The organism is Pseudomonas brassicacearum subsp. brassicacearum, assembly GCF_008801605.1.
GTDB lineage: Bacteria > Pseudomonadota > Gammaproteobacteria > Pseudomonadales > Pseudomonadaceae > Aquipseudomonas > Aquipseudomonas brassicacearum.
Window position 1 is genome coordinate 340742 of the sequence record NZ_VZPJ01000002.1, and the last position, 55596, is coordinate 396337.

Genomic DNA, 55596 nt, shown 5'->3' on the forward strand with positions numbered 1-55596 from the left:
TGGGCGCGCGTGATGTCCAGTTCAGCGCCAGGGCGATGGCGAGCGCATGCACGCCCAGCACCACTGCCAGGCTACCGCTGTAACGCGTCAGCTTTTGGCGCGTCGTGATCATTTCTTGGGCGCCGTCTCGAGTCCGACCAGACCGACCTTCAGGTAGCCGGCGCCTCGCAGTGCGTCCATCACGCTCATCAGGTCGCCGTAGTCCACGCCTTTGTCGGCCTGGAAGAAGATCGTCGTGTCTTTCTTGCCCTGGGTCTTGGCGTCGAGGGTCGCGCCGAGGGTTTCGGCCTTGACCTCGTCTTCACCCAGGAACAGGCGCTGGTCGGCCTTGACGCTGAGGAACACCGGTTTCTCCGGCCGTGGCGAGGGCTTGGCCGTCGACGCCGGCAGGTCAACCTTGATGTCCACGGTGGCGAGCGGGGCGGCCACCATGAAGATGATCAACAGCACCAGCATCACGTCGATGAACGGCGTGACGTTGATTTCGTGGTTCTCGGCCAGATCGTCGTCTGCGCCTTCTTTCAAATGCAGGCCCATGGCCGATTACCCCACTTTCACCATGTGCGGTTGCGAGCCACGCTCGGGCGGCAGGTGGTCGAGGTCGCGGCTGACCAGCAGCAGGACTTCGGCCGAAGCGTCGGAGACCTGGGCCTTGTAGCCGGCAATGGAACGGGCGAAGACGTTGTAGATCACCACGGCCGGGATTGCCGCGACCAGGCCCAAGGCCGTTGCCAGCAAGGCTTCGGCGATGCCGGGTGCGACGACGGCGAGGTTGGTGGTCTGGGTCTTGGCGATGCCGATGAAGCTGTTCATGATGCCCCACACTGTGCCGAACAGGCCGACGAACGGCGCGGTAGAGCCGATGGTGGCGAGCACGCCGGTGCCGCTGCTCATATTGCGACCACAGGCGGCGACCAGGCGCTCGAGACGGAAGCTCACGCGTTCCTTGATGCCTTCTTTCTCGCGGCTGTTGGCCGACAGGCGCATCTCTTCGAGTGCGTCATGCACCAGCAGGTTGGCAAGAGTGCCTGCCTTCGCGGCAGTGACGCTGGCTTCCTTGAGGGTGGTGGCTTTTTTCAGGGCGGCGATTTCACCGCGCAAGCGACGCTTGGCACCCAGCAGCTCGAAGCCTTTGGCAATCCAGATGGTCCAGGTGATGATCGAGGCGATGGCCAGGCCGATCATCACGATTTTCACGATGATGTCGGCGTTCTTGTACATGCCCCATGGCGACAGGTCGTGGGCCATGCCCAGGGAGTTGTCGGCTTCGAGCATTTGAGGTGCGTCGGCTTCGACGGCTTGGGCCGGCTCGGTGGCGACAGGCGTGGCAACGGGAGCGGCCGGGTCGGCCGGTGCCTGGGCAGCAGCTGGTACGGTGGCCGGGGTCGTGGCGGGCGTCTGTGCATCGGCGAATGCGGCGGCCGGTGCCAGCAGCAGGCTGAACAGCAGGGCGGCTACCGTGCTCCAGGCACGAGGTCGATTGGTTGGCGAAGCGGGGGATAGAGAGCGTTTCATGCTGGCCGGACCTGAGAGGAAAAAGAAGGTTGATGTTCTTCCAGGCCTCGTGGGCCGAGAACAAAAGTGGTGGGCATTATTGCAATTAATTCTTGTTAACAAAAGTAATACAGTTACTTTTTTTGTCGCATGGCTAGCCGCTCGTCCCCTGCGAAGGCTAGTCTGCGGCTTTGCCAGAGGAGTTCTTGATGTCCGCGCCTTCTGTTTTGATCGCCGGCTGCGGTGATATCGGCGGCCGCCTGGCCAGCCAGTTAGTGGCCGAGCATTGGCAAGTCCATGGCCTGCGGCGCACGGTTTCGAAGCTGCCAGCGGGCGTCATCGGGGTGGCGGGGGATTTGTTCAGCGAGCAATGCCCCGCCGACTGGCCCACCGGGTCACTGGATTACCTGGTGTACAGCGCCGCGGCCACCGACCATGACGAAGCGGGTTATCGCACGGCTTATGTCGAAGGATTGCAGAATGTGTTGAGCTGGTTGAAGCAGCATGGGCAGCGGCCCAAGCGTCTGCTGTTTGTGTCCAGCAGCAGCGTTTATGGGCAACAGCAGGGCGAATGGGTGGATGAAACGTCGCCAACCGTGGCCGGCGGGTATTCCGGTCGGCTGATGCTCGAAGCCGAGCAAGTGGCCTTGGACAGTGGCATCCCGGCCAGCCGCGTGCGCCTGACCGGCATCTATGGGCCGGGTCGGGAATGGTTGTTGAGTCAGGTGCGCCAAGGCTATCGCGTCGTGATCGACCCACCGCTCTACGCCAATCGCATCCACGCCGACGATGCCGCCGGCTTGCTGGCGTTCCTGCTGGAGGCTGATCGCCAGGGCCAGGTGCTGGACGATTGCTACATCGGCGTCGACGACGCCCCTGCGCCGCTGGCCGAGGTGGTGGGCTGGTTGCGTGAATACATGGGCGTCACCCAGTGGTCCGAAGACGCCAGTGTGCGTCGCGCCGGCAGCAAGCGCTGCAGCAATGCCCGGGCGAAGGCCTTGGGCTGGGCGCCGCGTTATCCGAGTTTTCGCGAGGGGTATGCGGCGATTCTGGAAGGGCGCTGCTGACACGGGTCCGCTCGGCGTGTGCTCGATGATGTCGTTCGGCGCCAAGGGCTAGTCCTTGGGTTCTTACCTTCCAGGTCTTGACTTGGTTCATCGAGCTCGCCGAGCATTATCCGTTGCTTGCCGAAGCCAAGAGTTATCTGCAGGCCACCCGCAACCGTTTCAGTCATCTTTTGCGTCGTCGATGTGGGCCAACATCCCGTCGAATGACCTAACAGCGACAAGGACCGTCATCAATGCAAGCCAGTTTCAGCAAAGGCGTTATCTTTGCACTCTCCGCCGCCGCACTTAACGCCACGATAGGCGTGCTCAGCAAAGTGCTCATGAGCAATGGTTTCACCGCCAGCAGTGTCGCCGTCATAAAGACTGTCCTGGGTTGTCTGCTGCTCTCGGCCTTGCTGCTGTTTATCAAGCGTCCGGCGACGACGGCCAAATGGACCCAGGCGGCGATCTGCGCGTTTCTCGGTATCTTTGTGCTGTTCCACTTCGAAACGGCTGCCTATCGGCATTACGCTGCGGCGGGTGTGGTGGTGATGCTGATGGCCAGTGCTTCCATTTCCTCGATTGTGCTCGGACGCATCATCCTCAAGGATGCGATCACCGCGAACGCCACTGTGGGTGCCGCCTTGGCGATCGCCGGAATCGCGGTGATCTTTGGCGCCGATCTACAGCAAGGCTTCACGCTCCAAGGCGTTGCACTCGCGTCCATGGCGGGCTGCGGCTATGGGGCGTTTTCGGTGGCCATGAAACGGATGGGCGTGTCCGGTGGGCTGCACTTCACTCGTCAGTTGCTGTTCTTCGGCAGCCTGTACTTGCTGATGCCGGCTTCTGCCGACGGCTTCGTGATCGGTGAGCTGTCGCCCTGGGCGATTGCCGCACTGCTGGCGCTGGCCGCGCTGCCGACCATCCTCGGTTTTTTTTGCACCACCAAGGCAATCGAGTACCTCAAGCCATCCCAGGTGCAAGCCTTGGAGCTGACCGAGCCGCTGTTCGCCGCACTGCTGGCATTTGTTGTGCTCAATGAAGTTCCGCGCGAAAGCCTGTACCCGGGCGCACTACTGATCATCCTTGGGCTGTGTTTCTCCAATGAGCTGATCCGCCTGGGTAGAAAAAAGCCTGTCCCGTCTCGCGCGTGAACCTTTGCCGGGAGAGGGCGCTCGTATAGTTATTTCAAAGCGCCCTATCCTTTACTGCTTTTCCAGCAACCATCGCCGGGTGCCCGGCGTGAACGAAGGCATTTCATCGGCCAGCGCGGCGTTGACGGTCTGGAAGATCTCCAGCTTCTTGCCGTCGCGGGCAAAGATCCAGGTGTTGCCCTGGCCGTTCTGTTGCAGCCAGATGTTGTCGTTGCCACCGCTCATGGAGGCGCAATCGCCGGCCAGACACAAGGCGTAGCGATCGGCACCCGGCAGGCCGCTGACCTGGCCGTCGGGCTGGAACTGCACGGTGGCGCCCTGGCCGGGGCCGCTGGCGATGTTCCAGGTGCCGCCCAGGTAGGCGGCATACAGCGCACGCTCGAAACTGGCACCGATGGGCGCGCCTTCCGGTACCTGGACTTGTGCGCGATCGAACACCTGCTGCGGTTCGTTCTCGGTGGCGGCCTGGCTCAACTGGTCGCCATCGCGCTTGAGTTCGCTGGCGGAGCTGCCGTAGAAATCGACTTTCCAGGCGCCGTCTTCTTCGCCCAGCAATTTGCCTTCGACGTTTTCAAAACCGTTGGTGTAGCGCGCCTGACCGGCCCGGGTGTTGACGTCCCATTCCAGGTTCGGGCCATAGCCCTGCAGCGCTTCGCGAAGCGGGCCGCCCTTGGCGGCAGCGTCGATGGCTGCCTGGTTGATCCAGGTGCCGCTGATGTCACGGTCGGCAGGGTCGCTGGCGCAGCCGCCCAGAAGCAGGGCTGCCAGCGAGAGAGCAAGCGCTTTGCGCATGGTGGAATCCTTTCAAGACGAAAACGGCGCAGCGGGGGAGGCTGCGCCGGCCTTATTTACTCGATGACCAGGATGGCATCCATCTCAACCTGAGCGCCCTTGGGCAGGGCGGCCACGCCGATGGCGGCGCGGGCAGGGTAAGGCTGGTCGAAGTACTTGCCCATCACCTCGTTGACCTTGGCGAAATGGCTCAGGTCGGTGAGGAAGATGTTCAGCTTGACGATGTCCTTGAACGAACCACCGGCGGCCTCGGCCACGGCCTTGAGGTTTTCGAACACCTGCACGGTCTGGGCTTCGAAGCCTTCCACCAGTTCCATGGTTTTCGGGTCCAGTGGAATCTGGCCCGACATGTACACGGTGTTGCCGGCCTTGATCGCCTGGGAATAAGTACCGATGGCGGCGGGGGCCTTGTCGCTGGTGATAACGGTCTTGGTCATGAATGACTCCTGATAACGAATGGGCTACGCGCGCATCCGGGTGATGCGGATAACGCCGGTCAGGGCGCGCAGTTTCTTGATCACGCGGGCCAGGTGCACACGGTCGTGCACGCTAACCACCAATTGAACGACGCTGATGCGGCCATCGCGTTCGTCCATGCTGATTTTTTCGATATTGCCGTCGGCGGCATTGACGCTGCTGGCCAGCAGGGCGATCAGGCCGCGCTGGTGTTCCAGCTCGACCCGCAGCTCGACGTTGAATTCGCCGGTGACATCCTTGGCCCAGGAGAGCTGGATGCATTTTTCCGGGTTATGACGGATTTCGCTGATGTTGCGGCAGTTGTCCAGGTGCACGACCATCCCTTTGCCGGCGGACAAGTGGCCGACAATCGGGTCGCCCGGAATCGGCGTACAACACTTGGCATAACTGAGCACCAGGCCCTCGGTGCCGCGAATCGCCAGCGGGCCTTCGGGGCTTGGCAACTGTTCGCCTTCGCCGAGCAGGCGACGGGCAACGACGTAGGCCATGCGATTGCCCAGGCCGATGTCTTCGAGCAGGTCTTCGATCAATTCGAGACGGTATTCGTGGAGCATCAGTTGCACGCGCTCGACCGGGATCTTGTCGAGCGAGCTGTCGAAACCGTTCAGCACCTTGTTCAGCAGGCGTTCGCCGAGGCTGATGGATTCGGAGCGACGTTGCAGTTTGAGGGCGTGACGGATATGGGTGCGGGCCTTGCCGGTGACCACGAAATTGAGCCACGCCGGGTTGGGTCGTGCGCCGGGGGCGCTGACGATTTCCACCGTGGAACCGCTTTGCAGCGGTTCGGACAACGGCGCCAGGCGGCGGTTGATCCGGCACGCGATGCAACTGTTGCCGACGTCGGTGTGCACCGCATAGGCAAAGTCCACGGCCGTGGAGCCTTTGGGCAGCTCCATGATCCGGCCCTTGGGCGTGAAGACGTAGACCTCATCCGGGAACAGGTCGATCTTCACGCTCTCGATGAATTCCAGGGAGTTGCCGGCGCGCTGCTGCATTTCCAGCACCCCCTTGACCCATTGCCGGGCGCGGGCGTGAGTGCTCTTGGGTTGTTCGTCACCGCTGGATTTGTACAGCCAATGGGCGGCGATGCCGTTGTTGGCCATTTCTTCCATTTCGCGGGTGCGGATCTGGATTTCGATGGGTACGCCGTGCATGCCGAACAGCGTGGTGTGCAGCGACTGATAGCCGTTGGCCTTGGGGATCGCGATGTAATCCTTGAAGCGCCCCGGCAACGGTTTGTACAAATTATGTACAGCGCCCAGCACGCGGTAGCAGGTATCGACCTTGTCGACGATGATCCGGAACGCGTAGACGTCCATGATCTCGTTGAAGGCCCGACGCTTGCCGCGCATTTTCTTGTAGATGCCGTAGAGGTGTTTCTGCCGCCCGCTGACTTCGCCTTCGATGCCGTCGATGGCCAGGCAGTGGCTCAGCGACTCTTCGATCTTGTTGACGATTTCCTTGCGGTTGCCCCGGGCGCGCTTGACGGCCTGGTTTATCCGCGCCGAACGCATCGGGTGCATGGCCTTGAAGCCGAGGTCTTCGAACTCGATGCGGATCGCGTGCATGCCCAGGCGATTGGCGATGGGGGCGTAGATTTCCAGGGTTTCCTTGGCGATGCGCCGGCGTTTTTCGCCGGACAGCACTTCCAGGGTGCGCATGTTGTGCAGGCGGTCGGCGAGCTTGACCAGGATCACGCGAATGTCGCGGGCCATGGCCATGGCCATTTTCTGGAAGTTTTCGGCCTGGGCCTCGGCCTTGGTCTCGAAGTTCATCTGGGTCAGCTTGCTGACCCCGTCGACCAGTTCGGCCACGGTTTCGCCGAACTGCGCCTGCAGCGCTTCCTTGGCAATGCCGGTGTCTTCGATCACGTCATGCAGCATCGCCGCCATCAGGCTCTGATGGTCCATGTGCATGTCGGCAAGAATATTCGCCACCGCAAGAGGATGCGTGACGTACGCCTCGCCGCTGCGGCGGCGCTGGCCGTCGTGGGCTTGTTCGGCGTAGAAATAGGCTCGGCGGACCAGATTGACCTGGTCCGTGCCGAGGTAGGCCGATAAGCGATCGGCGAGGGCGTCTATGCTCGGCATGATGATGACTCCTGCCGTTTGCTGTGACCCCGCGCCGTGCTACGTCGACCAGGCATAGGCTTAGACCGCCTCGTTGGACTCGTCCTCGAACGCTGCGAACAGCGGTTCGTCTTCGACGATTTCAGCGTTGGCGATGAACTCGTAGCTCATCAGGCCTTCGGCGATTTCACGCAGCGCTACTACGGTAGGCTTGTCGTTTTCCCACTGGACCAACGGCTCTTTGCCACCGGTGGCCAGTTGACGGGCACGCTTGGTAGAGAGCATGACCAGCTCAAAGCGGTTTTCCACGTGTTCTAGGCAGTCTTCAACGGTTACGCGGGCCATGGTATTCCTCGGAGCGAATGCAATATGCGCGCTGCCCGGTTGGGCGAGCGGACTCGACAGTTTAAAAAAACACCAGCGTTTAGGGAAGCGCTGATTTTTTAACCAAACCCCTCGGCGCGCTGCGACTACCAATGTAAAGCCGTCGCAGCGGTTTTGGGAAGGGCTGTTCAGCCCAACAATTCGGCTAATAATTTGCCGAAACGTTGCTGTTGGCGTTTCTGCTGCAGCTGGCTGGCGCGGAAAATCGCCTTCAGGTCGTCCAGCGCGTGGGCGAAATCGTCGTTGATGATCAGATAATCATAGTCGACGTAGTGACTCATCTCGCTGACCGCTTCGCGCATCCGGCCCTCGATGATGTCGTCGCTGTCCTGGCCACGGTTGGTCAGGCGCTGGCGCAAGGCTTGCTGGCTTGGCGGCAGGATGAAGATCGACCGGGCCTGGGGCATCAGCTTGCGCACCTGCTCGGCGCCTTGCCAGTCGATTTCCAGGATCAGGTCGTGACCTTCGTCCAGGGTCTGCTGCAAGTAGCTTTGCGAAGTGCCATAAAGGTTGCCGAAAACTTCGGCGCGCTCCAGGAAGTCGCCGTGCTCGGCCATCTTCACGAACTCTTCGCGGTCGACGAAGTGATAGTTCACACCATTCACTTCGCCCGGGCGCATGGCGCGGGTGGTGTGCGAGACCGAGACGCGGATCTGCGGTTCGGCGTCGATCAGTGCCTTGACCAGGCTGGTCTTGCCGGCGCCCGAGGGCGCGGAAATGATGTAGAGGGTGCCGGTGCTGTGGGTCATGTCGTTAGCCTTACTCAATGTTCTGCACTTGTTCGCGCATTTGTTCGATCAACACCTTGAGGTTGACCGCCGCCTGGGTGCTGCGCGGGTCGAAGGCTTTGGAGCCCAGTGTATTGGCTTCGCGGTTGAGCTCCTGCATCAGGAAGTCGAGGCGGCGACCGGCCGCACCGCCGGACTTGAGCACCCGGCGAACTTCGATGATGTGGGTGCTCAGGCGATCCAGTTCTTCGGCCACGTCGCTCTTTTGCGCGAGCATGACCATTTCCTGTTCCAGGCGTTGCGGGTCCAGCTCGGCCTTCATGTCGGTGAAACGGTCGAGGACTTTCTGGCGCTGGGTGGCGAGCATCTGCGGGACCAGTTCGCGCAGGGTGCTGACGTCTTCTTCAATGGAGGTCAGGCGCTCGTTGATCAGCCGGGCCAACTCCGCGCCTTCGCGCTCGCGGCCGGCCTTGAGTTCCTTGAGGCCTTCATTGAACAGTGCCATCGCCTCGGCGTTCAGCGCCTGTGGGTCGCTCGCATCGCCCACCAGCACGCCGGGCCAAGCCAGGACTTCCAGTGGATTCAGGGCAGCAGGGTTCTTGATCAGGCTGGCGACGGTTTCGGCGGCGGCGACCAGTTGCGCGGCGCGCTCGCGGTCCACTTGCAAGGCTTTGCCAGTGCTTTCTTCAGTGAAGCGCAGGGTGCATTCCAGCTTGCCCCGGGACAGGCCCTGGCGCAGTGCCTCGCGTACACCCCCTTCCAGGTCGCGGAAAGACTCGGGCAGGCGCAGGTGCGGCTCCAGGTAGCGGCTGTTGACCGAGCGCAGTTCCCAGCTCAGCGTGCCTTGGGCCCCGGCTTTTTCGACGCGGGCGAAGGCGGTCATGCTGTGCACCATGGAGGTTCCTCGCAATGCAGGCCGGCACGACGGTGGTCGTGGGCCTGGAGTCTGTAAATTAAAAGCCCAAGGGCAGCAAAGGCGCAGGATTGTAGCGCAGTGAGGCGTATGCCCCAACCGCGCTTGCGACAAAGCGTGGCAGCCCGTCGGGCGGACCTCTGCGCGGCTTCGCTCGCGCCGGCTTTTTAGAGCCGCGCGACGTTTAACTGCCCTATGACGATTCACGGCTCTATAATGCTCGGCAGTTTTCCGTCCTCCGTACAGGTATTCCCTATGAAACGTCCAAGTGGTCGCGCTGCCGATCAGCTTCGCTCGATCCGCATTACCCGCAACTACACCAAACACGCCGAGGGATCTGTACTGGTCGAATTCGGTGATACCAAGGTCATCTGCACCGTCAGTGTCGAAAACGGCGTGCCACGGTTCCTCAAGGGTCAGGGCCAGGGTTGGTTGACGGCCGAATACGGCATGCTGCCGCGCGCCACCGGTGAGCGGAACCAGCGCGAGGCCAGCCGTGGCAAGCAGGGCGGCCGTACCCTGGAAATCCAACGCTTGATCGGCCGTTCGCTGCGTGCTGCTCTGGACATGTCCAAGTTGGGCGACGTGACACTGTATGTCGATTGCGACGTGATCCAGGCCGACGGCGGCACGCGTACAGCCTCCATCACTGGGGCCATGGTCGCCCTGGTCGATGCCTTGAAAGTGATCAAGAAGCGCGGTGGCCTCAAGGGTGGCGACCCGCTCAAGCAAATGATCGCTGCTGTGTCCGTGGGCATGTACCAGGGCGAGCCGGTACTGGACCTGGATTACCTGGAAGACTCCGCCGCCGAGACTGACCTGAACGTGGTCATGACCAGTGCTGGCGGTTTCATCGAAGTCCAGGGCACTGCCGAGGGCGCGCCGTTCCAGCCGGAAGAATTGAACGCTATGCTGGAGTTGGCGAAGAAAGGCATGAACGAAATCTTCGAACTGCAAAAGGCCGCCTTGGCTGACTGATCGATTCCCGCTTCAAGACAAGGAGAGCGTCATGAGTGATGAGCAAATCCTGCTGCCCCAGCCGAGCAAAGAGGCGCGTCAATGGGCAATGTTTTGTCACCTGTCCGCCTTGTTGGGGATCTGGATTCCGTTCGGCACGCTGATCGGGCCGCTGGTGCTCTGGCAGCTCAAGCGTGAGTCCGACCCGTTCATCGATGCCCAGGGCAAGGAAGCGCTGAACTTCCAGATCACCGTGGCGATTGCCTCGGCGATCAGCTTGCTGCTGATGGTCGTGGTGATCGGCTTCTTCCTGTTCGGCCTGGTGGCCATTGGTGCGTTGGTGTTGACCATCATTGGTGGCGTGAAGGCCAATGAAGGGCAGCCGTATCGGTATCCGTTTACTTGGCGCCTGGTCAAATAACGATCGATGAGTAACCCCCTGTGGGAGCGAGCCTGCTCGCGATAGCTGTGTGTCAGTCAACATCAATGTTGAATGTAACTGCGCCATCGCGAGCAGGCTCACTCCCACAGTGGAAATGGTTGTCCACAAAAAAACCGACACGGCTGTCGGTTTTTTTGTGGCTGCGAAACGACACTTAGATAGTCAGCGTCCAGTCGTAATCCACGATCAGCGGCGCATGCTGCGAGAACCGTGGCTGGCGCGGCAGGCGGGCGCTGCGTACGAAGCGGCGCAGCCCAGGCGTCAGCAGCTGGTAGTCGAAGCGCCAGCCAAGGTTGAGCATCTCGGCCTGTTCGTTGTCCGGCCACCAGCTGTACTGGTCGCCTTCACGGCTGACTTCACGCAGGGCGTCGACATAACCCATGTTGCCAATGATCTCGTCCATCCAGGCCCGTTCCGGCGCCAGGAAGCCAGGAGATTGTTGGCTGTCGCGCCAGTTCTTGATATCCAGCTTCTGTTGCGCCACGTACAGCGAGCCACAATAGATGTACTCGCGACGTTTGCGCCGCTGTTTATCCAGATAACGGGCGAAGTCGTCCATCAACTTGAATTTCTGATTCAAATCTTCATCGCCGTTCTGCCCCGAAGGGAGCAGTAAGGTCGCGATGCTGACCTTGTCGAAATCGGCTTGCAGGTAGCGCCCGTAGCGGTCCGCCGTCTCGAAACCGAGACCGTTGATGACAGCCTTCGGCTGCAGCCGCGAGTACAAAGCCACGCCACCCTGGGCGGGGACTTCGGCATCGCAGGCATAAAGGAAGTAACCATCCAGTTGGAAGGCTGCATCGTCCAGTTCAAAGGCGGAGGCGCGGGTGTCCTGCAGGCAGATGACGTCGGCATTCTGTGCTTGCAGCCAACTGAGCAAACCACGCTCGACTGCAGCCTGAATACCATTGACGTTCACACTGATGATCCGCATAAATGGCCCCAAAAATCACGTGCGTGTATGATACACGCCGTGTACCTATTTAGCTAAATCCGCGGTATTTGAGGCTTTTTTTCATGCAGGCGTATCAGCGCGATTTCATTCGCTTTGCCATCGATCGCGGCGTTTTGCGCTTCGGTGAGTTCACCCTCAAGTCCGGGCGCACCAGCCCGTACTTCTTCAATGCCGGCCTGTTCAACACCGGTTCCGCCCTGGCGCAACTGGGTCGTTTCTATGCGGCAGCCATCGTCGAGAGCGGTATCCCGTTCGATGTGCTGTTCGGCCCGGCCTACAAAGGCATCCCGCTGGCCGCCACCACTGCCGTCGCCCTGGCCGAACACCACGGGCGCGACTTGCCTTGGTGCTTCAACCGCAAGGAAGCCAAGGCCCACGGCGAAGGCGGCAGCCTGGTGGGTGCACCGCTGACCGGCGACGTGTTGATCATCGACGACGTCATCACTGCCGGCACTGCCATTCGTGAAGTGATGCAGATCATCGGTTCCCAGGAAGGCGCCAAGGCCGCTGGCGTGCTGATTGCCCTGAACCGTCAGGAGCGCGGCAACGGTGAGCTGTCGGCGATCCAGGAAGTGGAGCGCGACTTTGGCATTCCGGTGATCAGCATTGTGTCGCTGAACCAGGTGCTGGAGTTTTTGGCCGACGATCCGCAGCTCAAGCAGCATTTGCCGGCGGTTGAGGCTTATCGGGCGCAGTTCGGCGTTTAAAGATTTGCACATTCCCTTGTGGGAGTCGGTGGGTAAAAAAAAACCCCGCTCAACCAGGTTGAGCGGGGTCTTTTTTTACCGGTATCGCTTAAGGACGCTTGCGATTGCTGATCAACGTACCTACGCCGGTGTCGGTGAAGATCTCCAGCAGGATCGCATTTGGTACCCGGCCGTCGATGATCAACGAGCTGCCGACGCCGCCTTGTACCGCTTCCAGTGCGCAACGGATCTTCGGCAGCATGCCGCCGTAGATGGTGCCATCGGCGATCAGGTCATCGACCTGTTGGGTCGACAGTCCGGTCAGGACCTTGCCCGACTTGTCCATCAGGCCGGCGATGTTGGTCAGCAGCATCAGCTTTTCAGCTTTCAGTGCCTCTGCAACCTTGCCCGCCACCAGGTCGGCGTTGATGTTGTACGACTCGCCGTTGGCGCCCACGCCGATGGGCGCGATCACCGGGATGAAGTCGCCCTTGACCAGCAGGTTCAGCAGGTCGGTGTTGATACCGACCACTTCGCCCACATGACCGATGTCGATGATTTCCGGCTGGGTCATCTCCGGTGTCTGGCGGGTGACGGTGAGTTTCTTCGCCCGGATCAGCTCGGCGTCCTTGCCTGTCAGGCCGATGGCGCTACCGCCATGACGGTTGATCAGGTTGACGATGTCCTTGTTGACCTGGCCGCCCAGGACCATTTCCACCACATCCATGGTCTGCGCGTCGGTCACGCGCATGCCATCGATGAAGTGGCTTTCGATCGACAGGCGCTTGAGCAAGTCACCGATCTGCGGGCCACCACCGTGTACGACCACCGGGTTGATGCCCACGGCCTTCATCAGCACGATGTCGCGGGCGAAGCCGGTCTTGAGCTCCTCGCTTTCCATCGCGTTGCCGCCGTATTTGATCACCAGGGTCTTGCCGACGTAGCGTCGGATATAAGGCAACGCTTCGGACAGGACCTTGGCGGTGTTGGCGGCGGCTTCGCGTTCGAGGGTCATTCAGGGCTCCGGTAGTGCTTCAAAAAATCAAAACGGTAGTTGGAGATCAGGTGCAACACGTTTGAGTTGGGTGTGGAACACATCCTTGATGCGCTGCAGTTCGGCCTCGTTGTCGGCCTCGAAACGCAGTACCAGCACCGGTGTGGTGTTGGATGCGCGAACCAGGCCCCAGCCGTGGGGATAGTCGACCCGCACACCATCGATGGTGGTCAGTTCGGCGCCTTCGCCCCATTGAGCGTCGTGCAGTGCATCAATAATGCTGAATTTGCTCTCTTCGGTCACATGGATATTGATTTCTGGCGTAGAAATATCGTTCGGGAAGGTTGCGAACAGCTCTTCGGCGGTGGATTTCTCTTTGCTGAGGATTTCCAGCAGGCGCGCGGCGCTGTAGATGCCGTCGTCAAAACCGAACCAGCGTTCCTTGAAGAAGATGTGGCCGCTCATTTCGCCGGCCAGCAGGGCGCCGCTCTGTTTCATTTTTTTCTTGATCAACGAGTGACCGGTTTTCCACATCAGTGGGCGACCGCCATATTCCTTGATCAGCGGCACCAGGCGACGGGTGCATTTGACGTCGAAAATGATCTCGGCGTCGGGGTTGCGCGCCACTACGTCCTTGGCAAACAGCATCAGCAGGCGGTCCGGGAACACCACGCTGCCGGTATTGGTCACCACGCCCACGCGGTCGCCGTCGCCGTCGAAGGCCAGGCCCAGGTCGGCGTTGGTTTCCTTGACCTTGGCGATCAGGTCCTCGAGGTTTTCCAGCTTGCCCGGATCCGGGTGGTGGTTAGGGAAGTTGCCGTCCACGTCGCAGAACAGCGGGATGACTTCGCAGTTCAGGGCTTCGATCAGTTGCGGGGCGATCACGCCAGCCGCGCCGTTGCCGCAATCGACCACCACTTTCAGGCGACGGGCGAGTTTCACGTCCTTGACGATTTCGTCGTTGTAGCGCGCAAGGATATCGACTTTGGTCACGCTGCCCTGGCCGCTGCTCAGGTCATTGGTCTTGAGGCGGGTGTGCAGGGCCTGGATCTGCTCGTTGGCGAGGGTGTCGCCAGCGATGACGATCTTGAAGCCGTTGTAGTTCGATGGGTTGTGGCTGCCGGTGAGCATCACCCCGGACTTGCCGGCCAACACGTTGGCGGCGTAGTACAGCGCCGGGGTCGGCACCAGGCCCACGTCGCTGACTTGGCAGCCACTGTCGGCAACGCCTTTGATCAGTTGTTCGACCAGCTCGGGGCCCGACAAGCGGCCATCACGGCCGACGCACACGTTCGGTTCGCCCTGGGCCAGGCTCTGGGAGCCGATAGCGCGGCCGATCCAGTAGGCGGTTTCGGCGGTAAGGGTTTCCGGTACCACGCCACGGATGTCGTAGGCGCGGAAGATGCTGTCAGGGAAGATCGGGGCGATTGCGGCTGGGGTGTTCATGGGCGGGGCGCTCTATCAGGAAAGTGACTGGACAGGCCGACGGTTAGCATCGGCAGGCTCAAGCTGAAGGGTATGACGGCGTTTTTGACAGAGAGTTCGTGGTGGGAAAGTGCCATGAGACAGCGTTACCCCGGCCTCGCTCGCCTAATACATTGATTCCGGGTGGGAAACCTAGCAGAAAGCCATTGCGCATTTTTTGTCCTGAAACACAAGCTTCACAAACGGGCCGGGCAGGACGCCCGGCCTGTAACCACCGGTCAATGGCTGCCGGAATGCCCGAAACCACCCGCGCCGCGTTGGCTTTCGTCGAATTCTTCGACCAGTTCGAAGTGGGCCTGGACCACCGGCACCAGCACCAACTGCGCGATGCGTTCGCCCACGGCAATGTTGAAGGCCGTTTGGCCGCGGTTCCAGCATGACACCATCAGTTCGCCCTGGTAATCGGAGTCGATCAGGCCCACCAGGTTGCCCAGCACGATGCCGTGCTTATGGCCCAAGCCCGAGCGCGGCAGGATCAGCGCGGCCAGGCCCGGATCGCCGATGTACACCGACAGGCCGGTAGGAATCAGCAGGGTCTGGCCCGGCTCCAGGATCGTGTCCTGCTTGAGCATCGCCCGCAGGTCGAGGCCGGCGGAGCCTGGTGTGGCGTATTGCGGCAGCGGGAATTCGTTGCCGATGCGTGGGTCGAGGATCTTGGCTTGTAGGGCGTGCATGACATTAAACCTGGTTCAGACGTTCGGCGATAAAAGTGATCAGCTGGCGGGCAATCTTGCTCTTGCTGGTCTGGGCGAAAAGTGTGGCGTGCAACTGGCGGTCGATCACGCTGCAGGCGTTTTCTTCGCTGTTGAAGCCGATGCTCGGGTTGGCCACGTCGTTGGCGACGATCAAGTCGAGGTTCTTGTCCTTGAGCTTGCGTGCGGCGTAATCGAGCAGGTGTTCGGTCTCGGCGGCAAAGCCGACACTGAACGGGCGGTCGGGGCGGGTGGCGATACTGGCCAGGATGTCCGGGTTGCGCACCATTTGCAGTAGCAAGCCGTCGCCGCTTGTAGGGTCTTTCTTCAATTTTTGCGGGGCAACGACTTCGGGGCGGTAGTCCGCCACCGCCGCCGAGGCGATGAACAGGTCGCAGGGGATAGCTGCTTCACAGGCCGCGAGCATGTCCCGGGCGCTGACCACATCGATTCGCGTGACCCGGTCCGGCGTCGGCAGGTGCACGGGACCGGTGATCAGCGTCACCCGGGCACCGGCTTCCACGGCGGCTTCGGCCAGGGCGAAGCCCATTTTCCCGGAGCTGTGGTTGGTGATGTAGCGCACCGGGTCGATGTTTTCCTGGGTCGGTCCGGCGGTGATCAGCACGTGCTTGCCGGTCAGGGCCTGGCGCTGGAAGCAGTCGGCGGCGCACTGGGCCAGGTCGGTGGCTTCGAGCATGCGGCCCATGCCGACATCGCCGCAGGCCTGGCTCCCGGAGGCCGGGCCGAAGACTTTCAGGGCGCGGCTTTCGAGCAACTGCAGGTTGGCCTGGGTGGCTGGGTCGCGCCACATGGCCTGGTTCATGGCCGGCGCCACGGCGACCACCGCGTCGGTGGCGAGCACCAGGGTGGTCAGCAGGTCGTCGGCGATGCCTTGGGCCAAACGGGCGATGAGGTCGGCCGTGGCCGGGGCGATCAGTACCAGGTCAGCCCACTTGGCCAGTTCGATATGACCCATGGCGGCTTCGGCCGCCGGGTCGAGCAAATCCAGGTGGACCGGGTGCCCGGACAGGGCTTGCATGGTCAGCGGGGTAATGAACTCGCTGCCACCGCGGGTCATGACGACCCGTACTTCCGCGCCCTGGTCGATAAGCCTGCGAACCAGCTCGGCGCTCTTGTAGGCGGCAATGCCGCCGCCGACGCCCAGAACGATGCGTTTCCGATACAGCCGCTGCATAGGCCTGCCTTTCGATTTCAGTGGTCAGTGCAAGGCGAACCCCTTGGCAGCAGCTGCCAGGGTGCAAATCGCCTGCAAAAAAGATGGGCTACGATATCACAGCGACCGCTACGGAACAGCGGCGCCCACAATCAGGGAGATGCCATGAGTATTCGCGATTGGCCCGCGGCCGAGCGGCCACGGGAGCGGTTATTGGCGCTAGGGGCGGGGAGTCTGTCGGACGCCGAGCTGCTGGCGATTTTTTTACGCACCGGCGTGTCGGGCAAAAGCGCGGTGGATCTGGCGCGACAACTATTGATTCAATTTGGCAGCCTGCGCGCGCTGCTTGAAGCCGATCAGATCACATTCAGTAATCATATGGGGCTCGGGCCGGCGAAGTTTGCCCAGCTGCAAGCGGCTCAGGAAATGAGCCGTCGGCATTTGGCTGAACAGGCACGGGAAAAAACGTCGCTGGAAAGCCCGTTCGCGGTGCGTGAGTACCTGAAATCGATGCTGCGTCACGAACCCCACGAGGTGTTCGGTTGCCTGTTTCTCAATTCCAAGCACCAGGTGCTGACCTTCGAGGCGCTGTTTCGCGGCTCTATCGACAGCGCCAGTGTCCATCCCCGGCAGGTCGTCAAGCGCGCCCTGGCCCACAACGCCGCCGCGTTGATCCTGTGCCACAACCACCCCTCCGGCGACACCGAGCCCAGCCAGGCCGACCGGGTGCTCACTGAGCGGCTTCAGGAGGCGCTGGAGCTGATCGATGTGCGGGTGCTCGACCATTTCATCGTTGGCGATGGGGAGCCGTTGTCGATGGCGGAGCGTGGGTGGATGTAGGCCCGATCAGGCTTGAAAAATCCCTTTGCTCCCACAGGCCCCCACAGAAGGGGGCTGTGGGGCTGGGGTTATTTGATGTTGACCTTGGAGTAATCCTGGCGCCCAAACGGGCTCACCGCATAACCCTGCACATCCTTGCGGGTCAGGGCGAACGCGGTTGGGTGCGCCAGGGGCAGCCACAGGGCCTGTTGCTGGATCTGGGCCTGGGCCTGTTCGTAGAGCTTGGCCCGCACGCCCTGTTCGCCGGTGGTCTTGCCGGCGCTGATAAGTTTGTCCAGGTCGGGATTGCAGTAGCGGGCGAAGTTGGTGCCGGACTTGACCGCCGCACAGGAAAACTGTGGCGTGAGGAAGTTGTCCGGGTCGCCGTTGTCGCCGGCCCAGCCCATGAACAGCAAATCATGTTCGCCGGCCTTGGCGCGACGGATCAGTTCGCCCCATTCGATCACCCGGATCTCGGCCTGGATGCCAATCTGCGCCAGGTCGGACTGCAGCAGTTGTGCGCCAGCGCTGGGATTGGGGTTCAGCAAGCTGCCGGAAGGGCGGGTCCAGATGGTGGTCTGGAAGCCTTCCTTCAATCCGGCCTTGGCCATCAGGTCGCGGGCTTTGGCCAGGTCATGGGCGTAGCCGGGCAGGTTTTTGGCGTAGCTCCAGGTGTTGGGCGGGTAGGGGCCATTGGCGGCTTCGGCGGTGCCTTCGAAGACGGTCTTCAGGTAGCTGGCCTTGTCGAAGGCCAGGTTGATGGCTTGGCGCACCTCAGGCTTGTCCAGCGGTGGATGCTGGCTGTTGATCGCCACGAACGCGGTCATGAAAGCGTCGGTCTGCTCGACCTTCAGCGTAGGTTCTTGCTTGGCGGCTTGTACGTCCAGCGGCTTGGGCGACAGGGCGATCTGGCATTCGTTGCGGCGTAATTTCTGCAGGCGCACATTGGCATCCGGCGTGATGGCGAAGACCAGCGGGTCCACTTGGGGTTTACCGCCGAAATAGGCATCGTTGGCCTTGTAGCGAATCGAGGCGTCCTTCTGGAACCGGCTGAAAATGAACGGGCCGGTGCCGACCGGCAGGCTGTTGAGTTTTTCCGGTGTACCGGCCTTCATCAACTGATCGGCGTATTCGGCCGAATAAATGGAGGCAAAACCCATGCTCAACGTCGCCAGGAAGGTCGAGTCGGCGTGATCGAGGGTGAAGCGCACGGTCAGCGGGTCCAGTGCGTCGACTTTCTTGATCAGCGCTGGCAGTTGCATGGACTGGGCGTGGGGGAAGCCGCTTTGCGCCACCTTGTGCCAGGGATTCGCCGGGTCGAGCATGCGCTCGAAGCTGAACTTCACGTCCTCGGCGGTCAGGTCACGGCGCGGCGTGAAGTAGTCGGTGTGGTGGAACTTGACCTGTGGCCGCAGCTTGAACACATAGGCCAGGCCATCGGTGGAGACTTCCCAGCGCTCGGCCAGGCTCGGGACCACTTTGCCGCTGGCGGTGTCGAAGTCCACCAGGCGGTTCATCAGCACGTCGGCGGAGGCGTTGGTGGTCGTCAGGGAGTTGTACTGGACGACATCGAACCCTTCCGGGCTGGCTTCGGTACAGACGCTCAGGGCGGCGGCCAAGGCCTGCGGGGTGATCAGCAGAGGGGCGAGCAACAATGGTAGGGCAGCGAGGCGCATGGTCGGTTTCCTGTGCAAGTCGAAGGCCCATCTGCGAGTGCAGTCTGGAAAAGGCCTACCCTAGTGGGCTCGCCGCTAAATGACTATCCCCTTTTTGCATTTTCCGGCACTCTGCGCCGGCGCGTTGATGGACTAAAAAACGCCGCCGGTGAAAAAAACCTGTATGCAGCGACGAGCGGTAAGGTGCTTTGCCAGCCTCTGCCCCCGCCGCCCGGGGCGGTTGGTCGATGATTCGCCATGAAGACAAATCACATCGGCTGTTGTTGCGCTGTGGTCTTTCTGGTATAAAGCAGCGCTCTTTTCTAGGGGCCCGGTTCCTTCACTGTAGGTGTAGCCGGTAAGACCCTTAAAGAAACGCGGCGCCTGGCGCCAAATGACTGAGAGATTAAGCGGCCAACCCATGCCGGGTTGGGCATGTGGTTTTAGAGGGCTGAGGCATGTCGAGAGTCTGTCAAGTTACCGGTAAGGGTCCGGTGACTGGGAATAACATTTCCCACGCAAACAACAAAACCCGTCGTCGTTTCCTGCCGAACCTGCAGCATCACCGCTTCTGGGTTGAAGAAGAGAAACGTTTTGTGCGTCTGCGCGTATCTGCCAAGGGCATGCGTATCATCGACAAGCGTGGCATCAGTGTCGTGCTGGCCGAACTTCGTCGCGATGGCAAGGTTTAAGGGAGCTAATCATGCGTGAATTGATTCGTTTGATCTCGAGCGCCGGTACTGGTCACTTCTACACTACCGACAAGAACAAGCGTACTACCCCGGACAAAATCGAGATCAAGAAATATGATCCGGTTGTTCGCAAGCACGTGATCTACAAGGAAGGCAAAATCAAGTAATTGATTTTTTCCTTCTTACGAAAAAGGCCCGTATCGCGAGATATGGGCCTTTTTTGTTGCCCGTGAGGCCGGGCCAGGCCCCACAAATCCTCAAGCCTTCTGTTCGAACACCACATAAATCTTCCGGCACGGCTCCAACACTTCCCAAGTACCCTTGAACCCCGCTGGAATCACGAAACGGTCACCGGCCCGCAGGGTCTTGGCATTGCCATCGTCGTCCCGAAGCACGGAAACGCCCTGGACGATCTCGCAATACTCATGCTCGGTGTAATTGACCGTCCACTGGCCGACGGCGCCTTCCCATACGCCCGCGTTCATTTGCCCGCAGGGGCTGCTGTAGTGGTTGAACACGGTTTGCTCGGGATCGCCCTTGAACACCTTGGCCGGGTCCGGGCGATAACGTTCGGCGGTGGTATTGGCCTGGCTGAAATCAACGATGTCCTGAATGCTCATGCGGGTGATCCCCAGTGATCGCTTGGAAGGCCTCGAGTCTATGTTTATTAAAACGAACATCGCAAGGTCGTTTGCCAGCGTTGTGTCAAATATATTGAAACATGACCAGCCGCTGGTTTAGGGTGGCGGGTGCCCTATGCCGAAAACGGCGCCGAAACCAGGCTGGTTGGGCAGAATTCTTTTGAGCGCTGCGCACCGCGCGGCGTTCGTACTCAATAAGAGGAGGACACACGCATGACCACCCTGACTCGTGCCGACTGGGAACAACGCGCCCGCGACCTGAAGATCGAAGGCCGCGCCTTCATCAACGGCGAGTACACCGATGCGGTGTCCGGCGAAACCTTCGATTGCCTCAGCCCGGTCGATGGCCGCCTGCTGGGCAAGATCGCCAGCTGTGACGTTGCCGACGCCCAGCGTGCGGTCGAAAACGCCCGTGCCACGTTCAATTCCGGCGTCTGGTCGCGCCTGGCACCCAGCAAGCGCAAAACCACCATGATTCGTTTTGCCGGCCTGCTCAAGCAGCATGCCGAAGAACTGGCGCTGCTCGAAACCCTGGACATGGGCAAGCCGATCAGTGACTCCCTGAACATCGACGTTCCCGGCGCGGCCCAAGCCTTGAGCTGGAGCGGCGAAGCCATCGACAAGCTCTACGACGAAGTGGCGGCCACGCCGCACGACCAGTTGGGCCTGGTAACCCGTGAGCCGGTGGGTGTCGTGGGCGCTATCGTGCCCTGGAACTTCCCGTTGATGATGGCCTGCTGGAAACTCGGTCCAGCGCTGTCCACCGGTAACTCGGTGGTGCTCAAACCGTCGGAAAAATCCCCGTTGACCGCCATCCGCATCGCCGCATTGGCGATCGAGGCTGGTATTCCGAAAGGCGTGCTGAACGTGCTGCCAGGCTATGGCCATACCGTCGGCAAGGCCCTGGCCCTGCATATGGACGTCGATACGCTGGTATTCACCGGCTCTACCAAGATCGCCAAGCAACTGATGATCTACTCCGGCGAATCCAACATGAAGCGTATCTGGCTGGAAGCCGGCGGCAAGAGCCCGAACATCGTGTTCGCCGATGCCCCGGACCTGCAAGCCGCCGCCGAATCCGCCGCCAGCGCCATCGCCTTCAATCAGGGCGAAGTCTGCACCGCCGGCTCGCGGCTGTTGGTGGAGCGTTCCATCAAGGACACGTTCCTGCCACTGGTGATCGAAGCCCTCAAGGGCTGGAAGCCAGGTAACCCGCTGGACCCGGCCACCAATGTGGGCGCCCTGGTCGATACCCAGCAGATGAACACCGTGCTGTCCTACATCGAGGCCGGGCACAGCGACGGCGCCAAACTGGTGGCTGGCGGCAAGCGCATCCTTGAGGAAACGGGCGGTACGTACGTCGAGCCGACGATTTTCGATGGCGTGAGCAACGCGATGAAAATCGCCCAGGAGGAGATTTTCGGCCCGGTGTTGTCGGTGATTGCTTTCGACACCGCCGAGCAGGCCATCGAGATCGCCAACGACACGCCGTACGGCCTGGCCGCGGCGGTATGGACCAAGGACATCTCCAAGGCCCACCTGACCGCCAAGGCCCTGCGTGCCGGCAGCGTATGGGTCAATCAGTACGACGGCGGCGACATGACCGCGCCGTTCGGTGGTTTCAAGCAATCGGGCAACGGTCGCGACAAGTCGCTGCATGCGTTCGACAAATACACCGAGCTGAAGTCGACCTGGATCAAGCTCTGACAATGGGGGCCCCGGATCCTGTCCGGGGTCTCATGCAGCGCTGATCCCCCCTGTGGGAGCGAGCTTGCTCGCGATAGCGGTATGACAGTCGACGACTTTGTTGAATGTTGCGCCGTCATCGCGAGCAAGCTCGCTCCCACAGTGTTTTGGGGGATGGTTGAGATTGATAACCCTCCACAGGAGCGTGGAAATGCGTTGGGCGACCTATTTCGCCGTGTTGGCGTCTGTCCTGAGTGTCGGCCTGGCCTTGGGCGTGAGCATGCCGCTGGTGTCGCTGCGCCTGGAGGGCTGGGGCTATGGCTCGTTCGCCATTGGCGTGATGGCCGCCATGCCGGCCGTGGGGGTGCTGCTCGGGGCCAAGATGTCCAGCCGGCTGGCGGCGCGGTTTGGCACGGCGGCGTTGATGCGCCTGTGCCTGTGGGGCGGCGCGGTCTCCATCGGGTTGCTGGCGCTGTTGCCCAGCTATCCGGTCTGGTTGCTGCTGCGCCTGGTGATTGGCGTGGTCCTGACCCTGGTGTTCATTCTCGGTGAAAGCTGGATCAATCAACTGGTCATTGAGAAATGGCGTGGGCGACTGGTGGCGCTGTACGGCAGCAGCTACGCCCTGAGCCAGTTGTCCGGCCCGCTGCTGCTGGGTGCGCTGGGGACCGATCATGACTATGGGTTCTGGGTGGGTGTCGGTTTGCTGCTGAGCGCACCCTTGCTGTTGCTGGGCCGTAGCGGTGCACCGAGCAGCGAGGCTGGCAGCGTGACGTTTGGCGACTTGTGGACGTTTTGCCGAGGCTTGCCGGCGATTGCCTGGGCGGTCTCGTTGTTCGCCGCGTTCGAGGCCATGATCCTCACGTTGCTGCCGGTGTATTGCCTGCGCCAGGGCTTCACCGCCGACATAGCGCTGGCGATGGTCAGCACCGTGGTGGTCGGTGATGCCCTGTTGCAGTTGCCCATCGGCGCGCTGGCCGATCGCGTGTCTCGCCGGGCGCTGTTGACGGGCTGTGCGGTGGTGCTGACGTTGTCGAGCCTGGCGGTTCCACTTTTGATCGATACTTTGTTGATCTGGCCGCTGTGGGTGCTGTTCGGCGCCAGTGCTGGCGGTTTGTTCACGTTGTCGCTGATCCTGATCGGCGAGCGTTACCGCGACGATGCGCTGGTGCGGGCCAACGCCCACGTCGCGCAACTGTGGGGCCTTGGTTGCCTGATCGGCCCACTGGCGGCAGGAGCGGGCAGCCAGTGGATCAGCGGGCATGCGCTGCCTTTGTTCATGGCGGCAGGGGCGTTTGGCCTGGTGATCCTGTTGTTGCGCCAAGGGGCATTCGGGACCACCCAAACCGCTTGAACACCCCGCTGGATTACAACATCCGCTCCAACCCGACCGTCGTGCTGAACCAGGCATTGAACCGGCGCCACCAACTGCCCGGTTCGCGGTCCAGGTCGTGCGTCTGGCCGTTGTCTTCGGTGGTCCATACAAGCCTTCCATCCTCCAGCCTGGCCTGATAACTCAGGGCCGGCGCCATGCCCTGCAAGGCCAGGTCGCGCACTTGGCCGGCGAGTTCAGGGCTGTCCACCAGCACGCCGACTTCGGTGTTCCACAGCACCGAGCGCGGGTCGAAATTGAACGAGCCGATGAACGATTTCTGCTGGTCGAAGATGATCGCTTTGCTGTGCAGGCTGGAGTCCGATTGGCCGTAGGACTTGCTGTAGAACAGGTGAGGGCTGCTGCCTTTGTCGCCCGGTTGTCGGCGAAGCTCGAACAGGCGTACACCATGTTGCAGCAGGGCCTTGCGGTACGGCGCATAGCCGCCGTGCACGGCGGGCACGTCGGTGGCTTCCAGGGAGTTGGTCAGCAGGCTCACCGACACGCCGGCATCGGCGCGACTGGTCAGATAGACCAAACCTGGCTGACCGGGGACGAAGTAGGCGGAAATCATGATCAGTTCTTTGCTGACTCCGGTCAGTTCCGGCGCCAATTGCGTGGTCAGCAATAGCTGCGGATCCGGCTCGTCCTTGGCCAGCACCTTGCTGGGCGCGTCCCACAGCGCCTTGTTCCAGGCCCAGATCAACTGGTCGCGCCAGGTGTCCAGGCGCGGTTGGGTCTTGTAGGCGGTCAATTGCTGGTAGAGCGCGTGATTTTCCTTTTGGGTCTGCTCCATGGATTCTTGCAGGCGCAGGCGGCTGTTGGCCAGGTCCTTGGGCGTGGGGCGATGGGACAGGAACTGTTCGATGGGTTTGCTCAGGGCGCTGTTCCAGTACTGGTCGAAGCTGTGCCCCAATTGTTCGGCCACTGGCCCGACACTGAGCAGGTCGATGTCGGTGAAGTTCAGGTTGGGTTCGGCGTCGAAATACTCATCGCCCAGGTTGCGACCGCCGACGATGGCCATGCTGTTGTCCGCCAGCCACAGTTTGTTGTGCATCCGGCGGTGTTGCTGCGACAGGTTGAGCAGGCGCCCAAGGCTGCGGGTCACGCCGGTGGCGCGTCCCAGGTGCAGCGGGTTGAACAGGCGGATCTGGATCTGCGGATGAGCGGCGAGGGTCGCGATGATCTGATCCTGGCCATCGCTGGTGGTGTCGTCCAGCAGGATCCGTACGCGCACGCCCCGGTCGGCGGCCTTGAGCAATTCATCCACGAGCATCCGCGTGCTGATGCCGTCATGGACGATGTAGTACTGCAAATCCAGGCTGCCTTGGGCGTGGCGAATCAACTCGGCCCGGGCGATGAACGCGTCGGTGCTGTCCGACAGTAGCCGAAAGCCCGAGCGCCCTTCATGGGCGGCAGCCTGGGCCTGGACCGAGCGGCCGAACGAAGATTCGGCGGCCGGTAAGGCCTGGGAGGGCTCGCGGGTGACATCAAGACTGGCGCAGCCGCTCAGCAGTGAGACGACTAACAGCAGCGCAGGCAGGATCGGTCTGGATCTCACGTAGGATCGTTCCGCTTGTTCACGTTGATCGGCTGTTGAGTGCTGCTTCCCTGGGTAAAGTTCAGACGACGTCGCGCTGGGTTTCGTTCAACAGCGCGCTAGCGGCGGTTCCGACCTTGCGCACGGCTTCTTCGATCTGGGCCGTTGGCTTGGCAGCGTAGTTCATCCGCAGGCAGTTGCGGTACTTGCCCGATGCCGAAAAAATGCTGCCGACAGCGACCTGCACGCCTTGGTCGAGCAGGACCCGATTGAGCTTCAGCGTGTCGAAACCGTCGGGCAATTCGACCCATAACATGAAGCTGCCCCGCGGGCGACTGGCCCGGGTGCCCGATGGAAAATAGCGGCTGACCCAATCGATCATCACGTCGCGATTGCGCTGGTATTGCGTACGCATCCGGCGCAAATGGGGTTCGAAATGCCCACCCTTGAGAAATTCGGCAATGGCGATCTGCGGTTGTGGCGCGGTGGAACCGGTGCTGATGTATTTCATGTGCAGCGCCCGCTCCAGATACCGGCCTGGCGCGACCCAGCCAATACGCAGCCCTGGCGCCAGGGTCTTGGAAAAAGAACTGCAGAGCAGGACGCGGCCGTCTTCATCGAAGGACTTGATGGTGCGCGGGCGAGGGTAGGTGTAGGCCAACTCGCCATACACATCATCTTCGATGATCGCCACGTCGAAGCGCTGTGCCAGGGTCAGCAGCGCGCGTTTATTGGCGTCGGGCATGATGTAGCCCAGCGGGTTATTGCAGCTGGGGGTCAACTGTATGGCTTTGATCGGCCATTGCTCCAGCGCCAGTTCCAGGGCATCCAGGCTGATGCCGGTGAGCGGGTCGGTGGGGATTTCCAAAGCCTTCATGCCCAGGCCCTTGAGGGTTTGCATGGCTCCGTGAAAACTGGGTGAGTCCACCGCGACGATATCGCCTTGTTCGCAGGTGGCGCGGATGCTGACCGACAGGGCCTCATGGCAGCCAGTGGTGACGATAAAATCGTTGGGCCCCAGCTGGCAGCCGGAGTCCAGCGACAGCCGGGCGATCTGCTCACGTAGCGCGAGGTTGCCGTAGATGTTGTCGTAATACAGGCCGGGCATGTCTTGTCGGCGGCTGATCTGCGCCAGGCTGCGCAGCAGCGGTTTCATGGTCGGCGAATTGATATCCGGCATGCCGCGTCCCAGTTGCACCACGTCCGGGCGCGGTACGGCGCGGATCAGCTCCAGCACCTGGTCCCACTGGGAAATATCCACTGGGCGCTGAGCCGGACGGCCTACCACCGGCAGGTCCGGCAGTTCGCGGCCCACGGGTACGAAATAGCCGGACTTGGGTCTCGGCATCGCCAGCCCACTGTCCTCCAGCACGCGATAGGCCTGCTGCACCGTACTCAAGCTGACACCATGTTCCGTGCTCAATGCCCGCACTGATGGCAGCCGGTCGCCGGGGCGGTAGAAGCCCTGTTCGATGCGGGTACCGAGCAATTCGGCGAGGTTCACGTAGAGGGTCATGGTGCGCTCCCGATGAGATGGATCACTGCAACCGATACAGTTGGGGTGGAAAATGACAATTCAGTGCTGGAAATACCGAATCTGTATGCTTATAAAAAAAATTAGTTGAATCTGTATTGCTTTTGACCGTCCGCGCATCATGAAACCTCTGGCTACCCAAGTAAACAGGAGCGATCAAAATGAACGGCTTGAGCGATGTGCGGCTGACGTTACACAGTCAGGAACTGGCGGCAGGGCAGGAGAAGGGGCTGCGTAGTGCGATGTTGCGCAATCCCCCGTCCGGCCTGAGCCGTTGGGCCCTGTTCTGGCATCGTCTGCATACACGCCAAGCCTTGTTGGAACTTACACCCGAACAGTTGCGTGATATCGGGCTGACTCGGGCGCAGGCGTTGGAGGAGGGGCTCAGGCCGTTCTGGCGGCTTTGAAGTGGTGCCGGCCCTGAGACGGCTATCGCGGGCAAGCCTTGCTCCCACAGATTGAAATGGCCTGTGGGAGCAAGGCTTGCCCGCGATAGCGTTGTCAGTCGTGGTGAATTCTTTTAAACCAACTCTTTCAACCGATGCCACAACATCCCCAGCGCCAACAGCGGCGAGCGCAGGTGCTTGCCGCCAGGGAAGGTCATGTGCGGGACCTGGGCGAACAGATCGAAGCCGCTGCTGTGCTGCCCGCTGATGGCTTCGGCCAACAATTTGCCAGCCAGGTGCGTGGCATTCACCCCATGGCCGGAATAGGCCTGGGCGTAATACACATTAGGCTGATCCTTGAGCCGGCCGATCTGCGGTAAACGGTTGGCGCCGATGCCAATCATCCCGCCCCATTGATAATCGATTTTCACATCTGCCAGTTGCGGGAAGACCTTGAGCATCTTTGGGCGCATGTAGGCGCCGATGTCCTGTGGGTCGCGGCCGGAATAGTGACAGGCCCCGCCAAACAGCAAGCGTCGATCCGCCGAAAGCCGGTAGTAATCCAGCGCCACACGTTGATCGCAGACCGCCATGTTCTGTGGCAACAACGCCTGCGCCTGGGCCTGGCTCAAGGGTTCGGTGGCGATGATGTAGCTGCCGGCGGGCAGCACTTTGCCGCCCAGTTGCGGATTGAGTCCATTGAGGTAAGCGTTGCAGCCCAGCACCAGCGTCTTGGCGCGGACCGAGCCCTGTTGGGTGTGCACCTTCACTTCAGGGCCGTAGTCGATACGTGTGACCGCTGATTGCTCGAACTGCCTGACCCCCAGCTGTTGCGCGGCGGCGGCTTCGCCCAGGGCCAGATTCAGCGGATGCAGATGCCCCGAGCCCATGTCGATCAACCCACCGACGTAGCGATCCGAACCCACGACGCTGTGCATTTCGTTGGCTTGCAGCAGTCGGGTCGGATGGCGATAACCCAGGCTGCGCAGTTCTTCGGCGTCTTCGGCGAAGCCTTCCAGGTCGCTGGGCTTGTTGGCGAGGTCGCAATAGCCCCAGGTGAGGTCGCACGGGATCTGGAAACGCTCGACGCGCTGTCGGACGATCTCCACGGCCTCAAGGCCCATGAGCTTCATCTGGCGCACGCCCTCGGCGCCGATGATCGGCGCAAACTGATCGAGGCCATGGCCGACGCCACGAATCAATTGGCCGCCGTTGCGCCCGCTGGCGCCCCAGCCGATCCGGTGCGCTTCCAGCAGCACCACGCTCATGCCGCGCTCGGCCAGTTCGATCGCCGTGTTCAACCCGGAGAACCCGCCGCCGACCACGCAGACATCCGCCCGCAATTCACCCTGCAGCAGCGGATGGTCCGGTTGCGGCAGGCTGCTGGCGGCGTAATAAGAGGCGGCGTGCGCGTGGCTCGGGACAGGTTGCTGAACACGGGCGTTCATGTGCGTAATCCTGATTTTTGTGTTTGAGAAATTTTACGGAGCATAAGCTGGCGATTCCTTACTGGGCAACACCGGTCGGCTGGCGCTGTCTGGTGCGCGGCTTTTAAGGCAGAATCCTGGACCATCTCCCTCGGTAATCGCCTCAATGAGCTGCAACAGTCAAAAAATCCGCACGCTACGCCAGCAGATTCCCTCGTTCGAGTGCGTACCGGGCTGCCATGACTGCTGTGGTCCGGTAACCACCTCGCCGGAGGAAATGGCCCGTTTGCCCCGCAAGACCCGGGCCGAACAGGACGCGGCCATGGAAGCGCTCGACTGCGTGCACCTGGGGCCCAACGGTTGCACCGTCTACGACGAGCGCCCGCTGATCTGCCGGCTGTTCGGCACCACGGCGACCCTGCCGTGTCCCAATGGACGGCGGCCGGTGGAATTGATCCATCCGCGGGTCGAGAAGCAGATTCATGAATACATGGCCAGCACTCGTCAGGTGTTGGTCTAGCGGTCTGAAATACCGAGTCGCAGCTTTCGCGAGCAGGCTCGCTCCCACAATGGATCTCCGTTGCCCACAAGAAGGTATTCACCACCGCGCGATGTGGGAGCGAGCCTGCTCGCGAAAGCGGCCGTCCAGACGACCCTTGCCTTGGAAACCGTCATCAATCCGGAATCGGCAGGTTCAAGCTCTCCTTCACCTCTTCCATCACGATGTAGCTCTTGGATTCGCGCACATGGGGCAGCTTGAGCAGGATGTCCCCCAGCAGCTTGCGGTACGAAGCCATCTCGGAAATCCGTGCTTTCACCAGATAGTCGAAGTCCCCTGACACCAGGTGACATTCCAGCACGTGAGGCAGTTTCAGCACGGCGCGTCGGAACTCTTCGAACGTGTCGCCGGACTTGTAGTCGAGGCTGATCTCGACAAACACCAGCAGGCTACCCTTCAAGTGCTGCGGATTGAGCCGGGCGTTGTAGCCCATGATGATGCCCTCGCGCTCCAGGCGCCGTACCCGCTCGGTGCAGGGCGTGGTGGAGAGGCCGACCTTTTCCCCCAGCTCAGTGAAGGAGATGCGCCCGTCCGCCTGGAGAATGCGCAGGATATTGCGGTCGATCTTGTCCAGCTCACGTTTGGTCTGGGTGTTGGTACGCACAGGTGATGCGCCTCCGTGAAAAGGGTTTTTGCCGAGAATTCTCGCCAAATATAGGCGTTTATATAGTGAAAAGCACTGGCTAATCTTTTTTACACTGCGACCATCAAAGCTATGTACAACAAACGTCAGCGGTTATCCGCGATGAGGGCATCAACATGCGCGTTCTGGTCTTGGGTAGCGGCGTCATCGGCACCGTCAGTGCTTATTATCTGGCCCGTGCCGGGTTTGAAGTGGTGGTGGTCGACCGTCAGCCGGCGCCTGCCATGGAAACCAGTTTCGCCAACGCCGGCCAGGTGTCGCCGGGTTATGCCTCGCCGTGGGCCGCGCCGGGCGTACCGCTCAAGGCCATCAAGTGGCTGCTGCAGCGCCACGCGCCGCTGGCGATCAAGGCCACTGCCGATATTGACCAATACCTGTGGATGGCACAGATGCTGCGCAACTGCACCGCCAGCCGCTATGCCATCAACAAGGAACGCATGGTGCGCCTGTCCGAGTACAGCCGTGACTGCCTCGACGAGCTGCGCGCCGAAACCGGCATTGCCTACGAGGGCCGTAGCCTGGGGACCACCCAGCTGTTCCGCACCCAGGCCCAGCTCGATGGCGCGGCAAAAGACATCGCCGTGCTGAAAGAGTCGGGTGTGCCGTTCGAAGTACTCGACCGCGCGGGCATTGCCCGGGTTGAACCGGCCCTGGCGAATGTCACCGACATTCTGGCCGGCGCCTTGCGCCTGCCGAACGACCAGACCGGCGACTGCCAGATGTTTACCACGCGCCTGGCGGAAATGGCCGAGAAGCTCGGTGTGCAATTCCGCTTCGGCCAGGATATCCAGCGCCTGGACTTCGCCGGTGATCGCATCAACGGTGTCTGGATCGACGGCAAGCTGGAAACCGCCGACCGCTACGTCCTCGCCCTGGGCAGCTATTCACCGCAACTGCTCAAGCCTCTCGGGATCCGTGCTCCGGTGTATCCGCTCAAGGGCTACTCCCTGACCGTGCCGATCACCAATCCGGCGATGGCGCCGACTTCGACCATTCTCGACGAAACCTACAAGGTCGCGATCACCCGGTTCGACAACCGCATTCGCGTGGGCGGCATGGCGGAAATCGCCGGTTTTGACCTGTCCCTCAACCCACGCCGGCGCGAAACCCTGGAGATGATCGTCAACGACCTTTATCCTCAGGGCGGCGACCTGGCCCGGGCCAGTTTCTGGACCGGCTTGCGCCCGACTACCCCGGATGGCACACCAATCGTGGGGGCCACGCCCTTCAAGAATCTGTTCCTGAACACCGGCCATGGCACCCTCGGATGGACCATGGCCTGCGGTTCCGGTCGCCTGTTGGCCGACCTGATGGCGAAGAAAAAGCCGCAGATCAGCGCCGAAGGCCTCGATATTTCCCGTTATGGCAGCAAACACCAGGAGTCTGCAAAACATGTCAATCCAGCGCCAGCTCACCAATGACCGCATGAGCCAGGTTGTCGTGCACAACGGCACCGTTTACCTGGCCGGACAGGTCGGCGACGACATGAACGCCGGTATTGAACAGCAGACCCGCGAAAGCCTGGCCAATATCGAGCGCTTGCTGGACCTGGCCGGAACCGACAAGAATCGTTTGTTATCGGTGACGATCTACTTGAAGGACATCGAGGCCCACTTCGAAGGCATGAACGCCGTCTGGGACAAATGGTTGCCCAAGGGTGTCGCCCCGGCCCGTGCCACGGTGGAAGCCAAGCTGTGCGAACCGGAGATTCTGGTGGAGCTGTCCGTCGTGGCCGCGTTGCCTTAAATACCGGCCCAAACGATCCCTCTCCCGGTGCTGTTGGTGGTTCATGCTGTCAGCCAGCACCGGTTTTTTATTCATGACCGCCTAGAAGCCTGCCGCCATGCGTCCTGCCCGTGCCCTGATCGATCTCCAAGCCCTGCGTCACAACTACCAATTGGCCCGCGAAATCACGGGGGCCAAGGCCCTTGCGGTGATCAAGGCCGATGCCTATGGGCACGGCGCGGTGCGTTGCGCCGAGGCGCTGCAGGACACGGCGGACGGGTTCGCCGTGGCCTGCATCGAAGAAGCCCTGGAACTGCGGGCTGGTGGGATCCGAGGGCCGATCCTGCTGCTGGAGGGTTTTTTCGAGGCCAGTGAGTTGCCGTTGATCGTCGAGCACGATTTCTGGTGCGTGGTGCATTCGTTGTGGCAGCTCGAAGCGATTGAAAAAGCCGCATTGAGCCAGCCGATCACGGTCTGGCTCAAGCTCGATTCCGGTATGCACCGGGTCGGCCTGCATCCGGCGGATTACCAGGCGGCCTACCGTCGCCTGCTCGCCAGCGGCAAGGTGGCGAAGATTGTCTTGATGAGCCACTTCGCCCGTGCCGATGAACTGCACGATCCCAGCAGCACTGAGCAACTGGCGATATTCGACAAGGCCCGCCAGGGCCTGGTGGCGCAGATCAGCCTGCGCAACTCACCGGCCGTGCTGGGTTGGCCGCAGATACCCAGCGACTGGGTGCGCCCGGGCATCATGCTCTACGGGGCCACGCCCTTTGATGAGCCCAACGCCGTCGCCTCGCGCCTGCAACCGGTGATGACCCTGGAGTCGAAGATCATCTGCGTGCGTGAATTACCCGCTGGCGAACCGGTGGGCTACGGTGCCCGTTTTGTGACCACGCAACCGACCCGGGTCGGTGTGGTCGCCATGGGGTATGCCGACGGCTACCCACGCCAGGCGCCCACCGGTACACCGGTGCTGGTGGATGGGCAGCGCAGCCAACTGGTCGGACGGGTGTCGATGGACATGCTGTGTGTCGACTTGACCAATGTCCCCCAGGCCGGGCTCGGCTCGACCGTGGAGTTGTGGGGCAAGAACATCCTTGCCAGCGACGTTGCCAAGGCCGCCGACACGATCCCTTATCAGATTTTCTGCAACCTGCGGCGGGTGCCACGGCTCTATTCCGGGCATTGACGCGCGGCGTCAGCTACCGAAAGTCGCTTCACCGAACAGGATTCGGGTCAAAGTGTTGTAAATACTGAACGCTGTCGCCATGATAACGCTCACTTTCCTCACAACCTGATTCCCTGGAGGCTCCAGCATTGGACGTCGGTGAACGACTGCAATCCATTCGTAAACTCAAAGGCCTTTCCCAGCGTGAGCTCGCCAAGCGCGCGGGTGTCACCAACAGCACTATTTCGATGATCGAGAAGAACAGCGTCAGCCCCTCGATCAGCTCGCTGCGTAAGGTCCTTGGCGGGATTCCCATGTCCATGGTCGAGTTTTTCTCCGAAGAAATCCTTCAGGAGAAACCGACTCAGATCGTCTATAAAGCCAACGAACTGATCGACATCTCCGACGGCGCCGTGACCATGAAGCTGGTGGGCAGGGCACACCCGAGCCGGGCGATTGCCTTCCTCAACGAAATCTATCCGCCTGGCGCCGACACCGGTGAAGAGATGCTCACCCATGAGGGCGAGGAAACCGGGATCCTGGTGGAAGGGCGGCTGGAACTGGTGGTCGGTGTCGAAACCTTCGTGCTCGAAGCCGGCGACAGCTACTATTTCGAAAGCACCAAGCCCCACCGTTTCCGTAATCCGTTCGACGTGCCGGCGCGACTGATCAGCGCAGCCACACCGGCCAATTTCTAGAAAAAGCGGCGCCGGCCCCGCACGGCAAAGGCGCCCAGGGAACGAGTCGTCACTGCAAACAAGACCCTTGCGACTTTGGGGTTGTTTCAGTGTGACGGGCTTACCGCTATACTTGCGCCCGCCTGCAAACCGTGGCCGCAGGCGTGACTAGCCACCATTGAGGGTGTACGCGTGAACCTAATTATGAAAATGCTGGCTGCACCAGCAACCGTATTGGCCCTATGGGCAGTCAGTGCCCAAGCGGCGACCACCGACGAAATCGCCAAGCGCCTCGAACCCGTTGGCCAGGTCTGCGTCCAGGGGAAAGAATGCAAAGGCATGGAAGTTGCCACTGCCGCTGGCGGCGCGGGTGGTGCCAAGAAGCCGGCTGACGTGATTGCAAAGCATTGCAACGCTTGCCACGGTACAGGCCTGCTGGGTGCGCCGAAAATCGGTGACAAGGCGGCTTGGAAAGAGCGCGCCGATCACCAGGGCGGCCTCGACGGCATCCTGGCCAAGGCTATTACCGGCATCAATTCCATGCCGCCTAAAGGTACTTGCGCCGATTGCTCGGATGACGACCTCAAGGGCGCCATCAAAGAGATGTCCGGCCTGTAATACGCCGATATCTTGCGCAAAAAAGCCGCTTACGAGCGGCTTTTTTGTGCCTGGGGTTTTTCCAGGGCTGTTCATCGCAACCAAGACGCGGCAAGCTCGGTCCAACCCACATTCATGGAATGTCCAGGAGGGTCCGATGGTGCAGTTGTGTTCAATCGAACAGGCGGTGGATGACGTGCTCGAGCGCCTGCCCGCGCATATTCACCTTGGCATGCCCCTGGGGCTGGGCAAACCCAACCTGTTCGCCAACGCGCTGTACCGGCGCATTGCACAACTGCCCGAGCGACAGTTGACCATCTACACGGCCTTGAGCCTGGGCCGACCTAAACTGGGCGATGGTCTGCAGAAGCGCTTCCTCGAGCCCTTTGTCGAACGGGTCTTCGGCGACTATCCCGAACTGGATTACCTGGCCGACCTGCATCAGGACAGCCTGCCGCCCAACATTCGGGTCGAGCAGTTCTTCATGCAGCCCGGCAGCCTGTTGCACAGTGCCTCGGCCCAGCAGAACTATGTCAGCAGCAACTACAGCCATGCCGCCCGGGACATCAACGCCGCCGGCTTGAACCTGGTGGCGCAACTGGTGGCGAGCGATCCTGAGCATCCGGATCGCCTGAGCCTGAGCTGCAACCCGGACATCACCCTCGACCTGCTGCCGATGATCGCCAAGCGGCGGGCGGCCGGGGAGACCATCCTCCTGGTCGGCCAGGTGCACAACGATTTGCCCTACATGCCCGGCGACGCGGAAGTCGGCATCGACGCTTTCGACCTGTTGATCGACGAGAAGGACAGCCACACGTTGTTTTCCACGCCGAACATGCCGGTGGGCTTCCAGGATCATCTGATCGGCCTGCACGCCAGTACCCTGGTGCGCGACGGCGGGACGCTGCAGATCGGCATCGGCGCCATGGGCGATGCGCTGACGGCGGCGCTGCTCGCACGCCAGGCCGATAACGCCGGTTACCAGGCGTTGCTGACGGACCTGAACCTTAGCCAGTGGGCGCAACTGATCGAGCGTGAAGGTGGGCTCGAGCCGTTTGCCAAAGGGCTGTACGGTTGCAGTGAGATGTTCGTCAACGGTTTGCTGGTGCTGGCCGAGGCCGGAATCATCCGGCGCAAGGTCTACCCCGACGTTCCGACCCAGGAGCGGGCCAACGCCGGCACCCTCGATGAGGCGGCGCAACCCGACGGCATCTGCATACACGGCGGATTCTTCCTCGGGCCGCGCAGTTTTTATGAGCGCCTGCGCGAGTTGCCGCAAAGCCGCCTTCTCGAATTCAACATGACGCGCATCAGTTACATCAACGAGCTGTACGGCCAGGAACAGCTCAAGCGCCTGCAGCGCCTCGACGCCCGCTTCATCAACACGGTCTTCACCATGACCCTGATGGGGGCCGGGGTGGCCGATCAACTGGAAGACGGGCGGGTGCTCAGCGGCGTGGGCGGGCAGTACAACTTCGTTGCCCAGGGCCATGCGCTGGAGGGCGGGCGTTCGATCCTGCTGCTGCGCAGTTGGCGTGAGGCCGGGGGCGAGATCAGCTCGAATATCGTCTGGGAGTACGGCCATTGCACGATTCCCCGGCACTTGCGCGACATCGTGGTGACCGAGTACGGCATTGCCGACCTGCGAGGCAAGACCGACGCCGCGGTGATCGAGGCGTTGCTGAACATCAGCGATTCACGCTTCCAGCCCGGGTTGATCGAGCAGGCGCAAACCGCCGGCAAATTGCCGAAGGATTTCCGCCTCGATCCGCGCTTCGCCGACAACACATCGGAACGCTTGCAGGCGATCCAGGCACGCCATCCGAACCTGTTTCCCGAATACCCCCTGGGGTGTGATTTCGATGAGGTCGAGCGGGACCTGTTGCGGGCGCTGAACTGGCTCAAGAGCAAGTTCAAACTCACCGAGATCCTGGAATTGGGCAAGGCCGCGCTCGATGCGCCGGAGCCATGGGAGTTTGCCGGGCATCTGGAGCGGATGCAGCTGGCCAGCCCTGAAGGGCTGAAGGATGAGTTGTTTCAACGGTTGTTGCTGGCGGGGCTCAAGGCGACTGCGCCTTGGCGACCCACCTGAAACCCCTGTGGGAGCGAGCTTGCTCGCGATAGCGGTGAATCTGGTACACAAAATGTGTCTGACAGACCGCTATCGCGAGCAAGCTCGCTCCCACAGGAGGCACAGGGTCAGTCGATAAAGGTCACGACCCCACCGGCCAACGACTTCACCCGCGCCAGGGATTCAACCCGATAGCCCTGGGCATCCAGTTCCGCACGACCGCCCTGGAATGACTTCTCGATCACGATCCCCAGCCCGGCGACGGTGGCGCCGGCCTGCTTGATGATAGAGATCAGCGCCTGGGAGGCTTTGCCGTTGGCCAGGAAGTCATCGATGATCAGCACTCGGTCGCTGCTGGTCAGGTGACGCGGGCTGATGGCGACGGTACTTTCGGTTTTCTTGGTGAACGAATACACGGTGGCCGACAGCAGGTTTTCCGTCAGGGTCAGGGACTGTTGCTTGCGGGCGAAGATCACCGGTACGCCCAGGTTCAGCCCGGTCATGATTGCCGGGGCAATCCCTGAGGCTTCGATGGTAACGATCTTGGTGATGCCCGAGTCCTTGAACAGCGCGGCAAATTCATCGCCGATCAGCTTCATCAACTGCGGGTCGATCTGATGGTTCAGGAACGCGTCGACTTTCAGGACCTGATCGGAAAGCACGATACCTTGCTCGCGAATTTTCTGGTGCAGGGCTTCCATGAAGCCTCCTCTGGTGACGCCTTCAGCGTCTGGATTGGGTAAACAACCTGGTGAAAAAAAGTAGTCGATTCTAACGCTTCAACATCGCGCGTATATCGGCCAGGGCACTGTTGCCGCGAACGACTTTGACTTCCGTCGGCGTGTCGTCGTTGCCTTCCCAGGCCAAGTCATCCGGCGGCAGTTCATCGAGAAAGCGGCTGGGGGCACAGTCGATCACTTCGCCGTATTGCTTGCGCTTGGCGGCGAAGGTGAAGGCCAGCGTCTGGCGGGCCCGGGTAATCCCGACATAGGCCAGGCGCCGTTCTTCCTCGATGGTGTCGGCCTCGATGCTGGAGCGGTGCGGCAGGATTTCTTCTTCCATGCCCATGATGAATACGTAGGGGAATTCCAGGCCCTTGGAGGCGTGCAGCGTCATCATCTGCACACCTTCGGCACCGTCTTCCTCTTCCTGCTGGCGCTCGAGCATGTCGCGCAGCACGAGTTTGCCGATGGCGTCCTCGACCGTCATGTCGCCGTCTTCGTCTTTTTCCAGAGTGTTCTTCAACGCCTCGATCAGGAACCAGACGTTGCTCATGCGGTAGTCGGCAGCCTTGTCGCTGGAGCTGTTGGTGCGCAGCCAGTTCTCGTAGTCGATGTCCATCACCATGCTGCGCAGCGCCGAAATCGGATCGTCCCCGGCGCACTGTTCGCGAACCTTGTCCATGAAACGCTTGAAGCGCGCCAGGCGGTCGGTGAAGCGGCTGTCCAGATGTTCGCCCAGGCCGATTTCGTCGGTGGCGGCGTACATCGAGATCTTGCGTTCGGTGGCGTAGTTGCCGAGTTTTTCCAGGGTGGTCGAACCGATTTCCCGGCGCGGCACGTTGATCACCCGCAGAAAGGCGTTGTCGTCGTCCGGGTTCACGATCAGGCGGAAGTAGGCCATCAGGTCCTTCACTTCCTGGCGTCCGAAAAAGCTGTTGCCCCCCGACAGGCGATAAGGGATCTGGTGATGCTGCAGTTTCAGCTCGATCAGCTTGGCCTGGTAGTTGCCGCGGTACAGGATCGCAAAATCACTGTATGGCCGGTCGGTGCGCAGGTGCAGGCTGAGGATTTCCATGGCGACGCGTTCGGCTTCGGCGTCTTCGTTGCGGCAACGGATCACGCGGATCTCGTCGCCGTGGCCCATCTCGCTCCACAGTTGTTTCTCGAACTCGTGGGGGTTGTTGGAAATCAGCACGTTGGCACAGCGCAGGATGCGGCTGGTGGAGCGGTAGTTCTGCTCCAGCATCACCACTTTGAGCGATGGGTAGTCTTCCTTGAGCAACATCAGGTTTTCCGGTCGCGCGCCGCGCCAGGCATAGATCGACTGATCGTCGTCGCCTACCACGGTGAACTGGTTGCGCGTACCGATCAGCAGCTTCACCAGCAAGTACTGGCTGGCGTTGGTGTCCTGGTATTCGTCCACGAGCAGGTAGCGGACCTTGTTCTGCCATTTTTCGAGAATGTCGGCGTGGTCCTGGAACAGTTTGACCGGCAACAGGATCAGGTCGTCGAAGTCCACCGCGTTGAACGCCTTGAGCGTGCGCTGGTAGTGGGTGTAGACGATGGCGGCGGTCTGTTCCTTGGGGTTGCGGGCGTTTTCCAGAGCCTCGGGCGGCAGGATCAGGTCGTTTTTCCAGGCGCCGATCATGTTCTTGATCTCATCCACGCCGTCGTCGCCCGAGTATTCCTTCTGCATGATGTCGGTCATCAGGGCCTTGACGTCGGTCTCGTCAAAAATCGAGAAGCCCGGTTTATAGCCCAGCCGCGCGTGTTCCTTGCGGATGATGTTCAGGCCCAGGTTGTGGAAGGTGCAGACCGTCAGGCCGCGGCCTTCGCCAGCGCGCAGCAGGCCGCCGACCCGTTCCTTCATTTCCCGGGCGGCTTTGTTGGTGAAGGTCATGGCGACGATGTACTGGGCGCGGATGCCACAATTCTGGATCAGGTGCGCGATCTTTCGGGTGATTACGCTGGTCTTGCCGGAGCCTGCACCGGCGAGCACCAAAAGAGGGCCGCCGACATAGTTCACGGCTTCTTGCTGCCGGGGATTGAGTCGGGACATGACAGAGTCAGGGAGTCGTTTGCGAAATGGGCCGGCATTTTAACAGGCTCAGAGAATTGTGCTGCTCTGTCCGACTTGTGACGCACAGCGCATTGTCATTTGCCGCTTCTGCTACTTTCACGCAGGATGTGGGGCCAATTGCGTCCAGCGCAGGATTTGAGGGGAAAAAAACCACCAAAACCGCGTGTTTGAGAACCATTGGCATTGGTCATTGCCCATCGGCGCGTCATAATGCCCGGCGCCTACCACCTTGCAGAGTCTAGGGAGTCAGCTTGTCAACGCCTGTCGAACCCTTGCGTTTGCTGTTATTGGCCCAAGAGCCTGCGTGGTCAGCAATATTGCGCGAGTGCCTGGCGCCCTTGGGGCCCTCGGTCGTGTTGATCAGCGCCCCGAACTGGGAGTCAGTCAGCAGCCTGTTCGAAGATAATCGCAACGCGGTGTTGCTGACCGTTGCGGCATTGCAGCCGGCGCCGGGCCGTTGCAGCCTGCCGACGATCCTGTTGCTTGAGCACGAGCCGGCGGTTGCCCCCGACGGTGTCAGCGACTGGTTGGTGCGCGATGTCCTCGACAGCGCGACCCTGCGTCGTTGCCTGCGCCATGTGCGCGAACGCGGCGTGCTGGAAAACACCTTGCAGCGCCTCGCCGAACAGGACCCATTGACGGGCATCGCCAATCGCCAGGGTTTCCAGACGCTGCTGGCGGCGCGCCTGGCGGAAAACGACGGCCGTGGCCTGGCGCTCGGTCACCTGGACCTGGACAACTTTCGTCACGCCAACGACGCCCTCGGCCACCAGGCCGGTGACCGCTTGATCCTGCAAGTGGTGTCGCGGCTCAAGGGCTCGCTCGAGGCCGGCGATCAATTGGCGCGGTTGGGCAGTGATGAATTCGCCCTGCTGATCGACACCCGCCGCGCACCACAGCGGGCCGAGTGGATGGCCGAGCGTATTACCGAAGCCTTGGCCGAACCCTATTGGGTGGATGGTGAAAGCCTGCTGATCGGCTGCAGCCTGGGCGTTGCCCACGCTCGCGCCCAGGCCGGTGCCGATCCGCTGATGTGGCACGCCCACATCGCCATGCAGCAGGCCAAGAGCACCCAGGGCTGCACCTTTCATATCTTCAACGAGCGCATCAATCGCAATGCCCGCAGCCTCGCCGACCTGGAAAGCGAACTGCGCCGGGCACTGCGCCGTGACGAGCTGGAACTGCATTACCAGCCACGGCTGAACCTCGATGGCGGCCACATTGTCGGCCTCGAAGCGCTGGTACGCTGGCGTCACGGCGAACGTGGCTTGCTGCCACCGAGTGAGTTCGTGCCGCTGGCCGAACAGAGCGGCCTGATCGTGCCGCTGGGCTATTGGGTGATTTCCCGGGCGCTGCGGGACATGCAGGCCCTGCGCGAGCGGGGGCTGGCGCCGTTGCACATGGCGGTCAACCTGTCGTTCCGACAGTTCCAGGACAGCCAGTTGCTGCCGACCTTGAGCCGGCTGATTGCCGAGCGGGGTGTCGAGGCGCAATGGCTGGAGTTCGAACTCACCGAAACTGCCGTCATGCGCCGCAGCGAGCTGGTCAAGCAGACCATGGATGCCCTGGGCCGCCTGGGAGTGCGCTTCTCCCTGGACGACTTCGGCACCGGCTTCTCCTCGTTCGTGCACCTCAACAGCCTGCCGATCGCTTTGCTCAAGATCGACAAGAGCTTCGTCGGTGGCATGGAGCAGCGCGAAGAGAACCGCAAACTGGTGCACGCGATGATCAACCTGGCGCACAACCTCAACCTGGAAGTGGTGGCCGAAGGTGTGGAAACCCAGGAGCAACTGGACCTGCTACGCGGCTTCGGTTGCGATCAGGTGCAGGGTTTCCTGATCAGCAAGCCGTTGCCGTTGCCGGAGTTGGTTGAGTACTTGACCTTCGAAGGTGATCAGCAATCGATGCTGGAAATCAGCTGACACAAAATCCTGTGGGAGCGAGCTTGCTCGCGATGGCGATCGGTCTGTCCCATTTATTTTGACGGACACACCGCTATCGTGAGCAAGCTCGCTCCCACAGGGGGATACATCTCAATCGGCCTGGATGGCCTCGAAACGCCGCCGCCCGGGCTCACTGCGAATCATCCGCTTCATCTTCCATTCAAACGCCGCAGTCAGGCTCACGGCCGCGCAGGCCAGCCCCAGGGCCAGGCCCCACCAGACGCCAGTCGGCCCCCAGTTCAGGTGAAACGCCATCCACCACGCCGCCGGCGCGCCGATCAGCCAATAGCAACCCAGGCCCACCAGGAAGGTGGTCTTGGCGTCCTTGAGCCCGCGAATGCAGCCCATGGCGATGGTTTGTGTGCCATCGAACAGCTCGAACCACGCCGCCACGGCCAGCAGGCTCACCGCCAGGTTGATCACCTCGCGGAACGCCGGGTCGTCGTGGTCCAGGAACAAGCCGATCAATTGATGGGGCAGCAGCCAGAACACCATGGCGAACGCCAGCATGGCAGCCGCGCCAAAGCCAATCCCGACCCGACCGGCCAGGCGTGCCATCAGCAGTTGCCCGGCACCGTAGTGCTGGCCGATGCGCATGGTGATGGCGTAGGACATCCCGGCCGGCACCATGAACGCCACCGAGACGATTTGCAGCGCGATCTGGTGGGCTGCCAACGGCGTGCTGCCCATGGTGCCCATGCACAGCGCGGCGAACGCAAACAGCCCGACCTCCACCGCGTAGGTGCCTCCAATCGGCAGGCCCAGGCGCCACAGTTCCTTGAGGTATTGGCGATTGGGCCGCGACAGGCCATCGAGCAATGGGTAGGCACGGTAGGCCGGGTGCCGATGGATATGCCAGGCCAGCGCCAGGGCCATGCAGTTGGCGACGATGGCCGTGACCAGGCCGATCCCCATCAAGCCGAGTTTCGGCAGGCCGAACATACCGGTGATGAGCGCGTAGTTGAGCAGGAAGTTGGCCACGGTGCCGCCAAGGCTGATCACCATGACCGGTGTGGCCCGGCCGATGGCGCTGGTGAAGCCGCGCAGGGCCATGAAGCTCAAGTAGCCAGGCAGGGCGAACGGCAGCGCCAGCAGGAACAGTCCGGCGGACAGCACGTTGGTTTCGGTCTGGCCGAACATCAGCAGCACTGGCTTGAGGTTCCACAACAGTAACCCGGCCATAAGCGCCATCAGCCAGGCCAGCCATAACCCGGCCTGAGTCAGCCGGGTGGCGCCTTCGACATCGCCTGCGCCCTGGCGGATCGCGACCAGGGTGCCCACCGCGGCGATCACGCCAATGCAGAAGATCGACACGAACGAATAGGTGGCCGCCCCGAGCCCGCCGCCGGCCAGGGCTTCGGGGCTCAGGCGCGCCATCATCACGGTGTCGGTGAGCACCATCAGCATGTGCGCCAACTGCGAGGCAATCAACGGCCCCGCCAGCCGCAGGATGGCCCAGAGTTCGGTACGCACTGGATGCTGCATGATCATCACGCTCCATGTTCAAACAAGGCAGTAAAGCAACGATTCTCGGCGCTCTCGGCGGATTGCACAAAGGGATAAAAAAGATCGCTGGCATGATTAAAACTCATGCTGGAGGCGTTTCTGGTAGGGTTTGCAAACAACGCCATGGAGCTTTTGCGATGTCTCGTCGTCTTCCTCCTCTTTATGCGCTGCGGGCATTCGAAGCCGCGGCGCGCTACAGCTCGTTCACCCGCGCCGCTGAAGAGCTGTCGATCACCCAGAGCGCCGTCAGCCGGCACATTCGCACGCTGGAAGATCACTTTGCCTGTCGGCTGTTCCTGCGCAGCGGCCGCAACCTGCAATTGACCGAGGCGGCGCGGTTGCTGTTGCCGGGCGTACGTGAGGGCTTCATGGCGCTGGAGCGGGCCTGTCACACTTTGCATGGCGAGGATGGCATCCTGCGCATGAAGGCGCCTTCCACGCTGACCATGCGCTGGTTGTTGGCGCGCTTGAGTCGCTTCCGGCACTTGCAGCCTGGCAACGAGGTACAACTGACCAGTGCCTGGATGGACATCGATTCAGTGGACTTCAACGTCGAGCCCTTCGATTGCGCCGTATTGCTGGGCAACGGGCATTTTCCGGCGGATTGGGAAGCCAGTTTGCTGTTTCCCGAGGAATTGATCCCGGTGGGCGCGCCGAACCTGTTGAACGACCAGCCCTGGGATGTGGCGCGGTTGGCCAGCGCTGAACTGCTGCACCCCACGCCCGATCGCCGGGACTGGCGCAATTGGCTGCAACGCATGGGCCTGTCCGACAAGGTCTCGCTCAAGGGGGGGCAGGTGTTCGATACCCTGGAGCTGGGCATGATCGCGGCCGCACGTGGCTATGGGGTCTCCATGGGTGATCTGTTGATGGTGGCCGAGGATGTCGCCCAGGGACGCCTGAGCCTGCCATGGCCGACGGCTGTCGCCAGCGGTGAACACTATTATCTGGTCTGGCCGAAAACCCGACCGGGAGGTGAACGTTTGCGCCGGCTTAGCGACTTTCTCCAGGGTGAGGTGAAGGCCATGCAATTACCCGACGTGCAGCGTTTGGGCTGAAACGTTGCAGTTGGTGTGCTAGCCACTTGGCATTAATCCTTGCGAACCGCTCAAGTATTTGGCTTTGCCGCCGAATTTGTGAGGATGGAACCTTCGTTCAGAAAGGTCAACTTACACCTCACCCGAATAGAATGCCGAGCGTGCGAGCGTGATCAGGATGATCCGGTCTCTCGGCCAGGAGCCGTCATGTCTCAACCCCGTGCCCGGATCGCCTCACAGCTAGGCCTTGCCCTCGCTGTGATATTGGCGGTCGTGATCTCCGGCAGTACCGTCTTTGCCCTGCGTTCGCTGGATGCTGCCAACCTCGCCACCCGTGAAGAACACCTGGCCAGCGAAGCGCGCCTGATGGCCGATCAGCTCAATACCTTTCACAGCACCCTGCGCGAGAGCACCCAGCGGTTGGCCGGTCTGTTCGAAAAACGCTTCAGCGCGGGCCTGAGCGTGCATCCGGACCAGCCAGTGACGGTGGCGGGCGTACAAACCCCAGGCTTGAGCCTGGGCAGCGAAGTGTTGAACAACAACTTCAAGGAAGTGGATGACTTCAAAACGATGACCGCCGGGGTTGCCACGGTTTTCGTGCGCAGTGGCGACGACTTCATCCGCGTCAGCACGTCATTGACCAAGCAGGACGGTACGCGGGCCATTGGTACCGTGCTCGACCGCGCCGGCCCTGCCTATGGTCCGGTGGTCAGCGGGCAGAGTTACATTGGTCGAGCCTTGCTGTTCGGACGTTACTACATGTCGCAGTACACGCCTGTACGCGACAGCAGCGGCAAGATCATTGCCGTGCTGTACGTAGGCTTCGACTACACCGATGCGCAGAGCGCGCAGTTCGAGAACCTCAAACGCTTCCGCATCGGCCAGACCGGTTCCCTGGCGCTGTTGGACGAACAAAACAAGTGGCTGGTGCCACCGGCCGGCGTCCAGGCGCTGGACCAGGCGAGCACGACCATCGTTGGCCTGGTCAAGAAACCGGGCAAGGGCGCGTTCTGGACCGATACCGCCGAAGACTTCTACAGCGTTGCCGTACCGTTCGAAGGTGGGCCGTGGGCGGTGGTGGCGAGCATGCCCAAAACCGAGATTCGCGCCGTGACCTGGAGCGTCGGTACGCAACTGGCCATTGGCAGCCTGCTGGCGATGTTGTTGGCGGTCGGCTCGGCGATGTGGTTGCTGCGCAGCAAACTCGCACCGCTCGGCGATCTGGTACGCCAGGCCGAAGCCTTGGGCGCCGGTGACCTGAGCGTGCGCCTGAACGTGTCCAGCCATGATGAGATCGGTCAGTTGGCCCGTGCCTTCAACCAGATGAGCCAGGCCTTGTCGACCATGGTCGAGCACATCCGCAAGGCCTCCCAGGAGGTCAACAGCCGTGCCCAGGCGCTGTCCGGGTTGTCCAGCGGGGCGTATGAAGGCATGGAACAGCAATCCGGCGAAATCACCAGTATGGCCGGCGCAGTGGAAGAGTTCAGCGCAACCTCGTTGAACATTGCCGACAACATGGGCAACACCGAGCGCCTGGCCCAGGAAAACGCCCAGCAAACCCGCATTGGCCGGACCTCGATGGACGAAGCATCGTCATCCCTGGAACAAATTGCCGGTGCGCTGAACAGCACGGCCACGGTCATCAATACCTTGGGCCAGCGTTCCCAGGAAATCGGCGGCATCGTGGGTGTGATCACCTCGATCGCCGAGCAGACCAACCTGCTGGCCTTGAACGCCGCCATCGAAGCTGCCCGCGCAGGCGAGCAGGGCCGTGGTTTCGCCGTGGTGGCCGATGAAGTCCGCAGCCTGGCTTCTCGCACCCGCCAGGCCACTGACGAAATTTCCAGCATGATCAACAGCATCCAGCAGGAAACCGGCAATGCCATCAGCACGATGGAGCAGGGCAACCTGTTGATGCAGGAAGGCCTGTCGCGCAACGCCAACGTGGCCACGGCCCTGGCCCGCATCGACGAGCAAAGCCGCTCGGCCGGTCAGCAATTTGCGGCGATCACCACCGCCACCCAGGAACAAAGCAGCACCGCGACCCTGCTCAGCAGCAACCTGCAAAGCATCGCCATGGCCAACAGCGAACAGCGCCAAGTGGTCTCGAACCTGGCACTCACCGCCAAGGAACTGGAAAAGCTGGCCCAGGACCTGCGCCAAGAGGTTGATCGGTTCCGCTGAGGCGTCCCGTCACGAGCAAGTTCCCCCACACCCCTGTGGAGCGAGCTTGCTCGCGATGACGGCTTCCCGGCCAACATCATCTCAATCTGACCCACCGCTATCGCGAGCAAGCTCGCTCCCGCAAAAGCTACCACCCTGGTGTCGTTTCTTTTTTAGGAATATTGCTGTTTTTAAGCTTGCTGAAACGTTTCTTCAAGTCTATAAAAACCGCACAACTCCAATAAAAGGTCGTGACCATGACTCCGCTCAAACTCCTCATCACCCTTGGCGCCTTGGGCGCTGCCTCCCATGCGATGGCTTGGGACTACGTCCTGCTGGATACGGATAAAGCCGCTCAACCCTGGCAAATCACCAGCCAGCAACTCGGCGTGAAGACCGGCAAACCCTTTTCCGTGACGATGCGCACCCTGCACGGCGGCCGCCAGGAAGGCGTCAGCATCGTCGACATCGACAATGGCACCCTGAAGCTGTCAGTCGTACCGACCCGTGGCATGAACGTGCTGCAGGCTTCGGTCGGGAATGTGCGCATGGGTTGGGATTCGCCCGTCAAGGAGGTGGTCAATCCGGCGTTCATCGAACTCAACGGCCGAGGCGGGCTGGGCTGGCTCGAAGGTTTCAACGAGCTGGTCACCCGTTGCGGCTACGAGTGGGTCGGCCATCCCGGCATGGACAACGGTGAGCTGCTGACCCTGCATGGCCGCGCCGCCAACATTCCAGCCAACAAAGTCACGTTGCACATTGATGAAAAACCGCCTTACGCCATCACCCTGCGCGGCGAGTTGAAGGAGCAGGCGTTCAAGAAGGTCGACTTCTCGGTGCAGACCGAACTGGTCACCGAGCCCGGCAGCGTGACGTTCGCGCTCAGCGACACGCTGACCAACAACGGTGACTATCCGAAGGAGTACCAGGCGCTCTACCACAGCAACTTCAGCACGCCGTTCCTGGAGCAGGGCGCCCGTTTCGTGGCACCGGTCAAGCAGGTCTCGCCGTTCAACGACAAGGCCAAGGGCGATTTGTCCGATTGGCAAACCTACCGGGGTCCCACCAAGGATTACGACGAAACCGTCTACAACGTCGTGCCATACGCCGACGCCAAGGGCGACACACTCACCGTGCTGCACAACAAGGCCGGTAGCCTCGGTGTGTCAGTGGGATTCAACACCAGCACGCTTCCGGTGTTCTCCCTGTGGAAAAACACCGACACCCAAGGCCAGGGCTACGTGACCGGTCTGGAGCCAGGCACCAGTTTTTCCTATAACCGTCGGTATCAGCGCCCCTTGGGTCTGGTCCCCACCATCGCACCGAAAGAACACAAGCAGTTCCAGATCCACTACAGCCTGTTGGCGGACAAGGGCGCTGTGGATAAGGCCCTCAAGCGCATCGATACCATCCAGAACGGTCAGAAAACCGAGGTGCGGGAAACGCCGTTGGTGGACCTGAGCAAACCATAAGGCGGTTCAGGAGCTAGTCGGCCGATACTGCAGTGCTTCGGCCAGATGTTCGCGGCGGATACACGCCGCTTGCTCCAGGTCTGCCAGCGTCCGGGCGACCTTGAGCAAGCGGTGGGCGGCGCGCAACGACAGGGTCAGCCGTTCGCAGGCGGTTTCCAGCCAGGTTTCATCGGTTGTGGATAACTTGCAATGCTGACGCAACCCCGGCAAATCGAGGAAGGCGTTGGCGCAGCCCTGGCGTCTATGCTGACGCTCCCGGGCCTCGGCCACCTGCTCGGCGACCGTGGCGGTATCGTCTCCGGATTCGCTCCTGGGGTTCAACGCCGTTGCTTCCCGGGCGACGGTCAGGTGCAGGTCGATGCGGTCCAGCAGCGGGCCGGAGAGTTTGTTGCGGTAGCGCTGCACCATGTCCGGTGTACAGCAGCAGCGGCCGCTGGGTTCGCCAAGATATCCACAGGGGCAGGGGTTCATCGCCGCCACCAACTGGAAGCGCGCCGGGAAGCGTACTCGGTCACGGGCGCGAGAAACCACGATGTGCCCAGATTCCAACGGCTCTCTCAGGACCTCCAGCACCCTGCGGTCGAATTCCGGCAGTTCATCCAGAAACAGCACGCCATGGTGGGCGAGGGTGATCTCCCCCGGTTGCGGTTTTGACCCGCCACCCACTAGCGCGGGCCCGGAAGCCGAATGGTGCGGCTGTCGAAATGGACGCTGCGGCCAATGGCTCAACGGCACGCAACTGGCCACCGACTGGATGGCCGCGACCTCCAGCGCCTCACTCTCGGCCAGCGGTGGCAACAGCCCCGGCAGGCGGCTCGCCAACAGCGTCTTGCCGGTGCCCGGTGGCCCGCTGAACAACAGGTTATGAGCCCCCGCGGCGGCAATCAGCAAGGCCCGCTTGGCCCCGGCCTGGCCTTGTACTTCGTTCAAGTCGGGGTAGGGCTTGCTGGCCGAAAGCAGCCCATTGGAAACGAAAGGCTCGACCGGTGTGTGCCCATTGAAGTGCGCCACCGCTTCGAGCAGATGGTCCACGGCGATCACCTTCAACCCCGAGGCCAGGCAGGCCTCCTCGGCATTGGCCCGCGGTACCACCAGGATGCGCCCGGCCTTGCGCGCCGCCAGCGCTGCGGGCAATACCCCGCGCACCGGTCGTACCGCGCCGGACAATGCCAGTTCACCCAGGCATTCCACGTCATCCAGCGTCAGGGTTGGCACCTGCACGCTGGCCGACAGGATCCCCAAGGCGATGGCCAGGTCGAAGCGCCCGCCGTCCTTTGGCAGGTCCGCCGGCGCCAGGTTCAGGGTGATGCGCCGTGCCGGGAAATTCAGCCCCGAATTGATGATCGCGCTGCGCACCCGATCCTTGCTTTCCTTCACCGCCGCCTCCGGCAGGCCAACCATCGTCAGCGACGGCAAGCCATTGGCCAGGTGGACTTCAACGGTAACGGCAGGAGCCTCGACCCCTACTTGGGCGCGACTGTGGACGATGGCAAGCGACATGAATCGTTCCTTGAGTGAATAGGGCGCCGCGTCCTGCGGCTCTGGAAGATTAGTCGTGGGGATGAACTTGGGCGGGGAAATTGAAGGGAGAAAATTTGGCAGGATGTTTCGAGGGCAAGTGACAGCCGAGGGGCGCCAGGCGTGATGCGGTAGCGGATATCACCGCCTCACCTGGCCACGCAAAATGCCCGGAAAGGGCCCTCTGCTAGACTGCGATTTGCCCAGTCGGCACTTGGCGGTATCAACGGCACAGCGAGGAAGTAGCCATGAACGATCTGCTGGCTCTGTTAACCGACAAGCGCTTCATGCCCCACGGGCATTGCTACATGTGGCGTCCGGATCTGCTGTGGACCAATGTGATCGCCGATGGCTTGATCGCCCTGTCCTACGTCACCATCCCTTTCACGCTCCTGTACTTTATCCACAAGCGCAAGGACGTGCCGTTTGACTGGATGCTCGCGGCCTTTGGCGTGTTTATCCTGGCTTGCGGGACCAGCCATGTGATGGAGATCCTGACCATCTGGCAGCCTTATTACTGGCTGACAGCGCTGGTCAAGGTGATCACCGCGATTGCCTCGGTGATTACCGCCATCCTGTTGGTCCGGCTGGTGCCGGCGGCCCTGAAGATCCCCAGCCCGCAGCAATTGGCCAAGGTCAACGACGAGTTACGCGAGGCCCAGGCTGAACTGGTCACCACCGCGCGCCGCGCCGGCATGGCAGAGATCGCCACCAATGTGCTGCACAACGTGGGCAATGTGCTCAATAGTGTCAATGTGTCAGCCCAGGTCCTGTACGAGAAGGTGCACACCTCCAAGGGGCCAGGGGTGGCCAAGGTAGCCCAGTTGATGAAGGAGCATCCCGATGACCTCGGTGACTTCATCAGCAGCGACCCGAAAGGTCGGGCGCTACCGGACTATCTCGACAAGCTGGCCGACGCGCTGGCCGTCGAGCAGCAGGGCATGATCGCCGAGTTGGCGCAGTTGACCCGCAGAATCGACCACATCAAGGAAATCGTCGCCACCCAGCAATCCTACGCCGGCAACGCCAGCGTGCTGGAGCCGGGTTCGCTGCGAGAACTGGTCGAGGATGTCGTGCGCATTTGCGATGTGTCCCTGGCCCGCCACCACATCACGCTGATCAAGGAGTTCAGCGATGTTCCGCAAATGCCCCTGGACAAGCATCGAGTGCTGCAGATCCTGGTCAATCTGATCAACAACGCGAAGCAGGCGCTGGATGCGGGGGCGAACCGGCCGCCGCAGATCATCCTGCGCCTGAAGGTCGTTGACGAGGGGCGCGTGCGAGTTGAGGTCGAGGACAATGGCGAGGGGATATCGCAGGACAATCTTGCGCGGGTGTTCGAGCACGGTTTCACCACGCGTGTCGACGGCCACGGTTTTGGCCTGCACAGCTGCATTCTGGCTGCGCACGAGATGGGCGGCGATCTGACCGTGCAGAGCGCCGGGCCGGGCAGGGGCGCGCTGTTTATTCTGGTGCTGCCGCTGGCGTCGACTCCGGACCGAGTGGTTGAGCAGTCGGCATGAAGCCTTTCTCACGAAAGTCCAATTCATTCGTTTTACACCGACCAGACTCTAGAGCGAGGTCCGATCAGCGAGGCGGAGAAGCTTGATGTCGTCGAGAAACTCCGATGAGCACAGGTCGCAGATCAATACCAGCGCCACAATTTATGAAGTTAACATCGCGACTACCTCCACTTGTTGACCTTTTCGAGATAGTTAGACCGATAGGGCCCTCCGCCAATCCTACCCAGCGTGCAAAGCGCCTCCCCAACCCCAGGCGAGTAAGGAAGTTGTCTGCTAAAAATAACTCAGACGAAATTTCTCTGCTCCCTGAAATAGGAGAGGCGCATGCCGGAAATAACCTTGACAACTGCTGATACAAGCGGATGGACAAACTGCGTCAGACGCGATTTGCCTGAACGGTCGATTAGCCGATTGATACCCGATGGCGAGCGGAGCAATAGGCCGCTGGAGCCTCCCGGGGCGCTGGACGGAAATTATTGGAAAAGCAGCGTCCCCGCCATTCGCAATCTGCACTACACGTACGTCGATACGGGGTATTCGCGCGTTGAGCAAAACGACGTTCTATGGTCGGACTCGGCCTCCTGGTGCACGATGCTTTCTGTATGGTCGCCAGGAAAAGCAGGACTGGCGCACATCCCACCCAGCCCGCTTGTCAGGAAAGATGTTGATACGCTACTCGAGAGTTTTCATACCATTCCCACCGAAATTCACATGGTGACCATGCCGGTACATCGCGACAGGGCTGACGGCTTTGCAATGGTGCGTCAATGCGTCATGAGTTACTACGGGCACAACTACGCCGGCATCAAGGTTTTCCTGATCACTGGGTACAAGGGGAAGGAATGGGAGCAGCGGCACCAGATTGGAGTGGACCCAAGGAGTGGCGCGTTTCCGGTTTTCAACTGAGCCAACTCGAAGCGCCGTACCAGTGGTTACCTGCAGAATTATTTCGCCCCGGCCACGTAAACAATCATCGTCACAGCCATCCCGAGCATGCCGCGGCTGATGTGTTCGTCAAGTAAGGTGGTCACCAGCGCCAGACCCCAAAACGGCTGCAGCAACTTAAAATATCGCTGCTCTCGGCAGTTCTACGGGGACACTCGTTATTCGATAGGTGGACTCATCTTTGCCTCAAGCTCGGCAACCTTGGCCTCCAGGCTTTCGAGCCGCGCCCGGCTCCGGGCCAGCACAACCATCTGGCTGTCGAATTCTTCCCGGCTTACCAGGTCCAGTTTGCTGAAGCCGCTTTGCAGCAGGGCCTTGAACTGGCTTTCGATTTCGCTTTTGGGCAGCGGCGTGTCGCCACTCAAGATGCGGGAGGCGTGGCCGCTCAGGGCGTCGAGGAGGTCTTTGGGCGCAAGCATGGCAGGTGTCCTGAAAACAATGGCGGGCAGTGTATCACGCAGTGTCTATAGTCAATTCGCAAGCCAGGGATGCACGCTTTTCGCGCATAGGCCCGGGCGTGGCTGCACTGTTGTTGTGCGTATCGCTGCGGTTCTTGGCGCAACGCACGTCGAGCAGGTGGCCAAGAGACTGAAATCAGAGGGTTTGGTGCAGATGGCAAGGTTTCTGCTTAGAGGCTGATGACCCATGCACTGATGCAGTCGCTGTGACGAATGCAGTGCAGCAGGCGGAACGGGGAGTTTCGTCAGGATCGGTTAACTGGCACCTGTCGGGCAACTTGGGCCGACGACGCGTTACAAAGCCAGGCACTGCGCTTAGACTTGAGTCGGGTTTGTTTTCCTGGGGCAAGTCCACCAATTCGGGAGAAAGTTTCATGAAGCTAGTCACTGCCATCATCAAGCCGTTCAAGTTGGACGACGTGCGCGAGTCGTTGTCCGAGATCGGCGTGCAGGGCATTACCGTTACTGAGGTCAAAGGCTTCGGTCGGCAGAAAGGTCACACCGAGCTGTATCGCGGCGCGGAGTACGTGGTCGATTTCCTGCCCAAGGTGAAGATCGATGTCGCCATTGACGACAAGGATCTTGATCGGGTGATCGAGGCAATCACCAAGGCCGCCAACACCGGCAAGATCGGTGACGGGAAGATCTTTGTGGTCAATCTGGAACAGGCTATCCGCATCCGTACCGGCGAAACCGATACCGACGCCATCTAAGCCGCCAAACCCAACGCCCCAGGAGAAAACAATATGACTCTGCGTAAATTCGCAGGGCTAGGAGCCCTGTTGTCCTTCGCAATGCCTGGCCTGGCCATGGCAGAAGAAGCGGCAGCCCCAGTCCTGAACTCCGGCGACACCGCCTGGATGCTCACGGCCACGATTCTTGTACTGTTCATGACCATCCCTGGCCTGGCGCTGTTCTACGGCGGCATGGTTCGGTCGAAAAACCTTCTTTCCGTGATGATGCAGTGCTTTGCCATTACCGGTCTGATCAGCATCCTGTGGGTCATCTATGGCTACAGCATTGCGTTCGACACCACCGGCATGGAGCAGGGCGTCGTCAACTTCAATTCCTTCATCGGCGGTTTCGGCAAAGCGTTTCTGGCAGGCGTCACGCCAGCCAGCCTGACCGGCCCGGCGGCGCTGTTCCCTGAAGCAGTGTTCATCACCTTCCAGATGACCTTCGCCATCATCACCCCGGCCCTGATCGTCGGCGCATTTGCCGAGCGGATGAAGTTCTCCGCCATGCTGGTCTTCATGGGCGTGTGGTTCACCCTGGTGTATGCACCGATTGCCCACATGGTCTGGTCCGGTAACGGCGGCCTGCTGTGGGACTGGGGCGTGCTGGACTTCGCTGGCGGCACCGTGGTGCACATCAACGCCGGTATCGCAGGCCTGGTGGCGTGCCTGGTATTGGGCAAGCGCAAAGGCTTCCCGACCACGCCAATGGCGCCGCATAACCTGGGTTACACCCTGATGGGCGCGGCCATGCTGTGGGTCGGCTGGTTTGGCTTCAACGCCGGTTCCGCTGTCGCGGCCAACGGCACCGCCGGCATGGCGATGCTGGTAACCCAGATCGCGACCGCTGCGGCGGCGCTGGGCTGGATGTTTGCCGAGTGGATCACCCACGGCAAGCCAAGCGCACTGGGCATCGCCTCGGGCGTGGTGGCGGGCCTGGTTGCTATCACCCCGGCTGCCGGCACCGTGGGCCCGATGGGCGCTCTGGTCATCGGCCTGGCAGCAGGCGTGGTGTGCTTCTTCTGCGCCACTACCCTCAAGCGCAAGCTCGGCTACGACGACTCCCTGGACGCCTTCGGCGTACACGGCATCGGCGGTATCCTCGGCGCGATCCTGACCGGTGTGTTTGCAGCACCGGCCCTGGGTGGCTTCGGCACCGTGACCGATATCGGTGCGCAAGTGTGGATTCAATTCAAGGGCGTGGGTTTCACGGTGGTCTACACCGCGATCGTCACCTTCATCATCCTCAAGGTCCTGGACGCCGTCATGGGTCTGCGTGTCACCGAGGAAGAAGAAGCCGTGGGCCTGGACCTGGCCCAGCACAACGAGCGTGGCTACAACCTGTAAGCGCACGCAATAAAAAAATGCCCGGTTCGCCGGGCATTTTTTTGTCTGGAATTTGTCATTGCTCACAAGGTGCAGCGGTTTTTCCGACGCCTTTTGTTGTGGATGCGACACAGGTTTTTATACCGCCAAAGGCTTACACCGAAGCAAGAATATTAGGCCCTTTGTTTTTTCCCAGAGCGCGCTAGAATGCGCGCCGAACGTGCGGAGATCTGTATGTGGCAACAGACGCTGATAACCCTGCGGGCAAGGCCCCGGGGCTTTCATCTGGTGACGGACGAGTTGCTTGCCGGCCTGCCTGAACTCCAGGCGTGTCGTGTCGGTCTGTTGCATCTGTGGCTGCAGCATACCTCGGCCTCGTTGACCATCAACGAGAACGCCGATCCGGCGGTACGTCGAGACTTCGAACGATTTTTCAATCGGTTGATCCCACAAGGAACCGCCGACTATGAGCACAACGACGAAGGCCTGGACGACCTCCCGGCGCACTTCAAGGCCAGTGTGCTCGGCTGCCAGATCAGCCTGCCGGTCACGGCGGGACGGCTGGCATTGGGTACCTGGCAAGGTGTTTATCTGGGCGAGCACCGTGATCACGGCGGTGCTCGTAAAGTCCTCGCCACCTTGTACGGTGATGGGGCGTAACCGCTGATTGCCGGCGGATGTTGAATTTTTTCTGGCAGCCTTCGAACAGATGGCGAAGCTGGGCTATAACTAATCTGCTTTTCGCAAGTCATGAGGTAGAACATGAGCGACGATGATCTGGAAAACGACGACCTCGAAGTAGGCGACGAAGACGAGACCGAAGAAGGCCTTGAAGCGGCGGCGGAAGACGTTGCCGACGACGATGGGGCCGATGTTCCGGTTCCTACCGCCAAAGGCAAGGCGAAGGCGGCCGTTTCGGTCGACGAGTTGCCGAGCGTAGAGGCCAAGAACAAGGAGCGTGATGCGCTCGCCAAGGCCATGGAGGAATTCCTGGCCAGGGGCGGTAAGGTGCAGGAAGTGGAGGCCAACGTGGTCGCTGATCCGCCCAAGAAGCCTGACAACAAGTACGGCAGCCGCCCTATCTGAGTATCGGCTTCATTGCTTGCTGAAAAAGCCCGCCGTCGCTGCGGGCTTTTTCATGGGTGCGATTCCATCCCCAGGCCAGGCGCAGTCCCTGTGGGAGCGGGCTTGCTCGCGAAAGCGGTGGGTCTGTTGGCATTGATGTTGGATATGCCGCCGTCATCGCGAGCAAGCTCGCTCCCACAGAGGGCTGTAGTGGCTACAGGGCGGGGTTCAGCGTTGGCTATGCCAACCTGCCAATAACCCCGGCAGTTCGGTCAGGCTGCGGATCTCCGCGTCCGGCGCATGGTCGGCATTCCAGGGCTTGCCTGTCGGGTTGAACCATACAGCGCGCAGGCCGGCCTGTTGGGCGCCGGCGATGTCGTCGCCCGGGTGATCGCCAATGTGCACGGCGGTTTGCGCCGTGGCGCCGCCGCGTTGCAGGGCTTCGTGGAACAGTCGGGCGTCAGGCTTGGCGATGCCGATGTCTTCGGCGCACAAGGCGAACTTGAAATAGTCCGCCAGCCCCAGGCGCCGCACATCGGCGTTGCCATTGGTGACCACACCGAGGGCGAAGTGATTGGCCAGGATCTCCAGGGTGGGTTGCACCTCGGGGAAAACCTCCAGTTGATGACGGGCGTGCAGGAACGTCTCGAAGGCCTGGTCCGCCAGCTCCGAAGCTTGCCACTGGTCGTAGCCGGCTTCCTGCAAGGCACGGAACAACACGCGTCGGCGCAGTGCACTGATGCGATGCTTCAGGCCGGGTTCTTCGCGCAATACTTGCTCGCGAATCGAAAAAAGATGCTCCACCGGCACGCCGCCCAGGTTCGGCGCGTTATCGGTCAGCCATTGGCGGAGTATGGCTTCGGCGCTGGCGATCACCGGGGCGGTGTCCCACAGGGTGTCGTCCAGGTCGAAAGTGATCAGTTCGATGGTCATGATTCGTCGCCCTTGATGCGTTTGGCCCTGGGATGGGCACTGTCATAGACCGTCGCCAGGTGCTGGAAATCCAGGTGGGTGTAGATCTGGGTGGTCTTGATGTCCGAGTGCCCCAGCAGCTCTTGAACGGCGCGCAGGTCCTGGGAGGACTCCAGCAGATGGCTGGCGAAGGAGTGTCGGAGCATGTGCGGGTGCAGGTTCTGTCCCAGCTCCCGTTCGCCGGCAGCCTTGACTCGCAACTGAATCGCCCGCGGGCCGAGGCGCCGCCCCTGTTGGCTGACGAAGACCGCGTCGTCGGCGGGGTTGGTCAGCGCTCGCAGCGGCAGCCATTGCTCCAGGGCTTCACGGGCCTTGCGGCCGACGGGCAGCAGGCGAGTCTTGCTGCCCTTGCCGAGCACCTGGACCATGCCATCGGCCAGGTCCAGTTGATCCAGGTTAAGCCCCGTCAGCTCGGAGAGCCGCAGGCCGGAAGAATAGAACAGCTCGAGAATCGCCTGGTCACGCCGGGCCAGGAAGTCATCCTCGACGGCGCCT

Annotated in this window: 54 protein-coding genes and 1 pseudogene (2 of these 55 only partly in view); 28 read left to right on the forward strand and 27 right to left on the reverse strand. The window is 61.4% G+C overall.

Annotation, left to right across the window (positions count from 1 at the left end; all coding sequences use genetic code 11):
- The 3 genes in view from F7R20_RS07250 to exbB are tightly spaced (at most 6 nt apart) and all read right to left on the reverse strand, a layout consistent with a single transcriptional unit that may run on beyond the window.
- Positions 1-112: the 5' portion of an energy transducer TonB gene (locus F7R20_RS07250; RefSeq protein ID WP_003206889.1), read on the reverse strand. Its footprint begins 644 nt before the window's first position; only the first 112 of its 756 coding nucleotides appear in the window; the start codon lies at positions 110-112; the stop codon falls past the left edge of the window.
- Complete coding sequence (exbD, locus tag F7R20_RS07255) at positions 109-537, reverse strand: TonB system transport protein ExbD (protein WP_003206888.1); 429 nt, start codon at positions 535-537, stop codon at positions 109-111. Before exbD ends, F7R20_RS07250 begins: the two co-directional genes overlap by 4 nt.
- 6 nt (positions 538-543) lie before the next feature.
- The gene (gene exbB, locus F7R20_RS07260) at positions 544-1515 is read right to left on the reverse strand and encodes a tonB-system energizer ExbB (RefSeq protein WP_003206886.1); all 972 of its coding nucleotides are present in this window, start codon (positions 1513-1515) and stop codon (positions 544-546) included.
- 188 nt (positions 1516-1703) lie between these two features.
- Between exbB and F7R20_RS07265 the strand changes: the two genes are divergently transcribed.
- A complete protein-coding gene (locus tag F7R20_RS07265; protein ID WP_003206884.1) occupies positions 1704-2561 on the forward strand; it encodes an SDR family oxidoreductase in 858 nt (285 codons plus the stop codon).
- 233 nt (positions 2562-2794) lie between these two features.
- The gene (locus tag F7R20_RS07275; protein WP_003206882.1) at positions 2795-3694 is read left to right on the forward strand and encodes a DMT family transporter; all 900 of its coding nucleotides are present in this window, start codon (positions 2795-2797) and stop codon (positions 3692-3694) included.
- A 51-nt stretch (positions 3695-3745) separates the two neighbouring features.
- On the opposite strand, the gene F7R20_RS07280 is transcribed toward F7R20_RS07275, so the two are convergent.
- The 6 genes from F7R20_RS07280 to F7R20_RS07305 form a co-directional block, all read right to left on the reverse strand.
- Positions 3746-4486, reverse strand: a complete 741-nt coding sequence (locus F7R20_RS07280; protein ID WP_003206881.1) for a hypothetical protein — start codon at positions 4484-4486, stop codon at positions 3746-3748.
- 56 nt (positions 4487-4542) lie between these two features.
- Entirely contained in the window at positions 4543-4923 is a 381-nt protein-coding gene (locus tag F7R20_RS07285) for a RidA family protein (protein WP_003206880.1), read from the reverse strand.
- 24 nt (positions 4924-4947) lie between these two features.
- On the reverse strand, positions 4948-7053 hold the full coding sequence (gene spoT, locus F7R20_RS07290; protein ID WP_003206879.1) for a bifunctional GTP diphosphokinase/guanosine-3',5'-bis pyrophosphate 3'-pyrophosphohydrolase: 2106 nt from the start codon (positions 7051-7053) through the stop codon (positions 4948-4950).
- Positions 7054-7113: 60 nt separating this feature from the next.
- Positions 7114-7377 (reverse strand): DNA-directed RNA polymerase subunit omega, encoded by a 264-nt coding sequence (gene rpoZ, locus F7R20_RS07295; RefSeq protein WP_003177259.1) that lies wholly within the window; start codon positions 7375-7377, stop codon positions 7114-7116.
- A 167-nt stretch (positions 7378-7544) separates the two neighbouring features.
- Positions 7545-8165: a guanylate kinase gene (gmk, locus tag F7R20_RS07300; RefSeq protein ID WP_003206877.1), complete on the reverse strand. Its 621-nt coding sequence runs from the start codon at positions 8163-8165 to the stop codon at positions 7545-7547.
- Between the two features lie 10 nt (positions 8166-8175).
- Entirely contained in the window at positions 8176-9039 is an 864-nt protein-coding gene (locus F7R20_RS07305) for a YicC/YloC family endoribonuclease (protein ID WP_003206875.1), read from the reverse strand.
- Positions 9040-9312: 273 nt separating this feature from the next.
- Here F7R20_RS07305 and rph point away from each other — a divergent pair, with 273 nt between their 5' ends.
- Positions 9313-10035, forward strand: coding sequence for a ribonuclease PH (gene rph, locus F7R20_RS07310; protein ID WP_003177262.1), 723 nt, complete (start codon positions 9313-9315; stop codon positions 10033-10035).
- Positions 10036-10066: 31 nt separating this feature from the next.
- Complete coding sequence (locus F7R20_RS07315; protein ID WP_013694558.1) at positions 10067-10435, forward strand: DUF4870 domain-containing protein; 369 nt, start codon at positions 10067-10069, stop codon at positions 10433-10435.
- A 175-nt stretch (positions 10436-10610) separates the two neighbouring features.
- Here F7R20_RS07315 and F7R20_RS07320 read toward each other — a convergent pair whose 3' ends face one another.
- On the reverse strand, positions 10611-11390 hold the full coding sequence (locus F7R20_RS07320; protein WP_013694557.1) for an exodeoxyribonuclease III: 780 nt from the start codon (positions 11388-11390) through the stop codon (positions 10611-10613).
- A gap of 83 nt (positions 11391-11473) precedes the next feature.
- On the opposite strand from F7R20_RS07320, the gene pyrE reads away from it, so the two are divergent.
- Entirely contained in the window at positions 11474-12118 is a 645-nt protein-coding gene (pyrE, locus tag F7R20_RS07325; protein WP_003206873.1) for an orotate phosphoribosyltransferase, read from the forward strand.
- Between the two features lie 88 nt (positions 12119-12206).
- Here the strand turns inward: pyrE and argB are convergent, their stop codons facing one another.
- From argB to coaBC, 4 genes and pseudogenes are all read right to left on the reverse strand, one after another.
- A complete protein-coding gene (gene argB / locus F7R20_RS07330) occupies positions 12207-13112 on the reverse strand; it encodes an acetylglutamate kinase (protein ID WP_003206871.1) in 906 nt (301 codons plus the stop codon).
- Between the two features lie 27 nt (positions 13113-13139).
- Positions 13140-14543, reverse strand: a pseudogene (locus F7R20_RS07335) (phosphomannomutase/phosphoglucomutase); the annotation flags it as partial.
- Between the two features lie 251 nt (positions 14544-14794).
- Positions 14795-15250, reverse strand: a complete 456-nt coding sequence (dut, locus tag F7R20_RS07340) for a dUTP diphosphatase (RefSeq protein WP_003206867.1) — start codon at positions 15248-15250, stop codon at positions 14795-14797.
- A gap of 4 nt (positions 15251-15254) precedes the next feature.
- Complete coding sequence (gene coaBC / locus F7R20_RS07345) at positions 15255-16463, reverse strand: bifunctional phosphopantothenoylcysteine decarboxylase/phosphopantothenate--cysteine ligase CoaBC (protein WP_003206865.1); 1209 nt, start codon at positions 16461-16463, stop codon at positions 15255-15257.
- 144 nt (positions 16464-16607) lie between these two features.
- Between coaBC and radC the strand changes: the two genes are divergently transcribed.
- Positions 16608-17282: a RadC family protein gene (radC, locus tag F7R20_RS07350; RefSeq protein WP_042956403.1), complete on the forward strand. Its 675-nt coding sequence runs from the start codon at positions 16608-16610 to the stop codon at positions 17280-17282.
- 68 nt (positions 17283-17350) lie between these two features.
- Here radC and F7R20_RS07355 read toward each other — a convergent pair whose 3' ends face one another.
- Entirely contained in the window at positions 17351-18937 is a 1587-nt protein-coding gene (locus F7R20_RS07355; protein ID WP_003206863.1) for an ABC transporter substrate-binding protein, read from the reverse strand.
- A 437-nt stretch (positions 18938-19374) separates the two neighbouring features.
- Between F7R20_RS07355 and rpmB the strand changes: the two genes are divergently transcribed.
- Positions 19375-19608, forward strand: a complete 234-nt coding sequence (gene rpmB / locus F7R20_RS07360; RefSeq protein WP_003177273.1) for a 50S ribosomal protein L28 — start codon at positions 19375-19377, stop codon at positions 19606-19608.
- Positions 19609-19619: 11 nt separating this feature from the next.
- On the forward strand, positions 19620-19775 hold the full coding sequence (gene rpmG / locus F7R20_RS07365) for a 50S ribosomal protein L33 (RefSeq protein ID WP_003177274.1): 156 nt from the start codon (positions 19620-19622) through the stop codon (positions 19773-19775).
- A 90-nt stretch (positions 19776-19865) separates the two neighbouring features.
- Here the strand turns inward: rpmG and F7R20_RS07370 are convergent, their stop codons facing one another.
- A complete protein-coding gene (locus tag F7R20_RS07370; RefSeq protein WP_003206861.1) occupies positions 19866-20228 on the reverse strand; it encodes a cupin domain-containing protein in 363 nt (120 codons plus the stop codon).
- Positions 20229-20462: 234 nt separating this feature from the next.
- Here F7R20_RS07370 and F7R20_RS07375 point away from each other — a divergent pair, with 234 nt between their 5' ends.
- Together F7R20_RS07375 and F7R20_RS07380 are read left to right on the forward strand one after the other, a co-directional pair.
- Positions 20463-21956 carry an aldehyde dehydrogenase gene (locus F7R20_RS07375; RefSeq protein ID WP_003206859.1) on the forward strand — a complete coding sequence of 498 codons (1494 nt, stop codon included), beginning with the start codon at positions 20463-20465 and terminating at the stop codon, positions 21954-21956.
- Between the two features lie 190 nt (positions 21957-22146).
- Positions 22147-23289, forward strand: a complete 1143-nt coding sequence (locus F7R20_RS07380) for an MFS transporter (RefSeq protein WP_003206857.1) — start codon at positions 22147-22149, stop codon at positions 23287-23289.
- Between the two features lie 13 nt (positions 23290-23302).
- Here F7R20_RS07380 and F7R20_RS07385 read toward each other — a convergent pair whose 3' ends face one another.
- Together F7R20_RS07385 and F7R20_RS07390 are read right to left on the reverse strand one after the other, a co-directional pair.
- Positions 23303-24868, reverse strand: a complete 1566-nt coding sequence (locus F7R20_RS07385) for a phospholipase D family protein (RefSeq protein WP_003206855.1) — start codon at positions 24866-24868, stop codon at positions 23303-23305.
- A gap of 61 nt (positions 24869-24929) precedes the next feature.
- The gene (locus F7R20_RS07390) at positions 24930-26363 is read right to left on the reverse strand and encodes an aminotransferase-like domain-containing protein (protein WP_003206854.1); all 1434 of its coding nucleotides are present in this window, start codon (positions 26361-26363) and stop codon (positions 24930-24932) included.
- A 179-nt stretch (positions 26364-26542) separates the two neighbouring features.
- Between F7R20_RS07390 and F7R20_RS07395 the strand changes: the two genes are divergently transcribed.
- A complete protein-coding gene (locus F7R20_RS07395; protein ID WP_003206853.1) occupies positions 26543-26788 on the forward strand; it encodes a DUF1127 domain-containing protein in 246 nt (81 codons plus the stop codon).
- Positions 26789-26901: 113 nt separating this feature from the next.
- On the opposite strand, the gene F7R20_RS07400 is transcribed toward F7R20_RS07395, so the two are convergent.
- Positions 26902-28215 carry an NAD(P)/FAD-dependent oxidoreductase gene (locus F7R20_RS07400; RefSeq protein ID WP_003206851.1) on the reverse strand — a complete coding sequence of 438 codons (1314 nt, stop codon included), beginning with the start codon at positions 28213-28215 and terminating at the stop codon, positions 26902-26904.
- 145 nt (positions 28216-28360) lie between these two features.
- Between F7R20_RS07400 and F7R20_RS07405 the strand changes: the two genes are divergently transcribed.
- Entirely contained in the window at positions 28361-28714 is a 354-nt protein-coding gene (locus F7R20_RS07405; protein WP_003206850.1) for a YkgJ family cysteine cluster protein, read from the forward strand.
- A gap of 154 nt (positions 28715-28868) precedes the next feature.
- On the opposite strand, the gene F7R20_RS07410 is transcribed toward F7R20_RS07405, so the two are convergent.
- A complete protein-coding gene (locus F7R20_RS07410; RefSeq protein WP_003206849.1) occupies positions 28869-29357 on the reverse strand; it encodes an Lrp/AsnC ligand binding domain-containing protein in 489 nt (162 codons plus the stop codon).
- A 155-nt stretch (positions 29358-29512) separates the two neighbouring features.
- Between F7R20_RS07410 and dadA the strand changes: the two genes are divergently transcribed.
- The 6 genes from dadA (at position 29513) to F7R20_RS07440 (ending at position 35658) form a co-directional block, all read left to right on the forward strand.
- Positions 29513-30817: a D-amino acid dehydrogenase gene (dadA, locus tag F7R20_RS07415; RefSeq protein WP_003206846.1), complete on the forward strand. Its 1305-nt coding sequence runs from the start codon at positions 29513-29515 to the stop codon at positions 30815-30817.
- A complete protein-coding gene (locus F7R20_RS07420) occupies positions 30789-31142 on the forward strand; it encodes a RidA family protein (RefSeq protein ID WP_003206844.1) in 354 nt (117 codons plus the stop codon). Before dadA ends, F7R20_RS07420 begins: the two co-directional genes overlap by 29 nt.
- 97 nt (positions 31143-31239) lie before the next feature.
- Positions 31240-32313 carry an alanine racemase gene (gene alr / locus F7R20_RS07425; RefSeq protein ID WP_003206843.1) on the forward strand — a complete coding sequence of 358 codons (1074 nt, stop codon included), beginning with the start codon at positions 31240-31242 and terminating at the stop codon, positions 32311-32313.
- 128 nt (positions 32314-32441) lie between these two features.
- Positions 32442-32990 (forward strand): cupin domain-containing protein, encoded by a 549-nt coding sequence (locus F7R20_RS07430; protein ID WP_003206841.1) that lies wholly within the window; start codon positions 32442-32444, stop codon positions 32988-32990.
- Between the two features lie 183 nt (positions 32991-33173).
- Positions 33174-33587, forward strand: a complete 414-nt coding sequence (locus tag F7R20_RS07435) for a c-type cytochrome (RefSeq protein WP_003206840.1) — start codon at positions 33174-33176, stop codon at positions 33585-33587.
- A 136-nt stretch (positions 33588-33723) separates the two neighbouring features.
- The gene (locus tag F7R20_RS07440) at positions 33724-35658 is read left to right on the forward strand and encodes an acetyl-CoA hydrolase/transferase C-terminal domain-containing protein (protein ID WP_003206838.1); all 1935 of its coding nucleotides are present in this window, start codon (positions 33724-33726) and stop codon (positions 35656-35658) included.
- A 107-nt stretch (positions 35659-35765) separates the two neighbouring features.
- Here the strand turns inward: F7R20_RS07440 and F7R20_RS07445 are convergent, their stop codons facing one another.
- Together F7R20_RS07445 and rep are read right to left on the reverse strand one after the other, a co-directional pair.
- On the reverse strand, positions 35766-36338 hold the full coding sequence (locus F7R20_RS07445; RefSeq protein ID WP_003206836.1) for a xanthine phosphoribosyltransferase: 573 nt from the start codon (positions 36336-36338) through the stop codon (positions 35766-35768).
- A 70-nt stretch (positions 36339-36408) separates the two neighbouring features.
- On the reverse strand, positions 36409-38418 hold the full coding sequence (rep, locus tag F7R20_RS07450; RefSeq protein ID WP_003206834.1) for a DNA helicase Rep: 2010 nt from the start codon (positions 38416-38418) through the stop codon (positions 36409-36411).
- Between the two features lie 272 nt (positions 38419-38690).
- Between rep and F7R20_RS07455 the strand changes: the two genes are divergently transcribed.
- Positions 38691-40361 carry a putative bifunctional diguanylate cyclase/phosphodiesterase gene (locus F7R20_RS07455; protein ID WP_003206833.1) on the forward strand — a complete coding sequence of 557 codons (1671 nt, stop codon included), beginning with the start codon at positions 38691-38693 and terminating at the stop codon, positions 40359-40361.
- Between the two features lie 111 nt (positions 40362-40472).
- Here the strand turns inward: F7R20_RS07455 and F7R20_RS07460 are convergent, their stop codons facing one another.
- Positions 40473-41867 carry a NorM family multidrug efflux MATE transporter gene (locus tag F7R20_RS07460; protein ID WP_027912806.1) on the reverse strand — a complete coding sequence of 465 codons (1395 nt, stop codon included), beginning with the start codon at positions 41865-41867 and terminating at the stop codon, positions 40473-40475.
- A 158-nt stretch (positions 41868-42025) separates the two neighbouring features.
- Here F7R20_RS07460 and F7R20_RS07465 point away from each other — a divergent pair, with 158 nt between their 5' ends.
- The 3 genes from F7R20_RS07465 (at position 42026) to F7R20_RS07485 (ending at position 46560) form a co-directional block, all read left to right on the forward strand.
- Positions 42026-42946 carry a LysR substrate-binding domain-containing protein gene (locus F7R20_RS07465; protein ID WP_003206829.1) on the forward strand — a complete coding sequence of 307 codons (921 nt, stop codon included), beginning with the start codon at positions 42026-42028 and terminating at the stop codon, positions 42944-42946.
- Positions 42947-43132: 186 nt separating this feature from the next.
- Positions 43133-45109: a methyl-accepting chemotaxis protein gene (locus F7R20_RS32445; RefSeq protein ID WP_003206827.1), complete on the forward strand. Its 1977-nt coding sequence runs from the start codon at positions 43133-43135 to the stop codon at positions 45107-45109.
- A 236-nt stretch (positions 45110-45345) separates the two neighbouring features.
- Positions 45346-46560 carry an aldose 1-epimerase family protein gene (locus tag F7R20_RS07485; protein ID WP_003206824.1) on the forward strand — a complete coding sequence of 405 codons (1215 nt, stop codon included), beginning with the start codon at positions 45346-45348 and terminating at the stop codon, positions 46558-46560.
- 6 nt (positions 46561-46566) lie between these two features.
- Here F7R20_RS07485 and F7R20_RS07490 read toward each other — a convergent pair whose 3' ends face one another.
- Entirely contained in the window at positions 46567-48060 is a 1494-nt protein-coding gene (locus tag F7R20_RS07490) for a YifB family Mg chelatase-like AAA ATPase (protein WP_003206823.1), read from the reverse strand.
- A gap of 266 nt (positions 48061-48326) precedes the next feature.
- Between F7R20_RS07490 and F7R20_RS07495 the strand changes: the two genes are divergently transcribed.
- Positions 48327-49601 (forward strand): sensor histidine kinase, encoded by a 1275-nt coding sequence (locus F7R20_RS07495; protein ID WP_003206822.1) that lies wholly within the window; start codon positions 48327-48329, stop codon positions 49599-49601.
- Positions 49602-49925: 324 nt separating this feature from the next.
- A complete protein-coding gene (locus F7R20_RS07500; RefSeq protein ID WP_003206821.1) occupies positions 49926-50507 on the forward strand; it encodes a hypothetical protein in 582 nt (193 codons plus the stop codon).
- 197 nt (positions 50508-50704) lie between these two features.
- Here F7R20_RS07500 and F7R20_RS07505 read toward each other — a convergent pair whose 3' ends face one another.
- Positions 50705-50965, reverse strand: a complete 261-nt coding sequence (locus tag F7R20_RS07505) for an accessory factor UbiK family protein (RefSeq protein ID WP_081352594.1) — start codon at positions 50963-50965, stop codon at positions 50705-50707.
- A 413-nt stretch (positions 50966-51378) separates the two neighbouring features.
- On the opposite strand from F7R20_RS07505, the gene glnK reads away from it, so the two are divergent.
- The 4 genes from glnK to sutA all read left to right on the forward strand — a co-directional run bounded on the left by glnK (position 51379) and on the right by sutA (position 54150).
- Positions 51379-51717, forward strand: a complete 339-nt coding sequence (glnK, locus tag F7R20_RS07510) for a P-II family nitrogen regulator (RefSeq protein WP_002555808.1) — start codon at positions 51379-51381, stop codon at positions 51715-51717.
- A 33-nt stretch (positions 51718-51750) separates the two neighbouring features.
- A complete protein-coding gene (locus F7R20_RS07515) occupies positions 51751-53085 on the forward strand; it encodes an ammonium transporter (RefSeq protein ID WP_003206817.1) in 1335 nt (444 codons plus the stop codon).
- Between the two features lie 213 nt (positions 53086-53298).
- Positions 53299-53724, forward strand: coding sequence for a secondary thiamine-phosphate synthase enzyme YjbQ (locus F7R20_RS07520; protein WP_003206814.1), 426 nt, complete (start codon positions 53299-53301; stop codon positions 53722-53724).
- 102 nt (positions 53725-53826) lie between these two features.
- Positions 53827-54150, forward strand: a complete 324-nt coding sequence (gene sutA / locus F7R20_RS07525) for a transcriptional regulator SutA (RefSeq protein ID WP_003206813.1) — start codon at positions 53827-53829, stop codon at positions 54148-54150.
- 207 nt (positions 54151-54357) lie between these two features.
- Here the strand turns inward: sutA and F7R20_RS07535 are convergent, their stop codons facing one another.
- Positions 54358-55062 carry an HAD family hydrolase gene (locus tag F7R20_RS07535; RefSeq protein ID WP_003206811.1) on the reverse strand — a complete coding sequence of 235 codons (705 nt, stop codon included), beginning with the start codon at positions 55060-55062 and terminating at the stop codon, positions 54358-54360.
- Positions 55059-55596, reverse strand: the 3' portion of a protein-coding gene (gene xerC / locus F7R20_RS07540) for a tyrosine recombinase XerC (RefSeq protein WP_003206809.1). Its footprint extends 362 nt past the window's final position; the window shows 538 of its 900 coding nt (coding positions 363-900); its start codon lies beyond the right edge, outside the window — the gene reads right to left on this strand; its stop codon occupies positions 55059-55061. Before xerC ends, F7R20_RS07535 begins: the two co-directional genes overlap by 4 nt.

Excerpts from the sequence above, each read along its gene's own strand:
- dut (WP_003206867.1), bottom strand. The coding sequence starts at position 15,250 with ATGCACGCCCTACAAGCCAAGATCCTCGACCCACGCATCGGCAACGAA.
- coaBC (WP_003206865.1), bottom strand. The coding sequence starts at position 16,463 with ATGCAGCGGCTGTATCGGAAACGCATCGTTCTGGGCGTCGGCGGCGGC.
- radC (WP_042956403.1), top strand. The coding sequence starts at position 16,608 with ATGAGTATTCGCGATTGGCCCGCGGCCGAGCGGCCACGGGAGCGGTTA.
- pyrE (WP_003206873.1), top strand. The coding sequence starts at position 11,474 with ATGCAGGCGTATCAGCGCGATTTCATTCGCTTTGCCATCGATCGCGGC.
- rph (WP_003177262.1), top strand. The coding sequence starts at position 9,313 with ATGAAACGTCCAAGTGGTCGCGCTGCCGATCAGCTTCGCTCGATCCGC.
- F7R20_RS07520 (WP_003206814.1), top strand. The coding sequence starts at position 53,299 with ATGTGGCAACAGACGCTGATAACCCTGCGGGCAAGGCCCCGGGGCTTT.
- F7R20_RS07435 (WP_003206840.1), top strand. The coding sequence starts at position 33,174 with ATGAAAATGCTGGCTGCACCAGCAACCGTATTGGCCCTATGGGCAGTC.
- F7R20_RS07370 (WP_003206861.1), bottom strand. The coding sequence starts at position 20,228 with ATGAGCATTCAGGACATCGTTGATTTCAGCCAGGCCAATACCACCGCC.
- F7R20_RS07500 (WP_003206821.1), top strand. The coding sequence starts at position 49,926 with ATGCCGGAAATAACCTTGACAACTGCTGATACAAGCGGATGGACAAAC.
- F7R20_RS07280 (WP_003206881.1), bottom strand. The coding sequence starts at position 4,486 with ATGCGCAAAGCGCTTGCTCTCTCGCTGGCAGCCCTGCTTCTGGGCGGC.
- sutA (WP_003206813.1), top strand. The coding sequence starts at position 53,827 with ATGAGCGACGATGATCTGGAAAACGACGACCTCGAAGTAGGCGACGAA.
- F7R20_RS07275 (WP_003206882.1), top strand. The coding sequence starts at position 2,795 with ATGCAAGCCAGTTTCAGCAAAGGCGTTATCTTTGCACTCTCCGCCGCC.
- alr (WP_003206843.1), top strand. The coding sequence starts at position 31,240 with ATGCGTCCTGCCCGTGCCCTGATCGATCTCCAAGCCCTGCGTCACAAC.
- F7R20_RS07400 (WP_003206851.1), bottom strand. The coding sequence starts at position 28,215 with ATGAACGCCCGTGTTCAGCAACCTGTCCCGAGCCACGCGCACGCCGCC.
- F7R20_RS07320 (WP_013694557.1), bottom strand. The coding sequence starts at position 11,390 with ATGCGGATCATCAGTGTGAACGTCAATGGTATTCAGGCTGCAGTCGAG.
- F7R20_RS32445 (WP_003206827.1), top strand. The coding sequence starts at position 43,133 with ATGTCTCAACCCCGTGCCCGGATCGCCTCACAGCTAGGCCTTGCCCTC.
- F7R20_RS07305 (WP_003206875.1), bottom strand. The coding sequence starts at position 9,039 with ATGGTGCACAGCATGACCGCCTTCGCCCGCGTCGAAAAAGCCGGGGCC.
- F7R20_RS07465 (WP_003206829.1), top strand. The coding sequence starts at position 42,026 with ATGTCTCGTCGTCTTCCTCCTCTTTATGCGCTGCGGGCATTCGAAGCC.
- spoT (WP_003206879.1), bottom strand. The coding sequence starts at position 7,053 with ATGCCGAGCATAGACGCCCTCGCCGATCGCTTATCGGCCTACCTCGGC.
- exbB (WP_003206886.1), bottom strand. The coding sequence starts at position 1,515 with ATGAAACGCTCTCTATCCCCCGCTTCGCCAACCAATCGACCTCGTGCC.
- rep (WP_003206834.1), bottom strand. The coding sequence starts at position 38,418 with ATGTCCCGACTCAATCCCCGGCAGCAAGAAGCCGTGAACTATGTCGGC.
- F7R20_RS07460 (WP_027912806.1), bottom strand. The coding sequence starts at position 41,867 with ATGCAGCATCCAGTGCGTACCGAACTCTGGGCCATCCTGCGGCTGGCG.
- F7R20_RS07445 (WP_003206836.1), bottom strand. The coding sequence starts at position 36,338 with ATGGAAGCCCTGCACCAGAAAATTCGCGAGCAAGGTATCGTGCTTTCC.
- glnK (WP_002555808.1), top strand. The coding sequence starts at position 51,379 with ATGAAGCTAGTCACTGCCATCATCAAGCCGTTCAAGTTGGACGACGTG.
- F7R20_RS07285 (WP_003206880.1), bottom strand. The coding sequence starts at position 4,923 with ATGACCAAGACCGTTATCACCAGCGACAAGGCCCCCGCCGCCATCGGT.
- rpmB (WP_003177273.1), top strand. The coding sequence starts at position 19,375 with ATGTCGAGAGTCTGTCAAGTTACCGGTAAGGGTCCGGTGACTGGGAAT.
- F7R20_RS07390 (WP_003206854.1), bottom strand. The coding sequence starts at position 26,363 with ATGACCCTCTACGTGAACCTCGCCGAATTGCTCGGTACCCGCATCGAA.
- F7R20_RS07405 (WP_003206850.1), top strand. The coding sequence starts at position 28,361 with ATGAGCTGCAACAGTCAAAAAATCCGCACGCTACGCCAGCAGATTCCC.
- rpmG (WP_003177274.1), top strand. The coding sequence starts at position 19,620 with ATGCGTGAATTGATTCGTTTGATCTCGAGCGCCGGTACTGGTCACTTC.
- argB (WP_003206871.1), bottom strand. The coding sequence starts at position 13,112 with ATGACCCTCGAACGCGAAGCCGCCGCCAACACCGCCAAGGTCCTGTCC.
- F7R20_RS07490 (WP_003206823.1), bottom strand. The coding sequence starts at position 48,060 with ATGTCGCTTGCCATCGTCCACAGTCGCGCCCAAGTAGGGGTCGAGGCT.
- rpoZ (WP_003177259.1), bottom strand. The coding sequence starts at position 7,377 with ATGGCCCGCGTAACCGTTGAAGACTGCCTAGAACACGTGGAAAACCGC.
- F7R20_RS07535 (WP_003206811.1), bottom strand. The coding sequence starts at position 55,062 with ATGACCATCGAACTGATCACTTTCGACCTGGACGACACCCTGTGGGAC.
- dadA (WP_003206846.1), top strand. The coding sequence starts at position 29,513 with ATGCGCGTTCTGGTCTTGGGTAGCGGCGTCATCGGCACCGTCAGTGCT.
- gmk (WP_003206877.1), bottom strand. The coding sequence starts at position 8,165 with ATGACCCACAGCACCGGCACCCTCTACATCATTTCCGCGCCCTCGGGC.
- exbD (WP_003206888.1), bottom strand. The coding sequence starts at position 537 with ATGGGCCTGCATTTGAAAGAAGGCGCAGACGACGATCTGGCCGAGAAC.
- F7R20_RS07265 (WP_003206884.1), top strand. The coding sequence starts at position 1,704 with ATGTCCGCGCCTTCTGTTTTGATCGCCGGCTGCGGTGATATCGGCGGC.
- F7R20_RS07380 (WP_003206857.1), top strand. The coding sequence starts at position 22,147 with ATGCGTTGGGCGACCTATTTCGCCGTGTTGGCGTCTGTCCTGAGTGTC.
- F7R20_RS07395 (WP_003206853.1), top strand. The coding sequence starts at position 26,543 with ATGAACGGCTTGAGCGATGTGCGGCTGACGTTACACAGTCAGGAACTG.
- F7R20_RS07440 (WP_003206838.1), top strand. The coding sequence starts at position 33,724 with ATGGTGCAGTTGTGTTCAATCGAACAGGCGGTGGATGACGTGCTCGAG.
- F7R20_RS07485 (WP_003206824.1), top strand. The coding sequence starts at position 45,346 with ATGACTCCGCTCAAACTCCTCATCACCCTTGGCGCCTTGGGCGCTGCC.
- F7R20_RS07355 (WP_003206863.1), bottom strand. The coding sequence starts at position 18,937 with ATGCGCCTCGCTGCCCTACCATTGTTGCTCGCCCCTCTGCTGATCACC.
- F7R20_RS07420 (WP_003206844.1), top strand. The coding sequence starts at position 30,789 with ATGTCAATCCAGCGCCAGCTCACCAATGACCGCATGAGCCAGGTTGTC.
- F7R20_RS07505 (WP_081352594.1), bottom strand. The coding sequence starts at position 50,965 with ATGCTTGCGCCCAAAGACCTCCTCGACGCCCTGAGCGGCCACGCCTCC.
- F7R20_RS07375 (WP_003206859.1), top strand. The coding sequence starts at position 20,463 with ATGACCACCCTGACTCGTGCCGACTGGGAACAACGCGCCCGCGACCTG.
- F7R20_RS07315 (WP_013694558.1), top strand. The coding sequence starts at position 10,067 with ATGAGTGATGAGCAAATCCTGCTGCCCCAGCCGAGCAAAGAGGCGCGT.
- F7R20_RS07495 (WP_003206822.1), top strand. The coding sequence starts at position 48,327 with ATGAACGATCTGCTGGCTCTGTTAACCGACAAGCGCTTCATGCCCCAC.
- F7R20_RS07515 (WP_003206817.1), top strand. The coding sequence starts at position 51,751 with ATGACTCTGCGTAAATTCGCAGGGCTAGGAGCCCTGTTGTCCTTCGCA.